This window comes from Pseudomonas sp. PH1b (assembly GCF_000633395.1).
Classification (GTDB): Bacteria; Pseudomonadota; Gammaproteobacteria; order Pseudomonadales; family Pseudomonadaceae; genus Aquipseudomonas.
Window position 1 is genome coordinate 1 of sequence record NZ_AYMU01000002.1, and the last position, 56,875, is coordinate 56,875.

Below are 56,875 nucleotides of genomic sequence, written 5' to 3' on the forward strand. Positions count from 1 at the left end.
GTCGTAGCCGTCGGCAGCGAAGGTAGCGGAACCGGTGCGGTCGTAGCCATCGGCGGCGAAGGTGGCGGAACCGGTGCGGTCGTAACCGTCAGCGGCGAAAGTGTTGGCAGCCAGTACCGACAGGGTGAGGGCGAGGATCAGTTTGCTTTTCATGGCGGTGACTCCGGGTTCGTTGAGGTGTGTGCGTTGGGCTTGGGATCAATCCTACTCCGGTAAAACTGATTGAAAAGCGCAAATAAATGCTCAATTAAATCTGTTTTATCGATGTATTACTGCTCGTCATTCGCCATCGGTTAGCGCACTCAAGCCTCACTCTGTATACGGGCCAGTTAGGTGGCCGGATTCAGTAGTAGGCTAAGTATCGAGCATTAACTGATCATTAATTGAGCAGCAAACCTGCAAAAAAACACGCCAACGGTTTTTTCATTCAAGCCCTACCTATTTTTCACGCTTCGACATTCAGCCTCCGCGCAGGCCTGCAAACCAAGACAGGCCGTCTTGAATGTGACCCTCGGAGCGGCTCTGCAAATGAACAAACTTCCTCAGATCACCCTGGCCTTTTGGGTCATGAAAATCTGCGCGACAACCCTGGGCGAAACAGCCGGCGACTTGCTGTCGATGACCCTGAATGTGGGGTACGCCATCAGCTCGATGATCTTGATCAGCGTGTTTCTGTTGACCCTGGTTACCCAGCTGTTTTCGAAAACCTACAACCCGGTGCTGTACTGGATCGTGATCCTGTCCACCAGCACCGCCGGCACCACCATGTCGGACTTTATGGACCGCACCCTGGGCCTGGGGTATGCCAGCGGCTCGCTGATCCTGATCGGGCTGCTGCTGGCGATCTTCGCTGCCTGGCGTTTGAGCGGCGATTCGCTGAACGTCAACAAGATCCAGACCCTGCGCGGCGAGATGTTCTACTGGATGGCGATTCTGTTTTCCAACACCCTGGGCACAGCCCTGGGCGATTACCTGGCGGACGACTCGGGGCTGGGCTTTGCCGGTGGGGCGCTGCTGATCGGTTCGACCATCGCCGTGGTGGTGTTGCTCAAGTACTTCACCCGGCTCTCGTCGGTACTGCTGTTCTGGGTGGCGTTCGTGCTGACCCGGCCGTTTGGCGCGACCCTGGGCGACTTCCTCACCAAGCCCCATGAAAAGGGTGGTCTGGACTTCGGCACTATTGGCTCGTCGGCGGTATTGGCGGGGATTCTGCTGGTGATGATCGCTGGGGCTGCGTACTACAGGAACCGTGGCGAGCGGCGGGTGGCAGCGCAGTTGGGGTGATTGCCCGAGTACTGCGCCACAACCATCACGTGCAAGCTCGCTGATGCATGAAGTCCCATCAGCCTGCAGGAGCGAGCGTGCTCGCGATTCGATCCAGCTGAAACACTGGCGCGAGGGCCTTGCACCCTCGCGCTCTGTTCTGCCTGTCAGTCGGTCTCGATCCGCGAGTGCTTGCGAGTGTCCTTCATGGTCGCGTAGACCAGCAGCGAACAGGCGATGCAGGCGGTGACGTACCAGTAGTAGCCGGTTTCCATGCCGATGCTCTTGAACCACAGGGCAATGTATTCCGCGGTGCCGCCGAAGATCGATACCGTCAGCGCGTAGGGCAGGCCCACGCCCAGGGCACGGATTTCAGTGGGAAACAGCTCGGCCTTGACCACGGCGTTGATCGAGGTGTAGCCGCTGACGATGATCAGCGCCGCCATGATCAGGAAGAACGCGCCCCACCAGCTCTGGATGGTGTGCAGGGTGGTGAGGATCGGCACGGTGAACAAGGTGCCGAGGATGCCGAAGGCGATCAGGATCGGCCGCCGTCCGACCTTGTCCGACAGGGCGCCGATCACCGGTTGCAGGCACATGAACAGGAACAGCGTCGCTGCGGAGATGGTGGTGGAGTCGGAGATGCTCATGCCGACGGTGTTCACCAGGTATTTCTGCATGTAGGTGGTGTAGGTGTAGAAGGCCAGGGTGCCGCCCATGGTCAGGCCAACCACGGTCATCAGCTCCTTGGGGTGACGCATCAGGGTGCGCATCAGGCTTTCTTTCGGCTTTTCCTTCTTCTTGGTGAAGGACTCGGTTTCTTCCATGCCACGACGCAGGTAGAGCGCGACCACGGCACACAGGGCACCGATGCCGAACGGAATCCGCCAGCCCCAGGATTGCAGCTCTTCAGTGGTCAGCAGGTTCTGCAGCACGATCAGCACCGCCAGGGCGATGAGCTGGCCGGAGATCAGGGTCACGTACTGGAAGCTGGAGAAGAAGCCGCGGCGCTCCTTGGTCGCCATCTCGCTGAGGTAGGTGGCCGAGGTGCCGTATTCGCCACCCACCGACAGGCCCTGCATCAGGCGCGCGAGCACCAGCAGGATCGGTGCACCGACACCGATGGTTTCATAACCCGGGGTCAGGGCGATGATCAGCGAGCCGAAGCACATCAGCAGCACCGAGGCCATCAGCGCTGCCTTGCGGCCCTTGCGGTCGGCGTACAGGCCCATCAGCCAGCCACCGATCGGGCGCATCAAAAAGCCCACGGCGAAGATCGCGGCGGTGTTCAGCAACTGGGCGGTGGTGTCGCCCTTGGGGAAGAAGACTTTGGCGAAGTACAGCGAGAACGCCGCGTAGACGTACCAGTCGTACCACTCGACCATGTTGCCCACGGACCCGCTGAAAATCGATTTCAGCCGGCTGGCGGTGGTCTTTTCTTTGGCAGGCGCCGCCGTCGAGCCGGCAGGCAGGGTGTTAGAGATATCCATGAAGGACCCTTCTATTCATTGTTTTTGTGGAGTGCGCGCAAGCGCAGCCTGCCAGGGCTATAGCAGGACCTGTGCCAGGAGCGAGAGCCCCGGCCTAGAAGGGTTTGTCTGTCTGGATAAGCGGAATTCCGCTCATGCGAGGGGCGCGGGTGAGCGGGAACTTGCCTAGGGGCAGCTGCACGCCTCAAGCCTCAAGCTGTAAGTCTTGCAGCTTGAGACTTTCAGTTGCCGCCGATAAACATCTCTCGTGTCAGGCCATGTCGCTGCATCTTTTCATTCAGTGTCCGGCGCGGCAGTTGCAACTCAAGGAGCACGGCCTTGATCTCGCCCTTGTGCCGGGTCAGGGCAGCGCGCAGGCATTGGGCTTCGAAGGCTTCCTGCTGGGCTGCAAGGGACTGGCCGGGCTCGATAAGCTCGGGGGCCGGGTCGTTCAGGCCCAGTAGCTGGCGCTCGGCGACGTTGGCCAGTTCGCGCACGTTGCCCGGCCAGTCATGGCTGAGCAGGCGGCTCAACTGCGTGCCGCCCAGGGGCGTGACGCTGCGGCCCAGGCGTTCGGCGGCGGCCTGGGCGAAGTGTTCATACAGCAGCGGAATGTCTTCGCGGCGCTCGCGCAATGGCGGCAGGCGCAGTTCGGCGACGGTCAGGCGATAGGCCAGGTCTTCGCGAAAGCGTCCGGCCCGAGCTTCGTCCAGCAGGTCGGGTTTGGTGGCGGCGATGATCCGCAGGTCGACCTTGATGCTCTGGTTGGAGCCCAGGCGCTCGAGCTTCTGTTCCTGCAGCACCCGCAGCAGCTTGACCTGCTGGGCCAGGGGCATGCTTTCGATCTCGTCGAGGAACAAGGTGCCGCCGTCGGCGTATTCCAGTTTGCCGATGCGCTTGCCCTGGGCCCCGGTGAAGGCGCCGCTCTCATGGCCGAACAGCTCGGCCTCGAACAGCGGCTCGGGGATGGCAGCGCAGTTCAGGGCAACGAAGGGCTTGCCCGCCCGAGGTCCGAAATCGTGCAGGCAACGGGCAATCAGTTCCTTGCCGCTGCCGGTTTCACCGCGGATCAGCACATTGACCGGCAAGGCCGCCAACTCCAATACCTGGCGCCGCAAGGTCTGCAGTGCCCGGGACACCCCGAGCAAGGTGGCGTCGAGCTTGGCCCGGCTGTCGGCTTGCTGGTGCAGGTGGCGGTTCTCCAGTACCAGGCGACGCTTGTCCAGGGCCCGGCGCAGGCTGCTGAGCAAGGTGTCGGGGCTGAAGGGTTTTTCCAGGAAGTCGTAGGCGCCATCGCGCATGGCTTCTACCGCCATGGGCACGTCGCCGTGGCCGGTCAGAAGGATGACCGGCAGGTCGGGATCGAGTTGCTGGACCTGAGCCAGCAGCTCCAGGCCGCTGATGCCGGGCATGCGCACATCGCTGAGGACGACCCCGGGGAAGTCCTTGGGCAATTGTGCCAGGCACTCTTCGGCGCGGCTGAACAGCTGGACCTCGAAACCCGAGAGGCTCAGCCATTGTTCGATGGCAGTGCGGATGCTGGCTTCGTCATCCACCACGATCACGGAGTTCAGCATTGGATATGTGCCTCCAGGTCAATGGGCAGGCTCAGGGTGAACACCGCGCCCTGGTCCTGATTGACCACGCTCAGGCGGCCCCCCAGCTCATGGACGATGGCATAGGACACCGCCAGCCCCAGGCCCAGGCCGTCGCCCACCGGCTTGGTGGTGAAGAACGGGTCGAACACGCTGAGCAGGTGCTCTTCGGCGATTCCGCCGCCGCTGTCGGCCACCCGCAATTGCCACAGCTGGTCCTCGGCTTCGAGGCTGATTTGCAGGCGCTTGCAGGGTTTGTCCTGCATGGCGTCGAGGGCGTTGCGCAGCAAGTTGATCAGCACCTGTTCCAGGCGGATGGCATCGCCCCGTACCCAGGCTGGGCGAGTCAGGTGCAGCACGGTGTCGATGCCTTCGGAACGCAGGCGGGTTTCCAGCAAGTGCAGCGACTGGTCCACCACCGCTGCCAGGTCGAGGCGTTCGCGCAGGCCGCCGGGGCTCTTGCGGGCGAAGGTCTTGAGATGGCTGGTCAGGGCGGCCATGCGCGACAGCATGTCGTCCAGGGGCCGCAGGGCCTTGTAGGCTTCATCCACCCGGCCGTGGTCCAGCAACAGCCTCAGGGTTGCCAGTTGCATGCGCTGGGCCGTCAGGGGCTGGTTGATTTCGTGGGCCAGGGCCGCGGACATCTGTCCCAGGGCGGCCAGCTTGGCCGACTGCACCAGGCCTTCCTGGGCGGTGCGCAGATCACGGGTACGCTCGTGCACCAGTTGTTCAAGCTCTTCGCGGTTGCGCTGGCGGATTTTCCCCAGGCGCCAGCGCTGGCTCAGGAACAGCAGCAGGAACACCAGGGTCAACCAGGCACCGGCCGCGGCGAGCCCGGCATTGCGGCTTTCCTCGAAGGCGCTCGGCGGCTTGCGCAGCAGGTGCAGGGTCCAGCCTTCGGCACTCAGTGGCAGGGATTCCCAGAGATAGTTGGCCGCGCCGTCGGGGCCGTCGACCCGGACCAGGCTGCTGTTGTCGTCGAACCGTTGCAGCGCCTGGTGCTGCAGGGGGGTCAGTGGCTGCTTGTCGTACTGGCGGGTGCGCTTGATCTCGTCCAGGTCGTTGACGGTCAGCGGCTGCAGCAGCCGGTAGCGCCAGCCGGGCTGGTTGGCGATGAAGATAATGCCCCGGGCATCGCTTACCAGCAGGGTGTCGCTGCCCTGGCTCCACTCATGCTCCAGTTCGGGAAACTCCAGCTTGACCACCATGGCCCCGAGGAACTCATCGTTGTCACCCTGGACCGCGCTGGAGAGGAAATAACCGGGAATGCCACTGGTCACCCCGACCGCATAGAAGCGCCCGCTGCCCTGGCTGCGGGTTTGCCGGAAGTAGGGACGGAAACCGTAGTTGTGGCCGACATAGCTGCTGGGCAGGCGCCAGTTGCTGGCCGCCACGGCCAGGCCTTCATGGTTGAGCAACTCCAGGGTCGAGGAGCGAGCAGCGCCGTTGATCTTCTCCAGCTTGCGGTTCAGGGCATCCTGGGTCTGCGGCGTGACGGGGCCGTGCAAGGCCGAGCGCAGTTCCGGGTCCAGGGCCAGGACCGCCGGCAGGGCACGGTAGCGTTCGATCAAGGTATGCAGGGAGTTGGCGTACAGCCCCAGCTGCTCATTGGCGCGGGCGGCTTCTTCCACCAGCGTCTGGCGCTCGGCGTGGCGCATGGCCAGGCCGGCGCTGAGCACGGTGCCAGCGAGAATCACCAGGATGTAGAGCGTCAGGCGTAGGGGGCGAGAGATCTGGGCCATGAGTCAGGGCAGGCTGCAATGGGGGCGGGAACGATAGCATGAGCGCCGCGTGGAACGTTGATCGCGGACAGTGTCGGCAAAGCGCAGGCGATAAAAAGGCGGCGGGCTGTTTGATCAACAGCGCCGCCGCCTGGGCCTTGCAGGGAAGGGCTTACTGCACTTCTACCGCCAGGCTGTCACTGATCTTCTTCTGCCAGATGGCGGGACCTGTGATGTGTACCGACTCGCCCTTGCTGTCGACCGCGACGGTCACCGGCATGTCCTTGACCTCGAACTCGTAGATCGCCTCCATGCCCAGTTCGGCAAAGGCCAGGACCTTGGACTTCTTGATCGCCTGGGCCACCAGGTAGGCAGCGCCGCCGACGGCCATCAGGTACACGGCCTTGTTGTCCTTGATCGCCTCGATGGCGGTCGGGCCGCGCTCGGACTTGCCGATCATGCCCAGCAGGCCGGTCTGCTCGAGGATCTGCCGGGTGAACTTGTCCATCCGTGTCGCGGTGGTCGGGCCGGCGGGGCCAACCACTTCGTCACCGATCGGATCGACCGGGCCGACGTAGTAGATGAAGCGACCCTTGAGGTCCACGGGCAGGCTTTCACCCTTGTTGAGCATTTCCACCATGCGCTTGTGAGCCGCATCGCGGCCGGTGAGCATCTTGCCGTTGAGCAGGACGGTTTCGCCCGGCTTCCAGCTCTGCACGTCTTCCGGGGTCAGGGTGTCGAGGTCGACGCGACGGGCCGACGGGCCGGCTTCCCAGACGATTTCCGGGTAGGCGTCCAGGGGCGGTGCTTCCAGGGAGGCAGGGCCCGAGCCGTCGAGCACGAAGTGCGCGTGACGGGTGGCGGCGCAGTTGGGGATCATGCACACCGGCAGCGAGGCGGCGTGGGTCGGGTAGTCCATGATCTTCACGTCGAGCACGGTGGTCAGGCCGCCCAGGCCCTGGGCGCCGATGCCCAGCTGGTTGACCTTCTCGAACAGCTCCAGGCGCATTTCTTCGATGCGGTTGGACGGGCCGCGAGCCTTGAGCTCGTGGATGTCGATGGATTCCATCAACACTTCCTTGGCCATCACCGCAGCTTTCTCCGCGGTGCCGCCGATGCCGATGCCGAGCATGCCTGGCGGGCACCAGCCGGCGCCCATGGTCGGTACGGTTTTCAGGACCCAGTCGACGATGGAGTCGGACGGGTTGAGCATGGCCATCTTCGACTTGTTCTCGGAACCGCCGCCCTTGGCGGCCACGTCCACTTCCACGGTGTTGCCCGGGACGATGGAGTAGTGGATCACCGCCGGGGTGTTGTCCTTGGTGTTCTTCCGGGCGCCTGCCGGGTCGGCCAGGATGGAAGCACGCAGGACGTTTTCCGGCAGGTTGTAGGCGCGACGCACGCCCTCGTTGATCATGTCGTCCAGGCCCATGGTGGCGCCGTCCCAGCGCACGTCCATGCCTACGCGGACGAATACGGTGACGATGCCGGTGTCCTGGCAGATCGGCCGGTGGCCGGTGGCGCACATGCGCGAGTTGATCAGGATCTGTGCCATGGAGTCACGGGCGGCCGGCGATTCTTCGCGCAGGTAGGCCTCGTGCATCGCCTGGATGAAGTCCACGGGGTGGTAGTAGGAAATGAACTGCAGGGCGTCGGCAACGCTCTGAATCAGGTCGTCTTGCTTGATCACGGTCATGAGTCGCGCTCCTCTAAAAGACGGGAACATTTAATAAGGTGGCTGCAGCTTGGGTGCATCGGTCGGTTGCAGTCACCTTCAAGGCACGCCGGACAACAACTGGCGCGACGCTAAAAAGGCGCCGCAGTATACCGCGCCTGGGTGCCGGGCACACCCGCCAGCCAGGCAAACGAAAGTCGCCCATCGAATGGGCACTGTTCTTGCGTGGATCTGCGGCCAAACCTCGGAGCGCGGCTTAAAATTGAGATAGTCATTTGTCGGTCGCAGCACTAAAGTGGCAAGTGGCCTGCAGGGTAGGAAACTCTTTACGCCTCCTTTCTCACGGTGAGTCAACGATTGACCCATAAAGCCATCCAGAGCTTGATACTCAAGCGTTTCACGCTTGCTGCGGGCACCTACGGACTGATTCTGCTGCTGTTCTGGCTGGCCGTTCTCACGGGACATTTCCGCGCCTCCAGCAGCAGTGCGCTGCTGGCCAGCGGCCTGGTGCTGGCCAGCCAGGGACTGCTGTACTGGGTCTTTGTCAGCGGGCGCAACCTGGGCTTTGCCGATCCCAGCCTGACCGAGGTCCAGGTGGTCCTGGGCATCGCCTGGCAGAGTTGGCTGATCGCTCATCTGGATCAGGTGCGGGGGGTATTCCTGATGTTCTATATCCTGCCCTTGCTGTTCGGCCTGTTTCATTTATCTCGTCGGGCTTACCTGCGCTGCGCGACCCTGATCTTTTTCTGTTTTGCCGGGATCAACCTGTGGGATGGCTATCGCTTTGTGCTCGGGGATCCGCAGCTGGCTGCGCTGCAGCTCTGTGCCTTGCTGGTGATGCTGGCCTGGATGAGCCTCTACGCCGCCTATGTCCAGGCGTCGCGCTCACGCATGCGCCAGCGGCGCTTCGCCCTGCAGGCCCATCAGGACACCCTGCGGGGAATGATGCGGCAACTGGAGGACCTGGTGGCGACCGATGAGTTGACCGGCCTGTTCAACCGCCGGCATTTCCTGCGCATCACCAGCCGCGAACTGCAGGCCATGGACCAGGACGCGGTGCATGGGCTGGCGTTGATTGACCTGGACCATTTCAAGCGCATCAACGATCTTCACGGTCATGCCGCGGGGGACCAGGTGCTGCAGGCCTTCGCCGCCGTCGCCACGGCCTGCCTGCGGGACGGTGATGTGCTCGCCCGCTATGGTGGCGAGGAGTTCGTGGTGCTGCTGCCCGCCTGTGATGCCGAGCGCCTGACAGCCTGCTGCGAGCGGTTGCGCCTGGCGTTCATGGAGGTGCAGTTGGTGGGCCTGAAGGTGCATGACCTGAGCCTGTCCGCGGGCATGACCCTGCTGCAGGCCGGGGACGATCTGGACAATGCCCTGCAGCGCGCCGACCAGGCGCTGTACCGAGCCAAGCGTGACGGTCGCAATCGCTGCTTCGCGGCCTGGGAGCAGCTCGATGCCTGAAGTGACGGTTGGTACGCAGCGCTGGTCGGTGGAGCCCGGAAGCAACCTGCTCGATGCCTTGAACCAGGCTGGGGTGGCGGTGCCCTACAGCTGCCGTGCCGGCAGTTGCCATGCCTGCCTGGTGCACTGTGTCCAGGGCACGCCCAGTGACAGCCGGCCGGATGCCCTCAGTGACGAGCAACGGCGTCGCGGCTGGCGGCTGGCTTGCCAGTGCCGGGTGGTGGAGGACCTGCAGGTCGAGACGTTCGATCCCCTGCGTGACGGCTTGCCTGCCACCGTGGTCGGGCTCGACTGGTTGTCGACCACGGTCCTGCGCCTGCGTTTGCAGCCCGAGCGGCCGCTGCGCTATCGCGCCGGCCAGCATCTGGTGCTGTGGGCGAATGGCCAGGTCGCTCGGCCTTATTCCCTGGCCAGCCTGCCCGAGGAAGACCGCTTCCTGGAGTTCCACCTGGACTGCAGGCTGCCGGGGCAGTTCTGCGACGCCGCCCGCCGGTTGCAGTTGGGGGACCCGCTGCGCCTGGGCGAATTGCGCGGCGGTGCCTTGCACTACGACCCAGACTGGCAGCAGCGACCGCTCTGGCTGCTGGCCTCGGGCACCGGGCTTGGGCCATTGTTCGGGGTTCTGCGTGAAGCCTTGCGTCAGGATCACCAAGGCCCTATCCGCGTCATTCACCTGGCCCATGACGATACTCAGCACTACCTGGCCAAACCCTTGGCTGCGCTGGCGGCCAACCGCCCGCAACTGAGCGTCGAGCTGTGGCAAGGGGCGCAGCTGGCGGCGGCTTTGGCGCAACTGCGGCTTGTTTCCCGGCAAACCCAAGCCTTACTCTGCGGAGACCCCGACAGTCTCGACGCCTTTGCCCGGCGCCTGTACCTGGCGGGGCTGCCGCGCAATCAACTGCTGGCCGACGTATTCCTGCCGCGTGGTTGAGCGCTGATTCTTCCAGAGCGAGATCTTCATGACCGATGCCATCGAGCTGCAACGCGAGGGCGGGCTGCTGACCCTGCGCCTGAACCGTCCCGACAAGAAAAACGCCCTGACCCGTGCCATGTACAGCCGTCTGGCAGAGGCCCTGGCCGATGCCGACGCGGACCCCGAGATCAACGCATTGCTGATCTGCGGCAGCAGTGAGTGCTTTACCGCCGGCAACGACATTGCCGACTTTGTGCAGCAACCGCCCCGGGATCTCGACAGCCCGGTGTTCCAGTTCATGCGCAACCTGCTGGAGTGCCGCAAGCCGGTGGTGGCGGCCGTGGCTGGCGCTGCCGTGGGCATCGGCACCACCCTGCTGCTGCATTGCGACCTGGTTTATGTCAGTCGTGATGCTCGTTTGCGCATGCCGTTCGTCAACCTTGGGTTGTGCCCGGAGTTTGGTTCAAGTCTGATCCTGCCGCGTCTTCTGGGGCAGGCCAAAGCCGCCGAACTGTTGTTGCTCGGCGAGGGATTCAGCGGCGAGCAGGCGGCGGCCTGGGGGATTGCCACGGCCGCCCTGGGCGATGGCGCGGCCACCTTGGCCAAGGCCCGGGAAGTGGCGCTGCGTTTCAGCCAGCTGGCACCCGAAGCGGTGCAGGTCAGCAAGCGCCTGATGAAGGCCGCGGATCGCCAGCAACTGCGCCAGGTGATAGAGGAAGAGGGCGCGATGTTCACCCAGCGCCTGCGCTCGCCAGAAGCGATTGCGGCCTTGTCGGGGTTTCTTGCCAAGGCCTGATGCCGGTGTTTTCCGTCCCGCTGTCACGACACCTGCCGAGCTTGAAACCGGCATGAAAAAAGCCCCGGCGTTTGCACGACGGGGCTTTTGCGTTCAGCGAGCCAGCACTTAGACCATCGGGTCGCCAACGTGCAGGATCTTCATGCCGTTGGTGCCGCCGGTGGTGTGGTAGCTGTCGCCCTTGGTGAGGATCACCCAGTCGCCTTTCTCGACCACGCCGCGCTTGAGCAGCTCGTCGATCGCCGCCTGGCTGACCTGCTCGGGTGGCAGGGAAGCCGGGTCGAACGGAATGGTGTAGACGCCGCGGAACATCGCCGCGCGCGCCTGGGTTTCACGGTGCGGGGAGTAGGCGTAGATCGGCACCGAGGAACGGATGCGCGACATGATCAGCGGGGTGTAGCCACTTTCGGTCAGGGCGATGATCGCCTTCACGCCGGGGAAGTGGTTGGCGGTGTACATGGCGGCCAAAGCGATGCTCTGGTCGCAGCTTTCGAACACCTTGCCCATGCGGTGGCTGGAGGTCTTGCTGGTGGGGTGCTTTTCCGCGCCGACGCAGATCCGCGCCATGGCCTGCACTGCTTCGAGCGGGTAGGCGCCAGCGGCGCTTTCCGCCGAGAGCATCACCGCGTCGGTGTAGTCGAGCACGGCGTTGGCCACGTCGGACACTTCGGCACGGGTCGGCATCGGGTTCTGGATCATCGACTCCATCATCTGGGTCGCCACGATCACCGCCTTGTTGTGGCGACGAGCGTGGAGGATGATTTTCTTCTGGATCGCCACCAGTTCAGCGTCGCCGATTTCCACGCCCAGGTCGCCACGGGCAACCATCACGGCGTCACTGGCGTTGATCAGGCCGTCGAGGGTTTCATCGTCGGCTACGGCTTCGGCGCGTTCGATCTTCGCCACCAGCCAGGCAGTGCTGCCGGCTTCGTCACGCAGCTTGCGGGCATATTCCATATCGGCCGCATCGCGAGGGAAGGACACCGCCAGGTAGTCGGCTTGCATCTCTGCTGCCAGCTTGATGTCGGCCTTGTCTTTTTCGGTCAGGGCCGGTGCCGTCAGGCCGCCGCCACGACGGTTGATGCCCTTGTGGTCCGACAGCGGGCCGCCGACGGTCACTACGCAATGCAGCTCGGTGCTGGTGGCGGTCTCCACACGCATGACCACGCGGCCGTCGTCCAGCAGCAGTTCGTCATTGACCCCGCAGTCCTTGACCAGGTCCGGGTAGTCGATGCCGACGATGTCCTGGGTGCCTGCGGTCAGCGGGTGGACGGTGGAGAAGGTGAACTTGTCACCGACCTTCAGTTCGATACGCTTGTTGGCGAACTTGGCGATGCGGATCTTCGGACCCTGCAGGTCGCCGAGGATGGCGACGAAGCGCCCGTGCTTGGCGGCCAGGTCGCGGACCAGTTGGGCGCGAGCCTTGTGCTCGTCCGGCGTGCCGTGGGAGAAGTTCAGGCGGGCAACGTCCAGGCCTGCGAGAATCAACTGTTCGAGAACTTCCGGCGAGTTACTGGCCGGGCCAAGGGTGGCAACGATTTTGGTACGACGAACGGACATGCACGGACTCCTGAGTTCAAGCGCAACGAGAGGCTACTATGCTCGCAAGTTGTAGTCATTGTTCGTTTGCACTACTTATTGCTTTGTTTGTTTGCCGCAACAACCTTGAAGATTTTTGCCGATGAGTCGATACACTGCACAAGACAGGAGATACCCCATGCGATTCGTACTCATTGCTGCCCTGGCCGTCAGTGTTGTCGGCTGTACCCGCTGGTCCATGAACCATCATTTGAATAACGCCTACCGCGCCTATGACCGCGGCAACTGCGAGAGCGTGATGCTCGAATTGAGCCAGGTCGATCGTGACAGTCGCGCCCGTCGCTACATCCAGCCGGAAGTGTCGATGCTGCGCGGGCAATGCCTGGAGCGTCAGAAACTGTTCGTCGATGCCGCGCAGACCTACCAGTTCATCATCACCGAATACCCCAGCAGCGAGTATGCCTACCGTGCCCGAGCCCGGTTGGAGACCCTGCAGCAGCTGGGACACTTCCCGGCAAACGGTGCCGCCCAGGTTCGCCGCACGGCATTGTGATCGACGTTTGTCAGGGCCACTGCAGTTGTGCCCCGAGCTTGAGCTAACATTTGTACAGGTTGTTCGAACACGGCCTCGGCTTGGCCTGGGGCAGTACTGTTGAAATCCTTCTGGCGATTTTCCTCGTCCATCGAATCCGGGAGAGCGGGCCGTTACTCGGGGCCCGTTGCGAAGCACTAGTGCGGTCATGCTTAATGACCTTTTATAGCGATACCCAGCATGTTCACGGAACGTCGGATCGAACGGCACCAATTGCCGTCTTATTTGAAAGTCTTCAACCGCTTCACTGACAGGCCGGTGGGTTTCCTCGGCAATGTGTCGGCCGACGGGCTGATGCTGATCAGCTCGTTGCCGATGCTGATTGGCGCCGAGTTCGAGCTGCGGGTCAAGACCCTCAGCGGTGACGGGCAGGTGCAACTCATCGACTTCAGCGCCCGCTGCCTGTGGTGCCATGAGGACCTCACTCCCCATCACTACGACAGTGGCTTCAGCCTGTTGCGGGCAGCGCCGGAATTTGCCGAATGGGAACAGGCCCTGCGCCACTATTTCAGCTTCCATCCGTTGCAGACATCGGCCTGAGGGCCAGGGCAGCCGCTACAGGCTGCCGGCTTTTTTCCAGTTCAGATAGCGGCTGACCAGTTCAGCACCCAGCTCCCCCGGACGGGCGTCGAGCAAGGAGACGCCGTGGGCGCTGAGGCGCTCATGAAGCTCGGCGCGGTGGTTCAGGTAATTTACCGCGGCGCTGTAGGCCAGTGCCTCGGGCAGGGTCTGCACCGGGCTCTGGCGCAACTGGTCGAGGACTTCTTCGCGCAGGCTGGCCACCAGCACCCGGTGCTGGCGACTGATGCGCTTGACCGCGGTCAGCAGCTCCTGGTCGTCTTCGTCTCGCAGGTTGGTGACCAACACCACCAGGGCCCGGCGTTTCTGCCGGGCCAGCAGCTCGTTGGCGGCAGCCTGGTAGTCGGCTGGGCGCTGGCTGGTGTCCAGGTCGTAGACGCCATTGAGCAGCACGCTGAGCTGGGCCGAGCCCTTGACCGGAGCAAGGTAGCGTGAGCGCTCGGCAGCAAAACTGCTCAAGCCCACTGCATCGCCCTGGCGCAGGGCGACGTAGCTCAACAGCAGGCAAGCGTTGAGGGCGTGGTCGAAATGCGACAGTTCACCGTCCTGGCTGCGCATGCGGCGCCCACAGTCGAGCATGAAAATGATCTGCTGGTCGCGTTCGTCCTGGTACTCCCGGGCGATGGGGGTGCGCTGGCGGGCGGTGGCCTTCCAGTCGATCTGTCGCAGGCTGTCACCCTCGCGAAACTCGCGCAGCTGGTTGAACTCCAGCCCCAGGCCCCGGCGTTGGCGCTGGCGCACTCCGAGCTGGCTGAGCCAGTTGTCCACCGCTAGCAACTGCGCTCCATAGAGTCGAGCGAAATCCGGGTAGACCCGAGTACTGCCGCCCACCGCCAGCCACCGTCTGGCACGCCACAGGCCCAGGGGGCTGGGCAGGCTGACTTCGCACCGCTCGAAATTGAAATGACCGCGTTGCAGTGGTCGCACGTTGTAGACGACTCGCGCCACCTGGCCAGGCTCCAGGCTGACCGATTGCGGCAGGTGCTCGAACACCAGGCCCTGGGGCGGATGGTCGAACAGCTGTACCTCAACTGGCTGTTGCCCGTGATGGCTGATCTCCAGTTGCACTTCGCTCCAGCGTCCCAAGGGGAGGCTGCCGGGTAGTTGCCGACGGACCTCTGGTGATTGCCGGCGCAATAGGCGCAGGGCATCCAGCAGCGCCAGCAGCAACAGCGCCAGCAACAGGCCCCAGGCGATCGAGTCCAGGCGCGGGAAGGCTTCGATCCCCAGAGCGCGCAGCGTACCCAGGAGGATGTCCAGGCCGGCCAGGGTGCCCAGCCAGATCAACAGCAGACGAGTCGGCTTCATCGGCGTGGACGGCTCACAGGCGGGGCGCCGGAATCTGTTCAAGCATCTGCTTGAGCACGTGCTCCACCGACAGGCCTTCGATGTCCAGTTCCGGAGCGACCCGTACCCGATGGCGCAGCACGGCCATGGCACAGCCCTTGATGTCATCCGGAATCACGAACTCGCCGCCGCGCAGCAAGGCCCGGGCCCGGGCTCCGCGCACCAGGGCGATCGAGGCACGAGGCCCGGCGCCGAGGGTCAGGCCGGGCCAGCTGCGGGTGGCCCGGGCCAGGCGCACCGCATAGTCGAGCACCTGTTCGTCCAGCGGCAGGTCGCTGGCAATGCGTTGCAGGGCCAATACATCCTTGGCCTGCAGCACGGTACGCAGGGGCTGCACGTCGAGCATGTCGGCGCGGGTCGAACGAGCGACCTGGCGGACCATGTTCAGCTCCTCCTCGGCCTCCGGGTAGTCCATGCGCAGCTTGAGCATGAAGCGGTCCAGCTCGGCTTCCGGCAACGGGTAGGTGCCTTCCTGCTCGATGGGGTTCTGGGTTGCCAGGACCATGAACGGCTGGCCGATGGGCAGCGCCCGCCCTTCAAGGGTCACCTGGCGCTCCTGCATGGCTTCGAGCAGGGCGGCCTGGGTCTTGGCCGGTGCCCGGTTGATTTCGTCCGCCAGCAGCAGGTTGGTGAACAAGGGGCCCTTGCGCAGCTTGAACTGCTCGGTCTGCAGGTCGTACACCGCATGCCCGGTGACGTCGCTGGGCATCAGGTCCGGGGTGAACTGGATCCGTGCGAACTCGCCACCAAAGCAGCGGGCCAGGGCGCGTACCAGCAAGGTCTTGCCGAGGCCGGGCACGCCCTCGAGGAGCACGTGGCCGCCGGCAATCAACGCGGTCAGCACATCATCGATCACCGCTTCCTGGCCGATCACGACCTTCTGCAATTCCTGGCGCACGGCCTGGGCCAGCTGGCTGGCCCGCTGCCGCTGTTGGGCGGCATGGGCCTGGGGAGCAGGCGTCTCGGAGGGCTCGAGGGGTTGTTCGACGGGTTGTTCGCTCAGTGGTTCCGGAGCTCTACTAACGGTTACATTGGTTTTATCATCCATAAATCAGATACTTACCTAATCTAACTATTTTGGTTTTCATGGGCAGGATGAGTGCGTGAAGGCAGACCTGCACAATTTCCATTCCATGATAGTCCCAGCTTTTTGGGCGCATGTCAGAGGAATTGTTGGCCATAATGGCCTGCTTCGGTTTGTCCGCCGATCGTTTAAGTATTTCTGGGTGGGCGTGACGGCACAATTCGAGAGTCGGGCGAACCGTCTAACATAGACGGCTTGCGAATGAGTCAGACTAGGGAGGTCTCAACTTTGCGCATCAACTATCTCAGCCCTCGGGGTGTTCTGGAGGTCGAGCATGCCACCTTGCGTGAGCTCGAAGCGAAGTTACCCCGCGAATGGGGTGCCTACGCAGCATTTCGGTTGGTAACGCGAGGCTCCAAGCAGCCGCTGGATATTGATCTGCTGCTACTGACAACCAATCGAATCCTAGTGGTCGAGTTGAAGAACTGGTCCGGCGATATCTCGTATTCGTCCGGCCAGTGGCTCCATTGAGGCGATCCAATGCCCTCGCCGGTCAACACCACAGACAACAAAGCCCGCGCCTTGAGGCAGTGTTGCCGCTGACCAAAAACTGACCAACCCTCAGGCTCAGATTAATTGCGAGCGAGCTTGCATTCAGCCGTGCCGGCTTGCATTCCATCCCCGTGTGCTCAAATTAATTGCGAATGAAATGGCCGGCTCAGATCGGCAAGCCCGCCGCGAGCATTTTGTCGCGCAGATCAACGGCACGAGCCGGATCGAGCGCATTGCTGAACAACGCCTTGATCTTGCTGGGCCTGGCGTCGAACTGCTCGACCAGATCCTTGAGGCGGAAGCCGTGGCGCGTCAGGGGCGGTTCCAGGTCATACAGCTGCCGTGACAGCACTGACTCCACCAACTCCGCCGAGACCGGTTTGGGGAGGAACCCTAACCAATGTAAGCCCTACAAACACCATTCTGCGCCTGCTTCCCAAACGACCATCTGAACAGAGACCGGTGCTTCTCAGCCTCCTGACTCACCTGGCCACCGAGCCATGACTATTTGCCCCAATGGGAATTGTCGTAGCACGCCCGAATTCATCCTCTCCTGCCTTCGCGGCCCCGTCAGAAACCAGTGCTAGTGCCATTGATATGCATATATGCATTTAAATGCTTGCGCGCATATTTTGGATGGATATACAGTATTCCTGCCCATCCACTGCAACGATTCGCGACCGTTTGCAGCTGGTGAGGTGCGCCATGCCGTGGAGGTGAATTGCTTTCACGCGATTCGGAAGGCCCGCCGTTGAGCGGACCAAACACTTGAGCAAGAGGAATCTGGAAATGCCCGTAGAACTCGGTACAACCAATATAACTGCCCCGCCCTCGCAAGGAGGGTTTAACTTTAATATCCCTCAAAACAATGACCCACAATGGATTACTATTCCATTGGATATGAAGATGGATATGCTGGCACAGGAAAATATTTACAATTTTATATATAAATATCAGGGCGAAATAGATGCCAAGCATGCTGCTAACATGCTCAGCATCGATACTGACATCGATAAGGCGGTAAAGGCTGAGGGCGGTTTAAATAAGCCGATGGATACAACAACTCCAGAAGAAACCGTCACCAAAGAACATGTGATCCATGTAAAGCTTTATTACAACTCAAAGACAGAAGGGGAGAGCAAGGCAAAGCAAGCGGCGTCATTGAAGGTAGGGCCTGAGATCAAAGCCAATTACGGTGTTTTTGATCTCTTTCCTAATGCTGAATATAGGAATACAGAAGCCCGAAAGCAGGGGCTGATTAACTGGGCTTCAGGTTATGAAGCCGTCCGACTTTCTCAATTCTATGCAGAAACAGCCAGACGCTTGAAGGCAAAAGCAGATGCGCTGGCTATCATTCAAGCCGAGCAAGCGCGCATTGCCGCCCAATTAGAGGCAGAACGGGTAGCAGCTGAAGCGGCGGCTAAGGCCGCTGCCGATAAAGCCGCCGCCGAGACTATTCGCGTCGCCAATACCTTCCCAGCTCAAGGTTCGGTGGCCATCAGCCATCCGCTGTTTACAGCGGCCCGAGGAACGATCGCCATTGAAGGTGGCGCTGCGGCGCTTGCAACGGCTATCCGCTCGGCAATCGTAGGGCTTGCTGGACTCGTCGCTGGGGCCGTATCAAGCGCAGCGGTGGGTGTAATTGCCTTCTTGGCGTTTCCCCGCGAATTGGCCAATGGCGAACTGCCTGAACGCTATACCTTCAGCACGCCTCTGGCTGACCTGGCACCTGATCTTGACCTGCAGACACTGCAGCAGGCCGCCGCGACGACGGGGACCGTCGATATCTCGATTAGGGTCAGCTCGAAAACAGCGGAAGACGGACGATCCGAGGTGTTCGCCGTCAAGACTGATGGGGTTACCGTACCATCCAGGGTACGAGTAGTCGCAGCCAGCTACAACGCTGGACAAAACGTCTATACCGCCACCACGGCAGACGTTCCGCCTCGCACGCTGACCTGGACACCCGCGGTATCCCCTGGCAACAGTTCAACCAATCTGCCGACAGAAACAGCACTACCGCCCGTTTACAATGGAGCGACGATCACCCCCGTTGAAGGACGAATCGATACCTTCCCCGAAGTGGCCGACGCCAGCTTTGACGATTACATTATTGTCTATCCGATCGATTCAGGACTGGCGCCTATCTATGTAATGTTCCGGGATCGGCGGGAAGATCCTGGTGTTGCAACCGGTGTTGGGCAGCCTGTTTCGGGCATTTGGCTAAGTGCAGCCTCGCAAGGTGAAGGGGCACCGATTCCGTCGCAAATTGCTGATCAGCTTCGGGGGCGGGAGTTCAAGAACTGGCGTGAGTTTCGAGAGGCGTTCTGGAAAGCTGTAGCTAATGATCCTGTACTGCGAAAGCAATTCAAGACGGGTAACCTCGGTAATATTATGGCCGGTAAAGCCCCAGCACCAAGAGAAGGTGAGCAGGTTGGAGGTCGGGTTAAATATGAGTTACATCACGTGAAAGAAATCAAAGACCTTGGTGCAGTATATGACATTGATAATATTCGCATAACTACACCAAAACGCCATATTGAAATCCATAGGGATGGTAAGTGAAATGAAAAAGACAATCTCTGATTATACGGAAGCCGAGTTCTTGGAATTTGTTAAAAAACTATTCAATGTTCAGGATACTAAAGAGGGAGATGATATAAAAAATATCCTTGAATTTAAGCGTCTATGTGAGCATCCGTCTGGATCTGATCTGGTTTATTATCCAGATGATAATAGGGAAGATAGCCCGGAGGGAGTTGTAAAGGCTGTCAAAGAATGGCGAGCAGCCAACGGTAAGCCGGGTTTCAAAACAGTGTAATCGCCATCAAAAAAACTCAGTTACCGAGGAGAGTCGGTGACTGAGTTTTCGGTTTTTGAGGTCCTTGAATGTGTTGATAGGGCTTTGTGGGCGAATGCAAAAATGCATAATACGCATATTTATTTTGACTCCGCCATCTCGACATCCATCAAACGTACGTTTGATGGACGCCTGTGTGGGGGGGATTTCAGTCGTAGCTAATGTGAGCAGACCAAAATTGAATTCGAGCCGGCACCGCTGAATGCAAGCCGGCTCGCAATTAATCTGAGCCGAAAATTGCGCTGATTGCGAGCACGGGTGTTTCCGATTGCAAGCCGTTACAGCTATGCGACGGTTACTGGTCCGCCAAAACCTAACCAGGTGCGCCTACGATGGGCCGAGAGCAGGGCTCTCTGAGCTTAAGTGCACTTTCTGTTCCGTTGCTCCCCAAACCCCAGATTCTGCCGAGGAGAACTGCGTCCACTTCGCCTTAGAAAAGCCTTCGGACTGCGGACCCTTTTATGCCAAGCCCCGTAGTCCAACGCTGAAGCTGGTTTTGGAGTCGATGACCGTTCACACTATCAAAGCAGTAGAAATCAAATCTGAGCAGCAAAAAGTGTGGGTGCGAACAGGTGCCCAGGCTAAAAAGAGCAAGTTGACTTTTCTCTCTGAGGAATTCTAACAAGGGGTTATTCACGCTGCATCTTCGAAGCAAGCTCGACTACCTTGGGGGCGTTCATTTTAGCCCTGAGTACACGGTTCTCGTTCAATAGCACCTCATTAATGGATGCGAGATTGGCGACCTTGGCCCGCAACTCCTCTATCTCCTGACGGTAGGCTGCGGACTTCTTGCGCTCGGCAATCAAGTCCTGATGCTTCACATCTCGCATGGCTCGACTGGAGCGCCCCTGAGCCACGCGGATAGCCTCGGCAATTTCTGGGTAGTGGTTATGGATCAGCGCCGTCGAGACGCCCGCCTCGCGGGCGACCGCAGCAATGGTAACCTTGGTTTCCCTAGTGTGGGCGCGCCCCTTTTGAATGCGGTAGAGGGCTAGCTTCAGATCCTTTTCACGATCTGTGGCCAGCTTGTAGTTGGATGACTTGTCCTTGGGCTTCATGCGATCAGGGTCTCAGAGGCCATGCCCAACTGGAGCAGTACGTCCCGGCAGCGATTCAGGTCGCGCTCAACGCGTAGACGGCCACCTTCACCAATATCCGGGCATTGCAGCAGCTCTTTCAGGTCATTGTAGAGGCGCTGATAGATGGGCAGGTGGTGGCGCCCTATAACGGCATTGTTGCAGTTTCCACAGCGGGTACGCTCAAGAGTATTACCGACGCAATTGTCATTGTCGGCAGTGCACCAGGCATGGCCATTGCTACGAATCGCGGTGCTTTCGGTAATGGACTTCAGCATCGAGGAGTGATCTTTGAAAATCAGGAGATTTTGCGGTTCCCGCTGCCACTGCTTGAGTGCGCGGCCGTAGCCTCCGGCCAGAGGAGCGTCACCCAACCAGTCGTCGGTTACACCAAGCTTGATATCTTCCAACTCCTCCTGGATATCTGCGTACAGATCAAGGTCCAGGTGGTGTCCCCAACTGTCATCCATGGCGTAGCCCAATGTCATGTCCAGTGACCAGTGCGCGTAGTGCTCCTTGAGGTAGCGCAGGTCTCCGAAGCGGCTGTGTGCGGCATAGTTGGCAAACTTGCGGCGGAACTGGTGGCTGGCGAGATTCCAGCTCAGCCCGCAGTCCTTGGCGAATGCCTTTAGGTAAAAGTCAAAAGACCAGTTAGAAAGCGTGCGCACTTGGGTGACCTCTCCCGAGACTACGCTGAGAAATAGTGCACGGCGGTGTTTGCAGGCCTCGGCGATCTGTGGATCATGCGGGTTGGTGCGGCGCCGCTGCTCGATCTCGGCGGTGATCATGGTCTGATAGGGCGCGACCCAACGCTCCATCAGGCGCAGGGTACGCACGGCAGCCTCAGGGATCATCCAATCATGGGTACCCGCATCGGTCTTATCCGACCGTGAGCGCATCCAGTGGTAGACTGTGCCTTCATTGTCCTGAGTGCGGTGGTGCGCGCCTGATTGTAAGTTGGCCAGCTCATGGTTGCGACAGCCGGAGGTGCTAGCCAGGACGATGTAGCAGGCCGTGCGCAGATCGATCACCGCTTTGTTGAATACCTTTAGACCACTCCCCCAACCAAGGGCGCTCAGGTGGCGGTTCTTGGCAGCAATGACAGCCTCGCGGCACTGCCCCTTTCGCTGCGCCGCTAGTGCGTTCAGCGCATCGCGCATGTCAAGCAACTGCTGGCCACGCTCAACCTGCTGATAGGCCCGCTCGAACAGAAAGCAGAACACATCATCAGGGATCAGCGGCGTCCTGCTGCTTTGCTTGTGGCAGGCTCCGCTACCGGTAAGCCCCGCCATCGCCTTCGCGGAAGTTTCGGGCCAGGGATGCTGCGGCATCTGGTCGTCGGTGTACTGGCTGAGTTCATGAAGCGCTTCGACGGCCTTGAAACGGCTATGCAGCCCATGCTGCGATAGCGGTTTGCCTTTGAACCGGCTGGTCTGCCGGTACGCCTTGCAGGCGGCCACATAGTTAACGCAGATCATGGAGGTCACCGCACCGAGGTGATCGAGCTTGAGCGCTTCTAGGTATCGCAGGAATGTCAATAAAGCAGAGAAAAAACCTCGCATCATGCGGCCCTTTGGCCGACCCGAGCCGCGACGCCCACGTCGTAGGTAACGGTACAGCATCGCTTTCATCACCGCCCGAAACACCGACGGCACTCTGCTGAAGTCCAGCCGTTTCTGGTTGGCTGCAGCGTTGCTGCTGAAGCCGTCGAGTTGCCAGATGTTGTCGCCGTAGCGGCTGAGGATGACCCACCGTCCATCGACCTGAATAGAGGTAATGATCAGGGCGTCGCGTTCGGATTTGTGGAGCCCACGCACATCGCCTGGCTGGGCGGCGAGGGAGGGGCAGGCTAGCGCCGCTAGGGTACTGTCGCTCATGCAAAAACCTCCAAGCTGTCGATCAGATCAACCGACCAGAATGGGTGTGGCTGGGAGCGGGCGCGTTCACGAGCGGCCTCCACAGCAGCGGTCTTGAAGGTGCCGCGCCGCAGCCCCTCGGCAATGATGTAGTGGTCGATCAAGCGCGGGATGTGGGCGTACTCCTTTGCCCAGCGCCGTTTGTCCATGCGCGATCGCTCGACCAGCACGCGGAAGTAGAAGCTGAACAGCTTGTATAGATCCTCGGCGGTTACCGCATAGTGCTTGCAGCGCAGGCAATTTATGAAGTTCATGCAAGTTGCACCCTCTCGCTTCGGGGCGTATTGGCCGTGCAGCAGGTCGGCACAACGGCCCATCGGGGTATCCTTGTAGGTCGCACCGATGGTACTAGTCAGTAACTCCTGCACCAGTACCTCGCCCATGAACTGCCAGTTACGACGGACATCCTCGCTGGGTGCCAGGTAGTTTTGGCCGGCCACCTGCAGGGTATTGCCGAGGGCCGCGGCGGTGGCTACCAGATCGCCGTCGGTCAGCTCGAAGATGCGGTTGGCGAAGGTCTTGCGCAGACGTGAAATATTGATACGTAGTGGTTTTCCGTTGTTATCGGTCAGACCATGCTCGGTTACGAGGCGGTTGGTCGCCAACCCCAACATTCCTGAGTTCAACGCTGTGACTTGACCGATACCCTTGCCGTTGCGAGCACGATACAGCCACACACGGCCCTTGAGGTCGTTTGGGGCTTCTATATCCAATGGCCCGGTCAGGGCCATCACTCGGCGGATCAGACGCTCTACGTTAGTTCTCAAACTTGGTGTGGACTCCAGAAGACGCTCGGTGTCCGACTCTGCGCGCAGTGCAACTTTGCTGGTGTTGTAGCCGCGCCGCTTCCACAACACCAGGAATACGGTGTTGTCCTTGGGGTGAGGGCGCAGACAATCGCGTCTCATTTCCAGCAGCGGTGTGGTATTGCGCCCGGTGTGCAGCGCCACGGCCAGCAGCGCGAAGACCAGCAGTTCGCCGGTCACGGGCGCGTCGTCGGCCCAGATTGGCTTGATTTCCTGCCGCAGCGCGGCTGTGAACGCTTGTCGCTCGTGCTTCGACAGAGCCGTCTCACCCTTAGCTTTGCGGTGGCTATTCGGGAAAGGATTACGCGGGAAGGTAGCTGCATCGCCGGAGGTGATCAGGGGGATCAGCCCACGCTGTCCCAAGGCTAGCAGCACAGGCTTGGTTTGCGTGTAGACGCTTTTCTGAGTGATAGTAGCCCAGCCGAGCCCGGCCAGATGGCCGAGATAACTGTCAATCAGATCCCGGTTCACATCAGCCAGGACCAAGTTACGGCCAAAAGCCATTGCACGAAGAACACAACAGTCAAGGAAATGGCGCATCCCATTCAAGCAGTAGCTAGCTATGGTGCTACTCGTAACAGCACCCTCCTGGCCGGAGAGGAAGCGCTCGATCTGGCGATGGCAGGCGTAGGTGATGGGGTCGATGCCGGCGCCGTACCAACGGACAAAGTCGAATCGACGGCTGTTGAAGCTGTTCCTCCCAAACTCGACCGTAGTGTTTTTCGGAGGGATGGCCTCGGGCAGAATGAGCACATTGCCTGCCGCGTCGTGGCTGTGCTCGACTTGTGAGACGCTGAGGTCTGTCTTGCCAAATACTTTGCGCTTGCCCATCAGGCCGCCCCTGCCAGTGTATTCAATTCATCGTCATAGGCCAGCACCGCCTCGTCGGCCATTTCGTTGACCAAGTGCAGGTACACCATCGTCGTCTGAATCGAACTGTGGCCGAGTTGTCGTTGAACGAAAACTAGAGGATCCAGGCCGTTCGCACGGTTACGCTGAAGGCTGACCAGGGTGTGGGTGGCATAGGAGTGTCGGAGCATGTGCGTATGGACCTTGATTCCAGCTCGCTTGCCAGCTTCGCTGATGATCCGGTTGATACTCTTGCCGTCTTCACCATAGGGTTCCCCTGCTTGGTTGAGGAACAGTGTAATTTGTGAGGTCTTGTTCTGCGAAGCACGCTCTCCGCGCACCTTCGTGACGTAACGATAGAGTTCGGCCATGAACTGGCGGCTGATGTAAATTTCTCGTGGTTTGCTGCCCTTGGTTACCATGCCACTGCCGTCGAACGGATCGAGGCGAATACGGACGTTGCGTTCGGTTCGTACTTTCTTGTCCGGGGCGAAGACATAGGTCAGCGGGAAGGTGGCGATTTCCTGACGACGCAGACCCGTATGCAGTGCAAGGCGAATCATCATCTGGTGATGAGGGTTCTCTACTGTGGCCAGGAGCGACTTGATCTCGCTGATGCTCAGGAACTTGGGCAGGGCCTTGTGGCTGCGTGGCATTACATCGTTTGCAATGGCTTTTCCGCCACTGGTATCTACATGCGCAAGGAAGCCTGTTCCGCGCCTTACGGTGCGTTCTTCATAGGCGAAGGGCAGACGCTTAACCCACCCTTCCTTCAGTGCGAACTCGTAGAACTTGCAGATGTAGTGCAGGCGCTGGCGAGTAGTATTCGGTGCCAGTTCGCATGCCACCAGGCAGTAGTCACGATAGGCTGCTACAAGGCTCTTGGCTTCGCCACGATCCACATCGCACCAGTCAATCTCATGAGCCTGGAGGAAGCTGAAGAAGTCGTACAGTGCTCGTCCGGTGCTAGGCCAGGAGCGGCGAGAGCCAATGGCCCCGCGAAGCAGGTAGTGACGAAAGAACTGATTGGCCGGGACGCAACTCTCCATTGTGTCCCGAAGCAGAATGGGAAACCCCGGATAAGGCTGCCCGGCGATCACCATATCCTCAGTAGCCCACACAATCTCCATTTGCCGCCCCCTGCACAGATCAAACATCCAATCCCTTTGTCTGTTCTGACAGAGCTAGGGCCATAGGACTGACCCTCAGGCTTTATCTCAGCACCATGCCTCTGAGTTTCTAAGGGACTGTTCCTAATATGGCAGAGATATAACGCTTTCCAAGTGCCAGATCATAGGGCATTCCTGAGAGTTTGCAGGTGGGCGACCTGGTGGCTGAAGTCAACGCTGGAAAGGCGTTGCCCGGACAAGGGTTGCAGGGCCTGTCTGATGGTGTCGACAGGTTGTTGGCTGAGCTGGGCGAGCACGTCCCACTGGGCCTGCGGTGCCAACTGCTCGAAACCGGGGTGGCGGCGCCGCGCTCGACGTCGGATATCCAGTTGCAGGGCATGCAGCAAGGCTTGGTGGCCGCCGTGGCGCAACAGAAAGTCGGCGCTGGCGCGCAAGTGTTCGAGCAACTGGCGCCGGGCCTTGGGGGCTGGTGCAAGCAGAGGGCCTTGACGCGTGCCAGCCTGCCAGAGCCACAGGCCGAGCAACAGGGTCAGGGCCACCAGGGCCTGGGGGAAATAGCGCCAGAGCAACTGCCAGAGGCTTGGATGGTCGGTATTGAACAGCAGGGTCACCGCGGTATCGGTGTTCAGGTACCACAGCAGCCAGGCGTTGTCGTACAGGCCGATGGCCGGTGCTTTCCAGATCTCGGCGTCGGTGAGCACGGTGACCGAACCTTCGCCGTAGTCGAGCTGGATCATGTGGGTGGCACTGCCACTGTTGGCCCAGGACTGCGCAAGGCTGTCCGGATCGTCCAGGTGGAAGTCGGTGTCAAAGCCGATGTAGGCCGGCGCCTGTTCGTCCTCCAGGTAGACCTTGGTCAATTGCGGAAAGGCGTCGTCGGCCTCCGGCTCCGGCGGTTCCTCGAGGTCCTTGCTCAGCAGCTGGTGGATTTGCACCCGGTCCAGCAGCAGGTCGCCGCTCTGCTCGGTGTCCGGGTCCCACAGGGCTTCGGCGACAAACACCAGGCGGCCGCCGGCGCGGGTCCAGTCCAGCACTTGGTCGACCTGGCGCGGGCTCATGTTCGTGCGCTCCCCCAGCAACAGCAGGCTGTTGCCGACGGGTTTCAGGGTGGCCAGCACTTCCAGGCCATTGGCGTGGTCTACCTTGAGGCCGCGCGCGCGCATGAACATTTCTGCCGCCAGGTAGGGGTTGGCACGGGCTTCGGGAGAAGGGCCGTGGTCGACCATTTCCTGGTAGGGCGTGGCCTGTCGGTACAGGTAGTAGCCGCTTGCACCCAGGATCAGGGCCAGCAGCAACGCCAGGGCGCCCCACAGATAGCGCTTCATGATTGCGCTCCCGGGCCGAACAGGCCGCGCCAGCCATTGCACAGTTGCTGTTGCAGTGCGCTGCCCGGTACCTGATGACCGTAGGCCATGTTCTGCCAGTGACGGGTCAGGCTGACGCTGAACGCTTCCAGTTGCGGCTGTTGCAGGTCCTTGATCCGCTGCAGTACCTGGCCTTCGGTATCGGCCACGCCGAGGGGCAGGTGATAGTCCTCCAGCAACCGGCTGAGCAGCGCTCGGTACAGCAGGCCCAGGGCCTCCCGGGGCTGGCTGGCCCAGAGCTCTTCGGCGCGGGCTGCGACATCGGCGGGCAGGCTTTCGCTGCTGACTTCCAGGCCGAACAGTTGCTGGGGCCTGGCCGCGGGGCGCTTCTGGCGCGGTCGTGGCCGGCGGCCGACAAAGGCCTGCAGCCAGTCGCGATAGCGCCAGATCAACCAGCCCAGAGCGCCGAGCAGCAGCCCCCAGAGAAGGATTTCCAGGCCCTTGGCGAAACCGCCGAAACTGTCCTGGCCGAGGCGTTCCAGCAGGTTCTTGAGCCATCCTGGCGGCTTCTCTTTGGCATCCTTGTTCGGTGGTTGTTCATCGCCAAAACGATAGCGAGTCACCGACTCCTGATTCTTGAACGGCGGGGCGTCCAGGATGCTCTGGATGCTTTCCTTTGAAGCCTTGCTGGTCAGCGGTTGCTGCAGCAAGCGTGGGGCTTCGGGGCCGGCCACCGAACTGCTGGGCGTTGCCGCCCAGAGCGACTGGCTTGGCGCCAGCAGCATCAGGCCTGCCACCAGCACCAATGCGGCGGCACCTGCCAATCGCTGGCGCAGGCGCCGGAAGACCAATTCGATGTCCCAGGCTTCCAGTTCGGTTCGGCGGTTGAGATACAGGCTGAAACCGCAGGCCACGTAGATCGGCTCCCAGATCACCAGCACCAGGGCATAGAAGACGTTGGTCAGGTGTTCCAGCCATAGCCAGTCCTGTTGGGCCGCGAGTATCAGGGTCTGCCAGTTCCAGTCGAGCTCGATCTGCTGGGGCAGTAACAGGTAGAACAGCACCAACAGGCCGATCCACAGTGCGCCCTCCAGGTGCATGCCGATCAGGGTCAGCCAGCGCGCGCCTCCGGCATTTCTCTGCAGCAGCACCGCCAGGCGCTGTTGCCGGGCGTCGCCGCCGAGGCCTTCGAGCTGGACCACCGGCATGATGAAGCTGCGACTCATGCTCAAGCGTCGCCAGGTCAGGCTGGCCAGCAACTGGGGCCTGAGCAGCCGTGGCCATTGCCTCAGGGCCTGGCCCAGGCTGGGTGTTTCGCCGAACAGCGCCTTGGACAGGATGTACAGCGGCAGTCGTTCGAATGCCGGCTTCAGCCACCAGAACAGCAGCACCGCAAGCGTCGGGGATTCCCACAGCAACAGGCTGAGCAGGGCGAACACCGGCAGGCTGACGATGGCCCAGCTGGTCATCAGCAGTCGGCGATGCTGCTGGCTCAGGAGTATGCCCAGGTCCATGGCCTCCCAGGAGCTGCGTGGGCGGATCACGACGCTGGCATCACTCAGGCGCATGGGTATCTCGTCCGGCCAGGGTCAGGTAGGCGATCACCAGGCTCCAGAGCGCAGTGCCGATGCTGTATTTGATCCACGGTGCTGGCCAGGTCAGGGAGGACCAGTAGGCTTCGACAAAGGCGGCGATCAGCAGAAACACAATGACCCCGTAGATCAGTTGCACGCTGACCCGCGCCGCCTGCAGCAAGGCTTCTGCGCGGGTCAGGCGGCCGGGGGCGATCAGCGCCCAGCCCAGTTTCAGCCCGGCGGCACCGGACAGGGCGATGGCGCTGAGTTCAAAGGCGCCATGGCCGATGACGAAGGGCCAGAAGGTCTGGCCGAAGCCGATCTGGGTCAGGTGGCCGGCGATGGCGCCAATCATCAGGCCGTTGAAGAACAGGAAAAACACGCTGCCCAGGCCAAACAGCAGCCCGCTGGCGAAGGTCTGAAAGGCGATGCCGATGTTGTGCATGATGTAGTAGCCGAACATCACCCAGTCTTCGCTCGAGGCGCGCTCGGCGGCCCGTCCCAGGCGCCCCGCGGCAGGGTCGTACATGCTTTGCATCTGTGTCAGTTGCTGGGAGTCCACCAGGCTGTAGATCAGGTCGGGGAACAGGTACACCAGCACACCGATGCCCAGCAGGCTGCCGAAGAACAGCAGGCTGGCAATCAGCACCAGGCGCCATTCCTGGCGCACCACACGGGGGAAACCGGCCAGCACGAAGCCCAGCAGGTTGGCACTGATGGCCGTGCGCTGGCGGTACAGCTGCTGATGGCCGCGCAAGGCCAGTTGCTGCAGCGGGTCAACCAGGTAGCTGCTGTAGCCTCGCTCCTGGGCCAGGGCCAGGTGCTGGCACAAGCGCCGGTAGTCCTGGACGAAGGTCTGGCAATCCTCGGGTTTGGCCCGGCGGCGTTCCAGTTGCTCGAGCAGCTGCTCGAAGTGCTGCCATTGCGCCTGGTGCCGGCTTTCGAAAAGGCTTTGCTTCATGTCGTTCCCAGTAGGCCGCGGGCAATGCCATTGAGTTCGGCAACGGCTTGGTCGCCGGGCACGTGCAAGGGTTGCGCGAGGATGTTCGCCAGCTCCTGGGCCCGCTCGCTCGACAGCTGGCCCTGGCGTTCGGCGAAACCGAGGATCGCTCGTTGTTCATTCAGGCTCAGGGCGAAGGGCGCGGAGCGGGGGACGGCGGGCGGCAGGTCCGGTCGCTTGACCGGTTGCTCGCGATAGATCACCAGGGTGCCCGCGGCCAGGTCGCCGAGGCGCTTGAAGGTCGGATGCTGCAGGCAACTGATGGCGCCGAGGAAATAGCCGAACGGCAGCATGTCGGCAAAACGTAACAGGTTGCGGGTCAGGGAGGCGCTCCAGCCGATGGGGGTGCCGTCGTCCTGCACGACTCGCAGTCCCATCAGTTGCTTGCCGGGAGAGCGGCCCTGATTCAGGACTTCGAACAGCACCATGTACCACCAGCTGACCAGGAACAGCAGGATAGAACCGATACCGACGCCGATCTCGCCGAAAAAGCCGAGGACGATAAACAGCAGGCCGAGCACCAGAGCGCGGACGCCCAGGTCGAGGCTGAAGGCCAGGCTGCGCACCAGCAATCCTGCCGGCCGCAGGGGCAGATCGATGCCCTCGGGGGTTTCCACCTGATACCGCGTATCCAGCGGTGGGTGCAGCGGTGCGTTCCTTGGCGTTGCTGTCATTTCAAGCATGGGGGAGGTGTCGGCTTGACCTGGTAGAAAAAAATCCAGCGCCGATGCTAGCAGTGTCCGGGGGGCAAACGACATCATTAACTACGATTTAAACCGCCCCTGCCGCCGGGTACGGGCACGCGCGGCTGGCCCTGGCAGCGCTTGAGCGCCTAGACTGCGGCGGTCTTTCAGTTCAGGAACAGGCCGTGACCTCCATCTTCTGGTACGACTACGAAACCACCGGCATCAATCCGCGCAGCGATCGACCGCTGCAAGTGGCCGGTATTCGCACCGACCTGGCACTCAATGAAATCGATGAGCCGGTCAACCTCTATTGCCAGCCCAGCGACGACATCCTGCCGCATCCGGCAGCCTGCATGATCACCGGCATCACCCCGAGCCGGTTGGCCGAGCAAGGCCTGGGTGAGGCCGAATTCATGACTCGGGTGCACGCCCAGCTGGCGCGCCCGGGAACCTGTGGTGCCGGTTACAACACCCTGCGCTTCGACGATGAAATGACCCGCTACAGCCTGTATCGCAACTTCTTCGATCCCTACGCTCGGGAGTGGCAGGGTGGCAACAGTCGCTGGGACCTGATCGACGTGGTGCGCACCGCCTATGCGCTTCGCCCCGACGGCATCAACTGGCCGCAGGAGCAGGGGCAGGTGACCTTGAAGCTGGAGCGGCTGACGGCGGCCAATGGCATCGACCACGGCCAGGCCCACGATGCCCTGTCTGATGTCCGGGCGACGATCGCCCTGGCGCGGCTGATCCGCGAGAAGCAACCCAAGCTCTATGACTGGCTGTTCCAGCTGCGCAGCAAGCAGCGGGTCATGGATCAGGTTCGCCTGCTGCAACCCATGGTGCATATTTCCGGGCGTTTCTCTGCGGCGCGGCACTACATCGGGGTGGTCTTGCCCCTGGCCTGGCATCCACGCAACCGCAATGCCCTGATCGTCTGCGACCTGCACCTGGATCCGCAAGGCTTGCTCGACCTGGATGCCGAGAGCTTGCGCCAGCGTTTATATACCCGCCGGGACGACCTGCTCGAGGGCGAGTTGCCGGTGCCGTTGAAACTCATCCATATCAACCGCTGCCCGGTGGTGGCGCCATTGAACGTCTTGCGTGACGAAGATCAACAGCGGCTGCACTTGGACATGGAGCTGTATCAGCGTCGAGCGGTGCTTCTGAGGGAGGCTCAGGAAGTTTGGCAGGATAAACTTCCAGTGATTTATGGGCCCGATGAATTTGCTGCCAGCGAAGACCCGGAGCAGCAGTTGTACGACGGCTTTATTGGTGACCGTGATCGGCGCTTGTGTGAGCAAGTACGCGAAGCTGATCCGCTGCAGTTGGCCCGTGAACAATGGCCATTCGATGATGAGCGCTTGCCTGAACTGCTCTTTCGCTACCGGGCTCGCAACTTTCCGGCAACATTGAGTAAGGCCGAGCAAGAGCACTGGCTGGGCTTTTGTCAGCAGCGTTTGCTTGATCCGCAATTGGGTGCGCCCAATACCCTTGAAAGTTTCCGGCAGGCGCTTGAGCAAGCGTTGTTAAATGCCGACCCGATGCAGCGCCAGATTCTGGATGAGTGGCAGCAACATGTTGCTGCCCTGGCCCAGCGCCTGGCTCTTTGAGCGCGCGCCCTGGCCCTTGAACAGATGGCCAGGGCATAAAAAAACGCCAGCGAACTGGCGTTTTTTCTGCCGGGCGGCAAGAGCCCGGGCGCTCAGCTGTGAGGCTTAGCCCAGAAGGGTTGCCCAGCCTTCAACCACATCGCCACCCCACTTGGCTTTCCACTCTTTCAGAGTCTTGTGGTTGCCGCCCTTGGTTTCGATGACTTCACCGTTGTGCGGGTTCTTGTACTGTTTAACTTTACGCGCGCGCTTGGTGCCGGTGGTTTTTACGGCTGCGCGAGGCGCTTTAACTTTCGAGTCCGGATCCAGCAGGGCGATGATGTCGCGCAGGGACTTGGAATACTCGCCCATCAGAGTGCGCAGTTTGCCTTCGAACTCCAGTTCGGCTTTCAGTTTGTCGTCTTGGGACAGGTTCTTCAAACGCGCTTGCAGTTCTTTGATTGCTTCTTCTGTAGCACGGTATTCGTTGATCAGGGACATGAGGACTACCTTATTGGGCGCTGAGTGGCGGGGTGACAGTGTCGCAATAATAGTCAGGGAGTTTGAGCAAGTAAACATAATACCGATGTTTTATTTGTCTCTCTTAGTGTGTTTAGGCGTAGAAATCATTTCGCTATTTAATAGGTGGGCGTACAGCATTGCGATATTCGCAAATTAGTTAAGCGCTATTTGCAAGTCGCGACCTGTGCGCGGTGAGTCGTGCTCGATAAGCCGGTTTCGGGTGCGCTGCCAGTCTAACCAAGGCATGGGGGCGCAATGAATACTGCAGTTTTTTCCCGTAATCGCTAGAATGGCGACCTTTGCGAAGTTCTGGAGTTTCCCCCTCATGCGCACCTTTCGGTTGGTGATTTCTTGCCCTGACCGCGTTGGCATCGTTGCCAAAGTCAGTAACTTTCTGGCCTCCCACAACGGTTGGATCACCGAAGCGAGCCACCACTCGGACAACCTCAGTGGTTGGTTCTTCATGCGCCACGAGATTCGTGCCGACTCGCTGCCTTTTGGCCTGGAGGCGTTTCGCGAGGCATTCGCGCCTATCGCCGAAGAGTTTTCGATGGACTGGCGGATCACCGACACTGCGGAGAAAAAGCGCGTGGTGCTGATGGCCAGCCGTGAGTCCCATTGCCTGGCGGACCTGTTGCACCGCTGGCACAGCGACGAACTGGACTGCGAGATCGCCTGTGTGATCTCCAACCACGACGATCTGCGCAGTATGGTCGAATGGCACGGCATTCCTTACTACCACGTACCGGTCAATCCGCAGGACAAGGAGCCGGCGTTCGCCGAGGTGTCGCGCCTGGTCAAGCAGCATGACGCCGAAGTGGTGGTGCTGGCGCGCTACATGCAGATCCTGCCGCCGGAACTGTGCAGCGAATATGCCCACAAGGTGATCAACATCCACCACAGCTTCCTGCCGTCCTTCGTCGGTGCCAAGCCTTACCACCAGGCATCCCTGCGTGGCGTGAAGCTGATTGGCGCCACCTGCCACTACGTCACCGAAGAGCTGGACGCCGGTCCGATCATCGAGCAGGACGTGGTGCGGGTCAGCCACAGCGACAGCATCGAGGACATGGTGCGTTTTGGTCGTGATGTGGAGAAGATGGTCCTGGCCCGTGGCCTGCGCTACCACCTGGAAGACCGCGTGCTGGTGCACGGCAACAAGACCGTGGTGTTCTGATAAAGCTGCCGGGAGCGAGGTTTCAATGCCCCGTTCCCGGCTCTTAACTTGATGAGGTCAGCCTGATGACCGATCCGCTGGACAAAGCCACTTCCCAAGCGCCCGCCACCCTCGGCGAAGGCTGTCTGAGCCGTTACGACCCCGATGCCCTCGATGCCGAGGACGGCACCGAGTTTCCTGGTGCTGCCGAACTGTGGCAGCAATTGCAGCAAGAGCCGGCACCGAAGCCGGAGCCGCAATGAATCGCGGGCTGACAACGGGCGCCTGAAGCAGGGGCCCATTGCCGGCTGAAGCTTGCGCAGCGCTCCCTCAGATCCGGAAACTGCCCACCAGGTGTTTCAGGCGCGTGGCCTGCTGCTCCAGATCTGAACAGGCCCGCAGGGTGGCCTGAAGGTTTTCCACGCCTTCCTGATTCAGGGTGTTGATCTCGGTGATGTCCATGTTGATGGACTCCACCACCGAGGTCTGTTCCTCGGTGGCGGTGGCCACCGACTGGTTCATGCCGTCGATTTCACCAATGCGCTGGGTCACGCTGTTCAGTCGTTCCCCGGCCTGGTTGGCGATTTCCACGCTGTCCTGGCTATGGCGCTGGCTGTTGCTCATGGTGCTGACCGATTCGCGGGCACCCACTTGCAGTTCCTCGATCATGGTTTGCACCTGCTGCGCCGACTCCTGGGTGCGGTGAGCAAGGTTGCGCACTTCATCGGCGACCACGGCAAACCCGCGACCGGCTTCACCGGCCCGGGCCGCTTCGATGGCCGCGTTGAGCGCCAGCAGGTTGGTCTGCTGGGAAATGCTGGTGATGACTTCGAGAATCTGCCCGATGTTCACGGTCTTGCTGTTGAGGGTCTCGATGTTGCTGCTGGAGGCGCTGATCATGTCCGACAGCTGGTTCATCGCCTGAATGCTGCGATCCACCACTTGCTGGCCGTCTTCGGCCAGGTTGCGGGCATCACTGGCCTGTTGCGAGGCCTGGGCGGCATTGCGGGCGATTTCCTGGGCCGCGGCCCCCAGTTGATTGATTGCCGCAGCCACGCTGTTGGTACGGCTGGCCTGCTCGTCGGAGTTGAGCATCGACGAGTTGGAAGCGCTGACCACCCGCAGGGCCACTTCGTTGACGTGCTCGGTGGCCGAGGATACTTCGCGGATCGAGCCGTGGATGCGCTCTACAAAGCGGTTGAAGGCGGTGCCGAGGATGCCGAATTCGTCCTGGTTATGGATGTTCAGCCGCCGGGTCAGATCACCTTCGCCGTCGGCGATGTCCTGCATGGCCCGGGTCATCACATGCAGCGGCTGCATCAGCAGGCGGATCAGCAAGCCCAGCAGAGCAATGGTCAGGGCCACGGCCGTCAGGGTGGCGATGAGGGCCGAGGTGCGGAATTCGCTGAGCATGGAGAAGGCCTTGTCCTTGTCCACTGACAGGCCGATGTACCAGTTCACCGAGGACAGGCCCTTGATCGGCGTGAAGGTGACAATGCGGGTCTTGCCGTCGACGCTGACCTCGCTCAGTTCACTGTTGATCTTCGGGGTGTCCTGGGGATAGACATCCTTGAGGGTCTTCATCACCAGGTTCTTGTCCGGGTGCACCAGGATCTTGCCGTCGGCACTGATCAGGAAGGCGTAGCCCATGCCGTCGAAGTCCAGGGCATTGATGCTGTCGGCAATCACTTGCAGGCTCAGGTCGCCACCGACCACGCCGATCTTCTGCCCGGCCTTGACCACGCTGTCGACGATGGAAATCACCAACTGGCCGGAGGCAAGGTCGATGTAGGGTTCGGTGAGGGCTGAGCCGCTGGTGCTTTCGGCGCTTTTGTACCAGGGGCGCGCGCGTGGATCGTAGCCGTCGGGCATCTTGCTGTTCGGGCGGATGATGAAGGTGCCATCCTGGTTGCCCAGGTAGGCGCCCATGAAGGTCGAGCTCACCGACTTCTGTTCCAGCAGGTTGCTGACATTGGCCGGATCGGTGTTGAGGGCCACCGACTGCGAGATGTTTTCGATCAGCAAGGCGCGGCCGGCGAGCCAGGTCTGAATATTTTTTGCCGTGACGTCGCCCATTTCCTGAAGATAGTTGTCCAGATCATCACGAATGGCGTTGCGTTGCAGGTAATCGTTGTAGAGCGTGAATAGTGCAAAGGCAGCTATGACGATCAGCGAGGCGGCAAGCAGGATCTTGTGGCTGAAGCGCAGATTTTTGTTCATGGCTTGGGTGTCCGCTAAGGTCTTTGAGTCCAGGGCATCGGGTTGGAAGGGCGCGCAAAATAGGCGGTGTTATAAGTAAGCTGATATCTCCATCTATCCCAAGGGAATTACCTGACCTTTATTTCAGATACTTCTGATCCATCAATTCTTAATATCGACCGTGTAAGGCCAAAGATTAACCAGGGGTGACAAAATGCCTGACTCATTGCAACTCGTTATCGGTGCCGATCTCAACGGTCAGCCGATCGCCCAGGCCATGCGCCTGGCCAACCGCCACGGTCTGGTGGCGGGCGCCACCGGCACGGGCAAGACCGTCACCCTGCAGCGCTTGGCGGAAGCCTTCAGTGATGCCGGGGTGGCGGTGTTCGCCGCGGACATCAAGGGTGACCTGTGTGGGCTGGGGGCCGCGGGCAATCCCCAGGGCAAGGTGGCCGAGCGGATCGCCGGCATGCCTTGGCTCAAGCACCAGCCTCAGGCTTATCCCGTAACGCTGTGGGATATCCATGGCGAATCCGGTCATCCCTTGCGCACTACCTTGAGTGAAATGGGCCCGCTGTTGCTGGGCAGCTTGCTGGAGCTTACCGACAGCCAGCAGTCGGCTTTGTATGCAGCGTTCAAGGTGGCGGACCGCGAGGGCCTGTTGCTGCTCGACTTGAAGGACCTCAAGGCGCTGCTCAATCACCTGCGGGACAACCCGCAGCTGCTGGGGGATGACGCAGCGCTGATGACCACTGGTTCCAGTCAGGCGCTGATGCGGCGCCTGGCAACCCTGGAGCAGCAAGGGGCTGAGGCGCTGTTCGGCGAACCGGCACTGCAACTGGAGGACATCCTGCAACCGGCCGCCGACGGCCGTGGACGGATTCATCTGCTGGATGCCAGCCGTCTGGTGCACGAAGCACCGAAAGTCTATGCGACCTTCCTTTTATGGCTGCTGGCCGAATTGTTCGAGCAACTGCCGGAACGAGGCGATGGGGACAAACCCCTGCTGGCGTTGTTTTTCGATGAGGCGCACTTGCTGTTCGCCGGTACGCCCAAGGCCCTGCAGGACAGGTTGGAGCAGGTGGTGCGGTTGATTCGCTCGAAAGGCGTGGGGGTGTATTTCGTCACCCAATCGCCAGGGGACCTGCCCGACAGCGTGTTGGCGCAGTTGGGGTTGCGGATCCAGCATGGCTTGCGGGCGTTCACCGCCAAGGAGCAGAAGTCCTTGCGCGCCGTGGCCGATGGGTTCCGTCCGAATCCGGCCTTTGACGCTCTGGCGGTGCTCACCGAGCTGGGGATTGGCGAAGCGCTGGTGGGAACCTTGCAGGACAAGGGCACCCCGGAGATGGTCCAGCGGGTACTGGTGGCGCCTCCACAGTCGCGCATCGGGCCCTTGACCGACGCCGAGCGCAAGGCGCTGATTGCCAGTTCGCCGTTGCAGGGGCGTTATGACAAGCCGATTGACCGGGAGTCCGCCTATGAAGTGCTGATGGGGCGCAAGGAGCTGGCGCCGGAGGCGGTGCCAGGCAAGCCGGTCGCCGAAGAGCCGAGCCTGGCCGACCGCGCCGGCGAGTTCCTCGGCACTGCGGCCGGACAGGCCTTGAAGTCGGCCATGCGCCAGGCTGCCAACCAGCTGGGCCGGCAGTTGATGCGGGGCCTGATGGGGTCGTTGCTGGGCGGCAGCAAGCGCCGCTGAGTCAGTCCCGGGGCTTGGCGTGACGAGCCAGGCGTTCCAGGGCTGCGCGCAGGTTGGGGTCGGCAATGCCGTCGGCGGTGGCCTGGATGGTCTCGGCGGCGTTGCTCGACAGGTCCATGGTGTGTCCCGCGGCGCCTTGCTGGACGGTGGGGGGCTGGACCTTGAACAGAATGCGCGTGAGGTGGCTGAACTCGTTGAACTCCTGCAACTGACGCTGCAGGCGCTTTTGTTGATAGCGCAGGCGGGTGGCCCAGTGGCCGTCGGTGACAATCAGCAACAGGCTGCCTTCGCGCCAGGAGGCGACGTGGCAATGTTCGCGAGCCGCCGGTTGCAACTGGCTCTCCAGCAGGCGCTGCAGATGTGCCAGGCGCTGAGCGTGGCCGAGTATGGCTTTCAGAGGCTTGGCTTCGCGAAGAAGAACGGCTGGAGCGCGTGCCGTAAGGGGGCGAAATGCCATGATCAGAAACCTGAAGTTACAGAGGCGCCATGGTAGCAGAAAGCGCCAGGGCCACCTGAGACATCGTTTTTCGTACTGGGCCTAAATCTGCCGCTTTGCTGATCGCAATCATTAACTTCTGTGGTGAATGGGCTTGAAGTTCAGCCAAAAGCCCTTATTTTAGGTGAGCCCCGTCACAGCGCTGTGCCAGCATCGTGGAATAACGCCACTTTCCTCACCATCGTTTCCGGGTAGAATGCTCGTTCGCATGCGGCCATGAGGGCTGCTCGGGCGACTCACGGGGCCGCCCTCCAACCCTATGTGTGGAAGATCCTGCCGATATGTTTGCGCCTTTGTTAAAGAAACTTTTTGGAAGCAAGAACGAGCGTGAAGTCAAACGCATGCTCAAGACGGTACAGATCGTCAATGCCTTCGAAGAGCAAATGGTGGCCCTTTCGGACGATCAATTGCGTGCCAAGACTGCAGAGTTCAAGGCTCGTATCGCCAAGGGTGAAACCCTCGACAAACTGCTTCCCGAAGCCTTTGCGGTCGCCCGCGAAGCCGGCAAGCGGATCATGGGAATGCGTCACTTCGATGTGCAACTGATCGGTGGCATGACCTTGCACGAAGGCAAGATCGCTGAAATGCGCACCGGTGAGGGCAAGACCCTGGTCGCCACCCTGGGCGTGTACCTCAACGCGTTGTCCGGCAAGGGCGTGCACGTGGTGACGGTGAACGACTACCTGGCGCGTCGCGACGCCAACTGGATGCGTCCGCTGTACGAGTTCCTCGGCCTGAGCGTCGGCGTGGTCACGCCGTTCCAGCCGCCTGAAGAGAAGCGTGCCGCCTACGCCGCCGACATCACCTACGGCACCAACAACGAATTCGGTTTCGACTACCTGCGCGACAACATGGCTTTCAGCATGGAAGAAAAATTCCAGCGCGAGCTCAATTTTGCCGTGATCGACGAAGTCGACTCCATCCTCATCGACGAAGCCCGTACGCCGTTGATCATTTCCGGCCAGGCCGAGGACAGCTCCCGCCTGTACACCGAAATCAACAAGCTGATCCCGCGCCTCGAGCAGCACATCGAGGAAGTCGAAGGCCAGGTCACCAAGGCCGGCCACTTCACGGTCGACGAGAAGACCCGCCAGGTCGAGCTCAACGAAGCTGGCCACCAGGTGATCGAAGAGATGCTGACCCAGGTCGGCCTGCTGGCCGAGGGTGAAAGCCTCTACTCGGCGCACAACCTGGGTCTGCTGACCCACGTCTATGCCGGCCTGCGTGCCCACAAGCTGTTCAATCGCAACGTCGAATACATCGTCCAGGAAGGCCAGGTGGTCCTGGTGGACGAGCACACCGGTCGTACCATGCCCGGCCGTCGCCTCTCCGAGGGCCTGCACCAGGCCATCGAGGCCAAGGAAAACCTCAACATCCAGGCCGAAAGCCAGACGCTGGCGTCGACCACCTTCCAGAACTACTTCCGCCTGTACACCAAGCTGTCCGGCATGACCGGTACTGCTGACACTGAGGCCTTCGAGTTCCATCAGATCTACGGCCTGCAGGTGATGGTGATTCCGCCGAACAAGCCACTGGCGCGCAAGGACTACAACGACCTGGTGTTCCTGACCGCGGACGAGAAGTACGCCGCGATCATCAATGACATCAAGGAATGCATGACCCAGGGCCGTCCGGTGCTGGTGGGTACCGCGACCATCGAAACCTCCGAGCACATGTCCAACCTGCTCAACAAGGAAGGCATCGAGCACAAGGTACTGAACGCCAAGTTCCACGAGAAGGAAGCGGAAATCATCGCCCAGGCCGGTCGTCCCGGCGCACTGACCATTGCCACCAACATGGCCGGTCGGGGTACCGACATCCTTCTGGGCGGCAACTGGGAAGTGGAAGTCGCGTCCCTGGAAGACCCGACTCCGGAACAGATCGCCCAGATCAAGGCCGACTGGCAGAAGCGCCACCAGCAAGTGCTGGAATCGGGCGGCCTGCAGGTGATCGCTTCCGAGCGCCACGAGTCCCGCCGTATCGACAACCAGCTGCGTGGCCGTGCCGGTCGCCAGGGTGACGCCGGCTCCAGCCGTTTCTACCTGTCCCTGGAAGACAGCCTGATGCGCATCTTCGCCTCTGATCGGGTGAAGAACTTCATGAAGGCTCTGGGCATGCAGTCCGGCGAGGCGATCGAGCACCGCATGGTGACCAACGCCATCGAGAAGGCCCAGCGCAAGGTAGAAGGCCGCAACTTCGATATCCGCAAGCAACTGCTGGAATTCGACGACGTCAACAACGAGCAGCGTAAAGTGATCTATCACATGCGCAACACGTTGCTGGCCGCCGACAACATTGGCGAGACCATCTCCGATTTCCGTCAGGATGTGCTCAACGCCACCGTCAGCGCCCACATTCCACCCCAGTCGCTGCCTGAGCAGTGGGACGTGGCGGGCCTGGAAGAGGCCATCCAGAGCGGTTTCGGTGTGAGCCTGCCGATCCAGCAATGGCTCGACGAAGACGATCACCTGTACGAAGAGACCCTGCGCGAGAAATTGCTCAACGAGCTGATCGCCGCGTACAACGAGAAAGAAGACCAGGCCGGTGCCGAAGCCCTGCGCAGCTTCGAGAAGCAGATCGTGCTGCGGGTCCTGGACGACCTGTGGAAAGACCACCTGGCGACCATGGATCACCTGCGCCACGGCATTCACCTGCGTGGCTACGCGCAGAAGAACCCGAAGCAGGAGTACAAGCGCGAGTCCTTCACGCTGTTCTCCGAACTGCTGGATTCCATCAAGCGCGACTCGATCCGGGTACTGTCCCACGTTCAGGTCCGCCGTGAAGATCCGGCCGAGGAAGAGGCGCGCCTGCGCCAGGAAGCCGAGGCACTGGCCCAGCGCATGCAGTTCGAACACGCTGAAGCCCCGGGCCTGGATCATCCGCAAGCCCTGGAAGAAGGCGTTGATGTCGACGTGGCCCTGGCCTCTGCGCCGGTGCGCAACGAGCAGAAACTGGGTCGCAACGAGCTGTGCTACTGCGGCTCGGGCAAGAAGTACAAGCACTGTCACGGCCAGATCAACTAAGATCCCCGCCAGACACTGAAATACCCGCGCCGTGACGGCATCAGCCGTCGCGGCGTTTTTCCATTTGCGACACCGTCTTTCATGACGACGGTGCGGATATCTGCTAAGAGGAGCGCTTTCATGGCTGTTGGTCTTGGTCCTTTGCCAACGTTGCACCCGGTTGCCGGTTTTGAGCTCGGCATCGCTTCAGCCGGCATCAAGCGCCCGGGGCGCAAGGATGTAGTGGTCATGCGCTGCGCCGAAGGCTCCACCGTGGCGGGGGTGTTCACCCTCAACGCGTTCTGCGCCGCGCCGGTGATCCTGGCCAAGCAGCGCGTGCAGGGTGCGGTGCGCTACCTGCTGACCAACACTGGCAATGCCAACGCCGGTACCGGCGAGCCGGGCCTGGCTGCCGCCGCCCGTACCTGCGCCAGGCTGGCGGAGTTGACCGGGGTCGATGCCAGCGCCGTGCTGCCGTACTCCACCGGGGTCATTGGCGAACCGCTGCCAGTCGAGAAAATCGAAGGCGCACTGCAAGCCGCCCTGGATGACCTGTCCGTGGACAACTGGGCCGCTGCGGCCACAGGCATCATGACCACCGACACCCTGCCCAAAGGGGCCAGCCGCCAGTTCCAGCACGATGGCGTCACCATTACCGTGACCGGCATCAGCAAGGGGGCGGGGATGATCCGGCCGAACATGGCGACCATGCTGGGCTACATCGCCACCGACGCCAAGGTTTCCCGCGATGTGTTGCAGAACCTGATGCTGGACGGTGCCAACAAGTCCTTCAACCGCATCACCATCGATGGCGATACCTCGACCAACGACTGCTGCATGCTGATCGCCACCGGCCAGGCCGACCTGCCGGCCATCACCGAAGCCTCGGGCCCACTGTTCAATGCCCTGAAACAGGCAGTGTTCGAGGTCTGCATGGAGGTGGCCCAGGCCATCGTCCGCGACGGTGAGGGCGCGACCAAGTTCGTCACCGTGGAGGTCAATGGCGGTGCAAACCATCAGGAATGCCTGGATGTTGGCTACACCGTGGCCCACTCGCCGCTGATCAAGACCGCACTGTTTGCCTCTGACCCGAACTGGGGGCGAATCCTGGCTGCAGTGGGACGTGCCGGCGTGCCCGACCTGGATGTCAGCAAGATCGACGTGTTCCTCGGAGACGTCTGCATCGCCAGCCGTGGTGCGAGGGCGGCCAGCTACACCGAAGCCCAGGGCGCAGCGGTGATGCAGCAGGAAGAAATCACCATCCGTATCGAGTTGGGCCGTGGTGCGTGCAGCGAAACCATCTGGACCACCGACCTGTCTCACGAGTACGTGAAGATCAACGCCGAATACCGTACGTAACGCGGCGTCCAACAACCGGTTCTGCCTGCCCGCAGGACCGGCTCGCCTTTACGGCGATCATCTTTCAAGGAACAGCCCCCAAGGGCTGGCCTAATGCCGGATCAGAGGAAGCAGTGCGGTGAAACGAGTACATGTGGCTGCGGCCGTCATCCGGGATGCCTGCGGCAAGATCCTGATTGCCCGGCGTGCCGATACTCAGCATCAAGGTGGCCTGTGGGAGTTTCCCGGGGGCAAGGTCGAGGCCGGGGAAACCGTAGAGGCCGCCCTGGCCCGCGAGCTGCAGGAAGAGTTGGGAATCACCGTGCAGAGCGCACGTCCGTTGATCAAGGTGCAGCACGATTACCCGGACAAGCAGGTACTGCTGGACGTCTTCGAGGTGTCGGCCTTCAGTGGCGAGCCTCATGGCGCCGAAGGGCAGCCCCTGGCCTGGGTCACGTCCCGTGGACTGGCGGGCTACGAGTTCCCTGCGGCGAACCAACCGATTGTCGATGCGGCGCGGCTGCCGGCGCATTATCTGATCACTCCCGAAGGCCTGGAAACCCCGGCCCTGCTGCGCGGCATGCAGAAAGCCATTGCCCAGGGCTGCCAACTGGTCCAGTTGCGCGCTCCGGGTGGCTACGATCCGAAATACCGTGACCTGGCGGTGGATGCCGTGGGCCTGTGTGCCGGCAAGGCGCAACTGATGCTCAAGGGGCCGTTCGAGTGGCTGGGGGATTTTCCTTCGGCAGGTTGGCACATCACTTCGGCGCAATTGCGCAAGTACGCCAGTGCCGGACGGCCCTTCGGCAAGGAGCGCTGGTTGGCGGCGTCCTGCCATAACGCCGAGGAGTTGGCCCTGGCGCAGCAGATGGATGTGGATTTTGTGACCTTGTCCCCGGTGCAGCCGACCCAGACCCATCCTGATGCGCAGCCTCTGGGCTGGTCACAGGCGCAGCAGTTGATCAGTGGTTTCAACCGGCCGGTGTACCTGCTGGGAGGCGTGGGGCCTGCCGACTGTCAGCAAGCCTGGGAAGCCGGTGCTCAAGGGGTGGCCGGTATCCGCGCTTTCTGGCCGCAGGACTGAAGGCCTCCTTAGTGGCAGCGCCGGCTTTGGCTGGGCGCTGGCCCTGTACAGGCCGGTTTGCCTGCGAAGGTGCGCGCAAGGCTTGCCGGCGCTTTCGCCGGCAAGCCGGCTCCTACGCAGAGGGAGTGGGTTTGGCGGCGGCCTGCCAGAGGATTTCGGCGATGCCCTGGCGTTTGGCGATCAGTCGCGCGGCGACAAACAGAAGGTCTGACAGGCGATTGATATAGGCCAGCCCAACTCCCTGCAAGGGTTCGATGGCATTCAACTGCTGGCAGCGACGCTCGGCGCTGCGCGCCAGGCTGCGGCAGACGTGGGCCTGGGCAATCAACACCGAGCCACCCGGCAGAATGAAGTTTTCCAGGGGGCCCAACTCCTCGTTCCACACATCGATGGCCGCCTCCAGGCGCTCCACTTCGCTGCTGTTGAGGGCCTGATACACCGGCATCGCCAATTCGCCCCCGAGATCGAACAGCCGATGCTGGCAAGGCGTCAGTACCTCGATCACTTCCTGGAGCCCGGGGCAGGTCGCGCCGTGCTCGGCCAGCCCGGCCAGGAGCAGGCCCAACTGGCTGTTCAGCGTATCGACCTCACCAATGGCCTCTACCCGGGGGTGATCCTTGGGTACCCGACGGCCGTCTCCCAGCCCGGTTTCGCCTTTGTCGCCAGTGCGGGTGTAGATCTTCGACAAACGAAAACCCATGCTTAGTTCTCCAGTGGTAGAGGTTCTTGAACCAGGGGCTGGCTGCTTGCCAGGGGGAGGCGCAGGGTGAAGCAGGTGCCCTGGCCACGGGTCGACTGCACTTCCATCTGGCCCTTGTGGTTGTTGGTGATGATGAAGTAGGACACCGACAGCCCGAGCCCGGTGCCCTGGCCGATTTCCTTGGTGGTGAAGAAGGGTTCGAAGGTGCGCTTGCGCACGTTCTCGCTCATGCCGACGCCATTGTCCTCCACCTGGATTTCCGCCCAGGGCGGATTCAGGCGGGTTCGCAGGATGATGCGTCCCGGCTCGCTGTCATCGTCGCGCTGATGTATGGCCTGGGCGGCATTTTTCAGCAGGTTGAGCAGCACCTGTTCCAGTTCGTTGGCGGTGCCGGGGACCGGTCCCAGGTCTGGGTCGAACTGGCGCACGATCGCCTGGCCCTTGAAGTCGAAGCCGATGGCCAGGTCGAAGTCGTTGCTGGCGATTTCCACTGCCTGGTCGATCAGTGCCGGCAGGTCGCAAGGAGCCATCTGCCGAGTGCTGCGTCGACTGAAACTGAGCATGTGGGTGACGATCTTCGCGGCCCGGGCGCCTGCCTGTTGAATGCCGTCCAGCAACAGTGGGACTTCCCGGCTTTCCAGGTAACGGTTGACGGTTTGCAGCTCGACGCCGACCTGTTGCGCGTGTTCGAGGTTTTTCGGCAGCTCGGGAGACAGTCGGCGACGGATGTTCTGCACGTTGTGCAGGATCGCCCCCAGGGGGTTGTTGATCTCGTGGGCCATGCCGGCTGCCAGGCCGCCGACCGAGAGCATCTTCTCCGACTGCACCATCATTTCTTCGAGGGACAGGCGCTGGGTGATGTCGTCGATACGGATCACCACCCCGCGTCCGGCGCCACCCATCAGCGGATAGAAGGTCAGGGCATAGTGGCGTGCTTCCTCATCCTTGAGCCAGGTGACCCGCTCGACCTTGGTCACCGTGTGCTGCTCGACGGTTTCCTTGAGCTGCGGCAGGAACGGCTTGAGCGGTTCGAAGGCGAGGAAGATCGGCTGGTTCAGGGCTTCGTCAAGGCGAGTGCCGGACAGGGCGCTGGCCTCCTGGTTCCACTGGGTGACATACAGCTGTTCATCCAGGGCGATCAGGGCCGAGGGCATGGAGTCGATGATGCTGTTGAGGTAGTTCTGGAAACCGGTGAGTTTTTTCTCGATTTTGCTGCGCACCTGGACTTCCAGCTCCAGCTTGCGGTTGGTGTGACGGGTTTCCTCGGCCAGGCCCTGGGCCTGGTCATAGGCGGCCTGGGCGTCGTCTCGGGCGCGCTTGAGCTGCTGCTCCCGGGCCTCGATACGCGACAGCATGGTGTTGAAGGCTTCGGCCAGGCTGCCGATTTCATCATGGTTGCCTCGTGCGGCGCGCAGGGAATAGTTTTCCTCGCGGGTCACCTGGCGGGACAGCTCCTCGAGCTGGTGAATCGGCTGGGTGATCAGGCGCTTGATCTGCCGGGCAATGACCAGCCACAGCAGCACGCTGAAAATCAGGATGCCGAGGCTTGCGGTGAGGGTGCCGGTATAAAAGGCCATGGGCAGCTCGCTGGTAGCTACCAGCAGCAGGTGCCCCGGTGCCTGTCCCGGGCGGGGCAGGGTAATCACCTGGTTGCTGCGGAACTCGGTCATTTGCCAGGCTTCGATGTGGCGATAGCGCTCGGGCAGCTTGAGGTGTTCCCCGTGTTGCAACTGGGCCACGCGCTGGCCTTTGCCATCATAGAGCGCGGCAGCCCGCAGCGGGCTGTAGCTGTCGAGTTCGTCGAGCAGCTTCTGCGCATCCTCGGGCGAATTCAGGGCCTGGATTGCCAGGGACGGGTTGGACACCAGGCGGCCGATGGTCTGCAGCGCCTGGGGCGCCATGCTTTCCTGGGATATCCAGTAGGCGGCGCTGATAAAGGTCAGGTTGGCGACCAGCAGTACGGTGGTCAGCAGGACGAGCAGGGCGGCCAGGAGCTTCTGGCCCACGGGCAGGTTTTCGAGGCGCTGGCGCAATGGCATCGGCTATATCGCTGAAAATGAGCAAGTGGGCAGCGTAGCCGCTGCTCAGTCGCTGGGCAATCCGCGCAGGCGTAGCTGGTTCACTAGGCGCTGTTGCACTTGTTGCAGATGGGGCAGCTGCAGGCGGTGACGGGCGGCCGCCTGGCAGGCATAGCCCAGCAGGTAGCTGATCTCCGTACGGCGCTGGCTGGCCACGTCCTGGTACATGGAGGAGTAGTTGGCGGCGGTGGCCTGAATCACCCGCTCGACCTCCTGTTGCAGGTTTTGTGCTGCGGCGGGTTGTCCGCAGCATTGCAGCAATTCGCTCAGTTCGGCACACAAGGTCGCCACTTCGCACTGGTGTTGCTGCAGGCCGCCATTGCGACAGTCGTGCAACACCGTCAGTGGGTTGATCGCGCAGTTGAGCGCCAGCTTGCGCCAGAGCCGGGTGAGGATCTGGGTGCTCCATTCGTGAGGAATGCCACTGGCCGTCAGCTCGTCTAGCCAGATGGGCGGAGTAGGGTGGCCGGAGTCGCCCAGCCAGGTATAGCCGTGGCCGGCAAAAACCACGCGCCAGTCACCATCGCGGAACGCACCCTCGGTGCTGGAGGCTGCAATGCAGCGTGCCAGGGGCACCCTGGCGGCTACGGCGTCCTGACTGCCGAGGCCATTTTGCAGCAGGATCAGTTCGGCCCCGGGCTTCAAGCGTGGGGCGATGCGGGCCACGGCGGCCTCGGCGTCATAGGCCTTGCATGCCAGCAGCAGGCGCTGGATCGGCTCTGTGCCCTCGCAGGTTTCGCCGGGGATCGCCAGCAGGTTGCTCCGGCCCTGCTCTACCAGGGTCAGGCCACCGGCGGCCTGATAAGCCCGCAAGCGAGCTTGGTCCCGCAGGATCAGGCGGACCGGCAGCCCGGCGCGGGCCAGGCGAGTGGCCCAGAGGGTGCCGAGGCTGCCGGCGCCGAGAACATGCCAGGTAGTGGACATCAGCTTTTTGCTCTGTTTGGCAGGCCCGGGAAGGGCGCGCAGTGAACGAGGGGAAAGACCCGTTATAATGAGCGCGGATTTTAACCGCAAGCCGGGCGTGTTCGATGTCTTGAACAGCGCCCCTTTTTATTTGGAGAGATTACATGCCGTCGTTTGACGTGGTATCCGAACTGGACAAGCACGAAGTCACCAACGCGGTGGAAAACGCCGTCAAGGAACTGGATCGCCGCTATGACCTGAAAGGCAAGGGCAGCTTCGAGTTCAAGGACAAGGACCTGGCTGTCAACCTGACTGCCGAGGCCGAGTTCCAGCTGGAAGCGATGATCGAGATCCTCAAGCTGGCCCTGGTCAAGCGCAAGATCGACGTGCAGTGCCTGGAGGTCAAGGACGCCTATGCCTCGGGCAAGCTGATGAAGCAGGAGGCGGTGCTCAAGGAAGGGATCGATAAAGAGCTGGCGAAGAAGATCGTCGCGCACATCAAGGATGCCAAGCTGAAGGTGCAGGCATCCATCCAGGGCGAGCAGGTACGGGTCACCGGCAAGAAGCGTGACGACCTGCAAGAGGCGATCGCCGCCTTGCGTGCCAAGGAGTTCGGCATGCCGCTGCAGTTCAACAACTTCCGCGATTGATCGATTTCTCCGGGAACCTCTAGAGCTAATTGGCGTCCGAGGCCGGAGGAGTGGCAGAAACGATTGAGCGCCAATGGAGCCGGTCGTTCTGCCTGTCAGTCATGCACGCCGCAATCCCCGGAATCTGGAGAAATAGATGGATTTGAACGCTGAAGTAGACAACCTGGTCCGGGCCTCCCAGGCCTGGATTCCAATGATCATGGAATACGGCAGTCGGGTACTGCTGGCCGTGATTACCCTGGCCATTGGCTGGTGGCTGATCAACAAGCTGACCCACAAAGTGGGCAAGTTGCTGGCGCTGCGCAATGCCGACCTGGCGCTGCAAGGGTTTATCAGCAACCTGGCCAACATCGTACTCAAGGTGCTGCTGATCGTCAGCGTGGCTTCGATGATCGGGGTCGAAACCACCTCCTTCGTCGCCGCGATCGGTGCCGCCGGCCTGGCCATCGGCCTGGCATTGCAGGGCAGCCTGGCGAACTTCGCCGGTGGTGTATTGATCCTCCTGTTTCGCCCGTTCCGCATCGGCGACTGGATCGAGGCCCAGGGCATCAGCGGTACCGTGGACAGCATCCAGATCTTCCACACTGTGCTGCGTACCGGTGACAACAAGACGGTGATAGTGCCCAACGGCAACCTGTCCAACGGCATCATCACCAACTACAACCGTCAGCCGACCCGCAAAGTGGTGTTCGATGTTGGCGTGGATTACGACGCCGATTTGCAGAAGGCCCGCGAGGTGCTGCTGGAACTGGCCAAGGACGCCCGCGTGCTGGCCGATCCTGCACCGGTGGCGGTGGTGTCCACCTTGGGAGACAGCGCGATAACCCTGTCACTGCGGGTGTGGGTCAAGACCGCGGACTATTGGGATGTTTTGTTCCAGTTCAATGAACTGTCTCGTGATCGCTTGAAGGCCGCGGGAATTGATATTCCCTTTCCGCAGCGGGTGATTCGCGTGGTTCAGGAAGCGGCGGTGCAATAAACCGGTTTCATGACCTGGCCGTTCGGTCAGCTATGTTGTTCAAGACAAGGGGCTATCAGCCCCTTGTTTGTTTTAATTCCCATTCAATGGCAACTAACACACCTGCCTGGGAGAGCTGAGAGCAACTACCGACATGAGCTATGTTAGTTAGCTTGCTATTTAATTGTCTTTTCAATGTTGCATTTCAGCAGGCATAAAAAAACCGTCAGCCTGATACCAGGTGACGGTTTTTATTAGAGCTGCGTGTTAGCGCATTAACTGGGCACTAAAATTACAAGATGCTCAGCGGGTACTCTACGATGATACGAACATCGTTGTTGTCTGCGGTGTAATCCGCGTTGTAAGCACCGTTTGCACGGTACACAGCGCTACGCAGGCGGAACGACAGGTCCTTGGCTGGACCTTCTTGCATCACGTATTTGGTTTCGAAGTTGAACTCGTTTTCCTTGCCCTCGGTATTGGACGAGGTGCTGATGTTGTCACCCTTCACGTAACGAGCCATGAAGCTCAGGCCAGGAACGCCCAAGGTTGCCATGTTCAGGTCGTAGCGAGCCTGCCAGGAGCGCTCGTCCTTGCCGATGAAGTCGGAGATCTGGATGGAGTTGGCAACGAAGACGGTGCCGTTACCGTCAACACCGTACAGGTAGTTGGTGTCGCCAGTAGAGCGCTGGTGGGCGATGGTGAACTTGCTCGCGCCGATGCTGTAGGCAGCCGCAAGGCTCCACAGTTTGTTGTCCAGCTTGCCGTACAGTTTCTTGCCGTCGTCTTCGGTACGGTAGCCGTTGAAGTCGAGGTTCAGCGACTGGTTGTCGGCGATCGGGAAGGTGTAGTTCAGGTTGATGTACTGCTTCTTGAAGTAGTCATCGACCTTGGACGCCGCCACGCCACCGACGAAGTTGTCGGTGAACTGGTAGGTGGCACCGGCGAAGTCGGCAGAGGTCAGGCCTGGGTTTTTCAGGCCGTCACTGTTGCGACCGTTGATGCTGTCGTTGTACTGACCGGTCTGCGAGCGCAGGGCGGTGAAGTGACCAGCGTTCAGTTCCAGGCCCTTGATCTCCTTGCTGGTGATCATGGTACCGGTGGCGACTTCTGGCAGCAGACGGCTGTCGTCGGTGGAGAACACTGGGCTGGCAACCATCTGGTCGCCGTACTTCAGTACGGTATCGGAGATGCGGAACTTGACCGCGCCGCCTACAGCCGACGAGTCTTTTTCTGGCTGGCCGAAGCGGTTGTTGGCTGCCAGGCCGTTGCCGGAGCGACCTGCGCCGCCGTCAAGCTTGATCACGCCCATGGCGAACGCGTCAACGCCGACGCCCACGGTGCCTTGGGTGAAGCCGGAGTTGTACTGCAGCAGTTCACTCAGCCCGGTATCTTGGCGATAGCCGCTTTTGTAGCCGCCGTCGTCACGTGCGTGGTTGCCAGCACCGTTCTTGAAGTCGCGGTTCATGTACTCAAGACGGGTTTTGGCGGTCAGGGTGCTATCTTCGATAAAGCCCTTGGAATCGTCCTGGGAGGACGCGATTGCGAACTGCGAGGTGCCTGCTGATACAGCCAGGGCGATCATGCTCCACTTCATCACGCGCATCGTGATTTGCTCCTTTGGTTTTTAGAAGAGTACTGCCGTCCCACCTATTTTTTTATCTGGGCGGCTCTTTCTTTTTGTGTCGGCGCAAACTTATATCACGCTGACAATGTTGGCGATACTTGCCAATCTATCCTTTCGGCTTCTTTACGAGCCTGTCGCAAACTGCTTGATCAGTGTCGCAATTGTGCAGCCTGATGGTGTCCAGACGGACAACTAAAACAGTGTTCTTCGAAGGGGCGCAATGCAGGAATTAATCCCCCCATGCAGACACTCTACAAAGCACTTTCGGGCAACCCTGCCACTATTATCATGAGTCTTTAACGTCCACTTTCGGTGGGGCGTTGCAGACGATGTCGGGTGTGGATGCAACAACCGTGCACAAACTGCAAGTGCTCGTTGATTTTTCTTCAGTGGCGTGTGCCGGTCTGTAAAAACCGCATAAAACCCTTGTTCCAAGCGTCTTTTTGTTTGGCTTGACTCGAAGGTTTCCATGGTGCAGGGCTGTGCAATAAGTTGCACAGCCTGGCGAAATGTTACCGGTCCACACTGTGAAGTGAGTAAACGGCGGATGCTTGAGGTATCCAGCGTAGATGGCTTGTACGATTCTGGTGCAGTTTTTTTGCAGCGCTGTGCACGGTTCCTGCAATCGTCTGCAGGACGGCCGAGGCGCGACGGGGCCTGCCAGGCCGCTTTCTGCGGATTTCCAGCCAATTGTGCGCAAGTGGTGCAAGGCTCGGGAAAGTGTCCTGCCGTGGGGCATGTCGGCTGCATGAGGGGGCGGCTCCTTGCCGGGTCTCGAGGGCTCTGGCTCATTGGTCATGAAGCACGGGGCATTCGCAGGTATGCTGGGCATCTGTCGCCTGGCAAGTGTCTGTGATACTGAACGCCGGGCTGGAATGAGCTGAGCGGGAGCAAACACGGTGTTTACTTTAGATTCACGGCTGCAACAAGACACATTGCCCATCGGGGATTTCCCCCTCTGCCGGTTGCTGCTGTCCAATGACGCCAATTATCCCTGGTTCATCCTGGTGCCGCGTCGCGAGGATATCAGTGAGTTGTTTCAACTGGATGTCACCGATCAGCTTCAGTTGTGGCAGGAAACCACGGCATTGGCCGAACTGCTCAAGGACTCCTTCGATGCCGACAAGTTGAATGTCGCGACCCTGGGCAACGTGGTGAGCCAGCTGCACATGCACGTGATCGTGCGCAAGCGTGATGACGCGGCATGGCCTGCGCCGGTCTGGGGCAAGCATCCAGCTACGCCTTACCGGCCCGAGCAGGTCGCGGCGATCCGTGAGCGGCTGCGGGTCGTGTTGACCGATGATTTCCAGTTTCTGGAGGGTTGATCCATGAGTCTGGAAGAGCGTGTAAACGATCTGGAGAGCCGTCTGGCATTCCAGGACGACACCATTCAAGCCTTGAATGACGTGCTGGTGGCGCAACAGAAGGTACTGGAGCGCCTGCAGCTGCAGATGGCGGCACTGCTCAAGCGCCAGGAGGAAATGGTCGGGCAGTTCGACTCTTTCGAGGAAGAGGCGCCGCCCCCTCATTATTGAGGCATGACGACTCGAGCTGCAGAGCAAAAAAAACCGCGCCAAGGCGCGGTTTTCTTTTGGGCGTGTATCAGCGGCGTGGCAGTGCGGCAATCACGTCTTCGGCTTGCAGGCCCTTGTCACGGTTCATCACCGAGAACTCCACGCGCTGGCCTTCCACCAGTACGCGATGGCCTTCTCCACGAATGGCGCGAAAGTGCACGAAGATATCATCGCCGGAATCCCGGGAGATAAAGCCGAAGCCCTTGGAAGTGTTGAACCACTTCACCGTGCCGGTATCGCGATTGCTCATGTCGTAGGTCGTGGCGGCGGAGGCGGCTGGCGATGAGCGGTAGAGGCTGATGGCCAGGTGCAGAACCACGGCGGCCAGTGCGGTCAGCAGGCTGACCAGTACCGCCGGTTGGCCACCGATCACTGGCATGGGCGCCAGCAGGGTGAGGGTCTGCAAGACCACGACCAGCACCAGCAGGGCGCTGACCAGGTTTTGCAGGTGTTGGCGCGGGCCTTTGTTCCAGTACGGAATAACGGGGGCCAGGATCAGGTTGAGCAGGCCGAAAAGGGCCAGGTAAATAGCATCGGATTGTTGCAGGTAGGGAACCGCGTCAGATCTAAGACTCGGAATCAAGGACAGCAGCAAGGCTGCAATGCCTGTCAGCAGGTGGACGATTTTCAACATTTTGATTAACTCACGTTAAGAAGGGTGCACAAGGAAGAGCTGGTCACGCACGGTTCGCTTCTGAACAAATAGGTGAGGCGGTGGTTACGTACGCGGGATCAGCCTATGCGCGCTGGCCGAAGAAATAGGCAACAGCGACACGGGCTCTATTTAACAGCAAAGCCCAGGCCTACTCAAATCAGCAGCGGTGTTCGGCGGGGCAGGGCAAATGGCCGGCACCATGGGACGGATCCGGAGCATCGGGCAAAGGCCCGTTCTAGACAGATGGCCGTATTATTTCCAAGGAACGTTGGGTTTTCCCGGCGGTCAGATCCGGCTCGAACTCAGCGTTTTGCATCCCTGGCCGGGCCACGGGACAATCCACCGCAGGCTGATCGATGATCCGGGGCGGCGGTGGCGCGGTACTCTTGCTAGAGTGGTCCGGCAGCTGATTGGGTGAATCCATCCCGTTAACGGAGAGAAACATGGCAATTGATATCGGTATCAGCGAAGAAGATCGTAAATCCATCGTCGACGGTCTTTCCCGTCTGCTTTCGGACACCTACGTGTTGTACCTGAAAACCCATAATTTCCATTGGAACGTCACCGGCCCGCAATTTCGTACCCTGCACCTGATGTTCGAGGAGCAGTACAACGAACTGGCCCTGGCGGTCGACCTGATTGCCGAACGCATTCGTGCCCTGGGCTTCCCAGCGCCTGGCGCCTATTCCATCTATGCCCGGTTGTCCTCGATCAAGGAGGAGGAAGGCGTGCCGGCAGCTGAAGAAATGATCAAGCAGCTGGTCAGTGGCCAAGAGGCGGTGACCCGCACGGCTCGTGGGATCTTCCCGCTGCTGGACAAGGTCAGCGACGAGCCGACGGCGGACCTGTTGACCCAACGCATGCAAGTGCACGAGAAAACCGCGTGGATGCTGCGTTCCCTGCTGGAACATCGTTAACCCCACCAGGGCGAATGGCGCTCTGGTGCGCCATTCGCGCCGTTTGGCCAGGCCTGCCCCTTGATGATTTTCGCGCCGGGGCAAGCTGCCGGCCATGATCCGTTCCCCGCGGACGACGGATTGGTCGTGATGTGCCTGACCGCCGGCAACCTCCGCTATATGGTCATACGGCTGCACAGGGCCGATTTAATGGATATAATCCCGCTCTTTGCTAAGTAGCCCGAGCTTTGGCGTGGGCTCTGGCTGTAGTTCAAGCAGTAATCTGGATTGCCGAGACGCCCCCATGCCCATGTACGACTATCAATGCGCTTCCTGTGGTCATCAGTTGGAAGCCATTCAAAAGATCAGCGCCGCGCCGCTGGTCGACTGCCCTGCCTGCCAGGCGCCTGAACTGAAAAAGATGCTGTCCATGCCCGGCTTCCGCCTCAGCGGCAGCGGCTGGTACGAAACCGACTTCAAGACCGGCGCCAAGAAGAACCTGGCCGGTGGCGACAAAGCTGACTAAGTTGAACGACACGCGCGAGTTCTTGCACTATCCGGCACCCTGAGGTGCGCAAGGCCTCCATCGAATTTCGAATTACGAGAAGTGAAACCACTACCATGATGCGCAGCCATTATTGCGGCCAACTGAACGAAAGCCTGGAAGGTCAGGAAGTAACCCTTTGCGGATGGGTCCACCGTCGCCGTGACCACGGCGGGGTGATTTTCCTCGATATCCGTGATCGTGAAGGTCTGGCCCAGGTGGTGTTCGACCCGGACCGCGCTGAAACCTTCGCCGCCGCCGACCGTGTGCGCAGCGAATACGTAGTCAAGATCACCGGCAAGGTGCGCCTGCGCCCAGCCGGTGCCGGCAACGCCAACATGGCTTCGGGCATGATCGAAGTCCTGGGTTACGAGCTGGAAGTGCTGAACGAAGCGGAAACCCCGCCGTTCCCGCTCAACGAATATTCCGACGTGGGTGAAGAGACTCGCCTGCGCTATCGCTTCATCGACCTGCGTCGTCCGGAAATGGCCGAGAAGCTGCGTCTGCGCTCGCGCATGACCACCAGCATCCGCCGCTTCCTCGACGAGAACGGTTTCCTTGACGTCGAGACGCCGATCCTGACCCGCGCCACCCCCGAGGGTGCCCGCGACTACCTGGTGCCGAGCCGTACCCACGCCGGCAGCTTCTTCGCCCTGCCGCAATCTCCACAGCTGTTCAAGCAACTGCTGATGGTGGCCGGCTTCGACCGCTACTACCAGATCGCCAAATGCTTCCGCGATGAAGACCTGCGCGCCGACCGTCAGCCTGAGTTCACTCAGATCGACATCGAGACCAGCTTCCTCGACGAAAAAGACATCATGGGCCTGACCGAAGGCATGATCCGCAACCTGTTCAAGGAAGTGCTGGGTTTGGAGTTCGGTGAATTCCCCCACATGACCTTTGAAGAGGCCATGCGTCGCTACGGTTCCGACAAGCCGGACCTGCGTAACCCACTGGAACTGGTGGACGTTGCCGACCAGCTCAAGGAAGTGGAATTCAAGGTATTCAGCGGCCCGGCCAACGATCCGAAATGCCGTATCGCCGCCTTGCGCGTTCCTGGCGGGGCGAGCATGCCGCGCAAGCAGATCGACGACTACACCAAGTTCGTCGGCATCTACGGCGCCAAGGGCCTGGCCTACATCAAGGTCAACGAGCGCGCCAAGGGCGTTGACGGTCTGCAATCGCCAATCGTCAAGAACATCCCGGAAGCCAATCTGAACGTGATCCTCGATCGCGTTGGCGCAGTCGATGGCGACATCGTGTTCTTCGGCGCCGACAAGGCCAAGATCGTCAGCGAGGCCCTGGGCGCGCTGCGTATCAAGCTGGGTCACGACCTGAACCTGCTGACGTGCGAGTGGGCGCCGATGTGGGTTGTCGACTTCCCGATGTTCGAAGAGAACGAAGACGGCAGCTTCACCGCGTTGCACCACCCGTTCACCGCGCCCAAGTGCTCGCCTGAAGAACTGGAAGCCAACCCGGCTACCGCTCTGTCGCGCGCCTATGACATGGTTCTGAACGGCACCGAGCTGGGTGGCGGTTCGATCCGTATCCACCGCAAGGAAATGCAGCAAGCGGTGTTCCGTCTGCTGGGTATCAGCGAAGAAGAACAGGAAGAGAAGTTCGGCTTCCTGCTGGACGCCCTCAAGTACGGCGCGCCACCCCACGGTGGCCTGGCCTTCGGCCTGGACCGCCTGGTGATGCTGATGACTGGCGCCCAGTCGATCCGTGAAGTGATCGCTTTCCCGAAAACCCAGAGCGCGGCCTGCGTCATGACTCAGGCACCGGGTCTGGTGGATGCCAAGGCTCTGCGTGAGCTGCACATCCGCCTGCGCGAACAGCCTAAGGCTGAATAAGCCGGCCCGATAAGGCGCACCTTCGGGTGCGCTTTTTCTATGGGTCGAGTTTTGTTGCCTGCACCCGTCATGCGGCGTGGGCAATGTTTCAAAGAGAATTTGGAGCAAGTTATGGCAGGTCATTCCAAGTGGGCGAACATCAAGCACCGCAAAGAGCGTCAGGATGCCAAGAGAGGCAAGATCTTCACCAAGTGGATTCGTGAGCTGACCGTCGCCGCCCGTCAGGGCGGCGGCGATCCCAACTCCAACCCGCGTCTGCGTCTGGCCCTGGACAAGGCCCTGGGCGCCAACATGAGCCGCGACATCATCGATCGGGCCATCGCCCGTGGCACCGGCGCTGCCGGCAGCGACGATGTGGTCGAGCTGACGTATGAAGGTTACGGTCCCAATGGCGTGGCGGTGATGGTCGAATGCATGACCGACAACCGCAACCGCACTGCGGCGGCTGTGCGCCATGCATTCAGCAAATGTGGTGGCAACCTGGGCACCGATGGCTCGGTGGCCTATCTGTTCGAGCGCAAGGGGCAGATCACTTTTGCCGAAGGCGTCGATGAAGACGGGCTGATGGAAGCGGCCATGGAGGCAGACGCCGACGATGTGGTCAGCAACGAAGATGGCTCGATCGACGTATTCACCTCGTTCGCCGGTTTCTACGGCGTGCGTAACGCTCTGGAAGCGGCTGGCTTCACCGCCACGGACGCGGAAATCGTCATGCTGCCCACCACCAGCGCCGAACTGGATCTGGACGGTGCCGAGAAGGTCCTCAAGCTGATCGACATGCTGGAAGACCTGGATGACGTGCAGAACGTCTATTCCAACGCGGATATTCCCGAGTCGGTGGCCGAGCAGCTCGGCTGATCCAGCTGCTTTACTCTTGAAGCCGGACGTACAACGCCGCGATGATTGCGCGGCAGGGTGCTTCCGGCTTCTGCCTTTTCGCTGTTCCGGTCCAGGCCGGCAGGCATCTCCCTACAAGCAGCAGGCGTTATGACACTTATTCTTGGCATCGACCCCGGTTCACGCATTACCGGTTATGGTGTGGTCCGCGACACCGGCCGCGGTTGCGTCTACGTGGCCTCCGGCTGCATTCGCACCGGCGGCGGCGAGCTGCATGAGCGGCTGCAGATTGTCTACCGAGGGGTTCGCGAGGTCATTCAGACCTATGGCCCGGTGACCATGGGCATCGAGAAGGTATTCATGGCGCGCAACGCCGATTCGGCCCTCAAGCTCGGGCAGGCGCGAGGCGCGGCCATCGTTGCCGGTGCCGAGGAGAGCCTGGAGATTGCCGAGTACACCGCGACCCAGGTCAAGCAGGCCGTGGCCGGAACCGGCGGCGCCAATAAAGAGCAGGTACAAATGATGGTCATGCACCTGCTCAAGCTGACCACCAAGCCGCAGATCGACGCCTCGGACGCCCTGGCCATCGCTATCTGTCACGCCCATACCCGTTCCAGTCTGTTGCCCCATGGCCTGGGTACGGCACGCAGTCGTGGCGGTCGCCTGCGTCTCTGATAGCATCAGCGCATTCAATTTAGCAGTGGACGTTGCGCGCCTGTGTATCCGGCCCGGACGCCTGTTCAGTGAGTTGCCAGCCCGGGGCTGGCCATCGTCTAAGGATTTGAAACGTG

General features: G+C 61.0%; 49 protein-coding genes and 3 pseudogenes (1 of these 52 cut by a window edge). 26 read left to right on the top strand and 26 right to left on the bottom strand.

Going from position 1 to position 56,875, the window contains the following annotated elements:
* Window positions 1-153 (bottom strand): annotated as a pseudogene (locus U873_RS37130) (heme utilization protein); the annotation flags it as partial.
* A gap of 375 nt (window positions 154-528) precedes the next feature.
* Here U873_RS37130 and U873_RS0102610 point away from each other — a divergent pair.
* Window positions 529-1,284 (top strand): membrane protein, encoded by a 756-nt coding sequence (locus tag U873_RS0102610; RefSeq protein ID WP_025126754.1) that lies wholly within the window; start codon window positions 529-531, stop codon window positions 1,282-1,284.
* 146 nt (window positions 1,285-1,430) lie between these two features.
* Here U873_RS0102610 and U873_RS0102615 read toward each other — a convergent pair whose 3' ends face one another.
* From U873_RS0102615 to U873_RS0102630, 4 genes are all read right to left on the bottom strand, one after another.
* The gene (locus tag U873_RS0102615; RefSeq protein WP_025126755.1) at window positions 1,431-2,753 is read right to left on the bottom strand and encodes an MFS transporter; all 1,323 of its coding nucleotides are present in this window, start codon (window positions 2,751-2,753) and stop codon (window positions 1,431-1,433) included.
* A gap of 221 nt (window positions 2,754-2,974) precedes the next feature.
* The gene (locus U873_RS0102620; protein ID WP_025126756.1) at window positions 2,975-4,309 is read right to left on the bottom strand and encodes a sigma-54 dependent transcriptional regulator; all 1,335 of its coding nucleotides are present in this window, start codon (window positions 4,307-4,309) and stop codon (window positions 2,975-2,977) included.
* Window positions 4,303-6,069, bottom strand: a complete 1,767-nt coding sequence (locus U873_RS0102625; protein ID WP_025126757.1) for an ATP-binding protein — start codon at window positions 6,067-6,069, stop codon at window positions 4,303-4,305. The genes U873_RS0102620 and U873_RS0102625 overlap by 7 nt, the downstream gene beginning before the upstream one ends.
* 151 nt (window positions 6,070-6,220) lie before the next feature.
* Window positions 6,221-7,744 carry a fumarate hydratase gene (locus U873_RS0102630; protein ID WP_025126758.1) on the bottom strand — a complete coding sequence of 508 codons (1,524 nt, stop codon included), beginning with the start codon at window positions 7,742-7,744 and terminating at the stop codon, window positions 6,221-6,223.
* Between the two features lie 336 nt (window positions 7,745-8,080).
* On the opposite strand from U873_RS0102630, the gene U873_RS0102635 reads away from it, so the two are divergent.
* Genes U873_RS0102635 through U873_RS0102645 form a run of 3 tightly spaced genes read left to right on the top strand, consistent with a single transcriptional unit; the run spans window position 8,081 to window position 10,896 of the window.
* The gene (locus U873_RS0102635; RefSeq protein WP_025126759.1) at window positions 8,081-9,187 is read left to right on the top strand and encodes a diguanylate cyclase; all 1,107 of its coding nucleotides are present in this window, start codon (window positions 8,081-8,083) and stop codon (window positions 9,185-9,187) included.
* A complete protein-coding gene (locus U873_RS0102640; protein WP_025126760.1) occupies window positions 9,180-10,118 on the top strand; it encodes an iron-sulfur-binding ferredoxin reductase in 939 nt (312 codons plus the stop codon). The genes U873_RS0102635 and U873_RS0102640 overlap by 8 nt, the downstream gene beginning before the upstream one ends.
* 28 nt (window positions 10,119-10,146) lie before the next feature.
* Window positions 10,147-10,896: an enoyl-CoA hydratase-related protein gene (locus U873_RS0102645; protein WP_025126761.1), complete on the top strand. Its 750-nt coding sequence runs from the start codon at window positions 10,147-10,149 to the stop codon at window positions 10,894-10,896.
* Between the two features lie 108 nt (window positions 10,897-11,004).
* Here the strand turns inward: U873_RS0102645 and pyk are convergent, their stop codons facing one another.
* On the bottom strand, window positions 11,005-12,456 hold the full coding sequence (gene pyk, locus U873_RS0102650; protein ID WP_025126762.1) for a pyruvate kinase: 1,452 nt from the start codon (window positions 12,454-12,456) through the stop codon (window positions 11,005-11,007).
* A gap of 157 nt (window positions 12,457-12,613) precedes the next feature.
* Between pyk and U873_RS0102655 the strand changes: the two genes are divergently transcribed.
* Window positions 12,614-12,988 carry a hypothetical protein gene (locus tag U873_RS0102655; RefSeq protein WP_025126763.1) on the top strand — a complete coding sequence of 125 codons (375 nt, stop codon included), beginning with the start codon at window positions 12,614-12,616 and terminating at the stop codon, window positions 12,986-12,988.
* A gap of 219 nt (window positions 12,989-13,207) precedes the next feature.
* Complete coding sequence (locus tag U873_RS0102660) at window positions 13,208-13,567, top strand: PilZ domain-containing protein (RefSeq protein ID WP_025126764.1); 360 nt, start codon at window positions 13,208-13,210, stop codon at window positions 13,565-13,567.
* 15 nt (window positions 13,568-13,582) lie between these two features.
* Here the strand turns inward: U873_RS0102660 and U873_RS0102665 are convergent, their stop codons facing one another.
* Window positions 13,583-14,914, bottom strand: coding sequence for a DUF58 domain-containing protein (locus U873_RS0102665; protein WP_025126765.1), 1,332 nt, complete (start codon window positions 14,912-14,914; stop codon window positions 13,583-13,585).
* 13 nt (window positions 14,915-14,927) lie between these two features.
* Entirely contained in the window at window positions 14,928-15,956 is a 1,029-nt protein-coding gene (locus U873_RS0102670) for a MoxR family ATPase (protein WP_025126766.1), read from the bottom strand.
* Window positions 15,957-16,265: 309 nt separating this feature from the next.
* Here U873_RS0102670 and U873_RS0102675 point away from each other — a divergent pair, with 309 nt between their 5' ends.
* Window positions 16,266-16,508, top strand: coding sequence for an NERD domain-containing protein (locus U873_RS0102675; protein ID WP_256244259.1), 243 nt, complete (start codon window positions 16,266-16,268; stop codon window positions 16,506-16,508).
* A gap of 187 nt (window positions 16,509-16,695) precedes the next feature.
* Here U873_RS0102675 and U873_RS0102680 read toward each other — a convergent pair.
* Window positions 16,696-16,911, bottom strand: a pseudogene (locus U873_RS0102680) (hypothetical protein); the annotation flags it as partial.
* Between the two features lie 407 nt (window positions 16,912-17,318).
* Here U873_RS0102680 and U873_RS0102685 point away from each other — a divergent pair.
* Entirely contained in the window at window positions 17,319-19,094 is a 1,776-nt protein-coding gene (locus U873_RS0102685) for an S-type pyocin domain-containing protein (protein ID WP_115658585.1), read from the top strand.
* A 1-nt stretch (window position 19,095) separates the two neighbouring features.
* On the top strand, window positions 19,096-19,350 hold the full coding sequence (locus tag U873_RS34960; protein WP_081818600.1) for a bacteriocin immunity protein: 255 nt from the start codon (window positions 19,096-19,098) through the stop codon (window positions 19,348-19,350).
* A 668-nt stretch (window positions 19,351-20,018) separates the two neighbouring features.
* Here U873_RS34960 and U873_RS0102695 read toward each other — a convergent pair.
* The 8 genes from U873_RS0102695 to U873_RS0102730 all read right to left on the bottom strand — a co-directional run bounded on the left by U873_RS0102695 (window position 20,019) and on the right by U873_RS0102730 (window position 29,727).
* A complete protein-coding gene (locus U873_RS0102695; RefSeq protein WP_025126770.1) occupies window positions 20,019-20,447 on the bottom strand; it encodes a hypothetical protein in 429 nt (142 codons plus the stop codon).
* Window positions 20,444-22,342, bottom strand: coding sequence for an integrase (locus tag U873_RS0102700; protein ID WP_025126771.1), 1,899 nt, complete (start codon window positions 22,340-22,342; stop codon window positions 20,444-20,446). Before U873_RS0102700 ends, U873_RS0102695 begins: the two co-directional genes overlap by 4 nt.
* Window positions 22,339-24,018 carry a hypothetical protein gene (locus U873_RS0102705; RefSeq protein WP_025126772.1) on the bottom strand — a complete coding sequence of 560 codons (1,680 nt, stop codon included), beginning with the start codon at window positions 24,016-24,018 and terminating at the stop codon, window positions 22,339-22,341. The genes U873_RS0102700 and U873_RS0102705 overlap by 4 nt, the downstream gene beginning before the upstream one ends.
* Complete coding sequence (locus tag U873_RS0102710) at window positions 24,018-25,166, bottom strand: tyrosine-type recombinase/integrase (RefSeq protein WP_025126773.1); 1,149 nt, start codon at window positions 25,164-25,166, stop codon at window positions 24,018-24,020. The genes U873_RS0102705 and U873_RS0102710 overlap by 1 nt, the downstream gene beginning before the upstream one ends.
* A 161-nt stretch (window positions 25,167-25,327) precedes the next feature.
* Complete coding sequence (locus U873_RS0102715; protein WP_025126774.1) at window positions 25,328-26,491, bottom strand: DUF4350 domain-containing protein; 1,164 nt, start codon at window positions 26,489-26,491, stop codon at window positions 25,328-25,330.
* The gene (locus U873_RS0102720) at window positions 26,488-28,038 is read right to left on the bottom strand and encodes a DUF4129 domain-containing protein (protein ID WP_025126775.1); all 1,551 of its coding nucleotides are present in this window, start codon (window positions 28,036-28,038) and stop codon (window positions 26,488-26,490) included. Before U873_RS0102720 ends, U873_RS0102715 begins: the two co-directional genes overlap by 4 nt.
* Window positions 28,025-29,005, bottom strand: a complete 981-nt coding sequence (locus U873_RS0102725; RefSeq protein WP_025126776.1) for a stage II sporulation protein M — start codon at window positions 29,003-29,005, stop codon at window positions 28,025-28,027. The genes U873_RS0102720 and U873_RS0102725 overlap by 14 nt, the downstream gene beginning before the upstream one ends.
* Window positions 29,002-29,727: an RDD family protein gene (locus tag U873_RS0102730; RefSeq protein ID WP_025126777.1), complete on the bottom strand. Its 726-nt coding sequence runs from the start codon at window positions 29,725-29,727 to the stop codon at window positions 29,002-29,004. Before U873_RS0102730 ends, U873_RS0102725 begins: the two co-directional genes overlap by 4 nt.
* A 185-nt stretch (window positions 29,728-29,912) precedes the next feature.
* Between U873_RS0102730 and sbcB the strand changes: the two genes are divergently transcribed.
* Window positions 29,913-31,340 carry an exodeoxyribonuclease I gene (sbcB, locus tag U873_RS0102735; RefSeq protein WP_025126778.1) on the top strand — a complete coding sequence of 476 codons (1,428 nt, stop codon included), beginning with the start codon at window positions 29,913-29,915 and terminating at the stop codon, window positions 31,338-31,340.
* 105 nt (window positions 31,341-31,445) lie between these two features.
* Here sbcB and mvaT read toward each other — a convergent pair whose 3' ends face one another.
* On the bottom strand, window positions 31,446-31,820 hold the full coding sequence (gene mvaT, locus U873_RS0102740; protein WP_025126779.1) for a histone-like nucleoid-structuring protein MvaT: 375 nt from the start codon (window positions 31,818-31,820) through the stop codon (window positions 31,446-31,448).
* A 346-nt stretch (window positions 31,821-32,166) separates the two neighbouring features.
* On the opposite strand from mvaT, the gene purU reads away from it, so the two are divergent.
* Together purU and U873_RS36885 are read left to right on the top strand one after the other, a co-directional pair.
* A complete protein-coding gene (gene purU / locus U873_RS0102745; protein WP_025126780.1) occupies window positions 32,167-33,015 on the top strand; it encodes a formyltetrahydrofolate deformylase in 849 nt (282 codons plus the stop codon).
* Between the two features lie 65 nt (window positions 33,016-33,080).
* A complete protein-coding gene (locus U873_RS36885; protein ID WP_177330224.1) occupies window positions 33,081-33,257 on the top strand; it encodes a hypothetical protein in 177 nt (58 codons plus the stop codon).
* A gap of 67 nt (window positions 33,258-33,324) precedes the next feature.
* Here U873_RS36885 and U873_RS37455 read toward each other — a convergent pair whose 3' ends face one another.
* Complete coding sequence (locus tag U873_RS37455) at window positions 33,325-34,089, bottom strand: methyl-accepting chemotaxis protein (RefSeq protein ID WP_371261281.1); 765 nt, start codon at window positions 34,087-34,089, stop codon at window positions 33,325-33,327.
* A gap of 93 nt (window positions 34,090-34,182) precedes the next feature.
* Window positions 34,183-35,214 (bottom strand): annotated as a pseudogene (locus U873_RS37460) (cache domain-containing protein); the annotation flags it as partial.
* 193 nt (window positions 35,215-35,407) lie between these two features.
* On the opposite strand from U873_RS37460, the gene U873_RS0102760 reads away from it, so the two are divergent.
* Window positions 35,408-36,889: a helicase HerA-like domain-containing protein gene (locus U873_RS0102760; RefSeq protein ID WP_025126782.1), complete on the top strand. Its 1,482-nt coding sequence runs from the start codon at window positions 35,408-35,410 to the stop codon at window positions 36,887-36,889.
* A 1-nt stretch (window position 36,890) separates the two neighbouring features.
* Here U873_RS0102760 and U873_RS0102765 read toward each other — a convergent pair whose 3' ends face one another.
* The gene (locus tag U873_RS0102765) at window positions 36,891-37,346 is read right to left on the bottom strand and encodes a DUF721 domain-containing protein (protein WP_025126783.1); all 456 of its coding nucleotides are present in this window, start codon (window positions 37,344-37,346) and stop codon (window positions 36,891-36,893) included.
* Window positions 37,347-37,666: 320 nt separating this feature from the next.
* Between U873_RS0102765 and secA the strand changes: the two genes are divergently transcribed.
* From secA to U873_RS0102780, 3 genes are all read left to right on the top strand, one after another.
* Complete coding sequence (gene secA / locus U873_RS0102770; protein ID WP_025126784.1) at window positions 37,667-40,408, top strand: preprotein translocase subunit SecA; 2,742 nt, start codon at window positions 37,667-37,669, stop codon at window positions 40,406-40,408.
* Window positions 40,409-40,528: 120 nt separating this feature from the next.
* Complete coding sequence (gene argJ, locus U873_RS0102775; protein ID WP_025126785.1) at window positions 40,529-41,746, top strand: bifunctional glutamate N-acetyltransferase/amino-acid acetyltransferase ArgJ; 1,218 nt, start codon at window positions 40,529-40,531, stop codon at window positions 41,744-41,746.
* Window positions 41,747-41,864: 118 nt separating this feature from the next.
* Window positions 41,865-42,809, top strand: coding sequence for a Nudix family hydrolase (locus U873_RS0102780; RefSeq protein WP_025126786.1), 945 nt, complete (start codon window positions 41,865-41,867; stop codon window positions 42,807-42,809).
* Window positions 42,810-42,921: 112 nt separating this feature from the next.
* Here U873_RS0102780 and U873_RS0102785 read toward each other — a convergent pair whose 3' ends face one another.
* From U873_RS0102785 to U873_RS0102795, 3 genes are read right to left on the bottom strand one after another with little or no spacing between them, the layout of a single operon-like run.
* Window positions 42,922-43,509, bottom strand: coding sequence for a cob(I)yrinic acid a,c-diamide adenosyltransferase (locus tag U873_RS0102785; RefSeq protein ID WP_025126787.1), 588 nt, complete (start codon window positions 43,507-43,509; stop codon window positions 42,922-42,924).
* A gap of 2 nt (window positions 43,510-43,511) precedes the next feature.
* Window positions 43,512-45,548: an ATP-binding protein gene (locus U873_RS0102790; protein WP_025126788.1), complete on the bottom strand. Its 2,037-nt coding sequence runs from the start codon at window positions 45,546-45,548 to the stop codon at window positions 43,512-43,514.
* 45 nt (window positions 45,549-45,593) lie between these two features.
* Window positions 45,594-46,511, bottom strand: a complete 918-nt coding sequence (locus U873_RS0102795; RefSeq protein ID WP_025126789.1) for a putative 2-dehydropantoate 2-reductase — start codon at window positions 46,509-46,511, stop codon at window positions 45,594-45,596.
* A gap of 143 nt (window positions 46,512-46,654) precedes the next feature.
* Here U873_RS0102795 and U873_RS0102800 point away from each other — a divergent pair, with 143 nt between their 5' ends.
* Window positions 46,655-47,140, top strand: a complete 486-nt coding sequence (locus tag U873_RS0102800) for a YajQ family cyclic di-GMP-binding protein (protein WP_025126790.1) — start codon at window positions 46,655-46,657, stop codon at window positions 47,138-47,140.
* Window positions 47,141-47,276: 136 nt separating this feature from the next.
* The gene (locus U873_RS0102805) at window positions 47,277-48,119 is read left to right on the top strand and encodes a mechanosensitive ion channel family protein (RefSeq protein WP_025126791.1); all 843 of its coding nucleotides are present in this window, start codon (window positions 47,277-47,279) and stop codon (window positions 48,117-48,119) included.
* A gap of 271 nt (window positions 48,120-48,390) precedes the next feature.
* On the opposite strand, the gene U873_RS0102810 is transcribed toward U873_RS0102805, so the two are convergent.
* Entirely contained in the window at window positions 48,391-49,704 is a 1,314-nt protein-coding gene (locus U873_RS0102810; RefSeq protein WP_025126792.1) for an OprD family porin, read from the bottom strand.
* A 920-nt stretch (window positions 49,705-50,624) separates the two neighbouring features.
* On the opposite strand from U873_RS0102810, the gene U873_RS0102815 reads away from it, so the two are divergent.
* On the top strand, window positions 50,625-51,050 hold the full coding sequence (locus U873_RS0102815; RefSeq protein WP_025126793.1) for an HIT domain-containing protein: 426 nt from the start codon (window positions 50,625-50,627) through the stop codon (window positions 51,048-51,050).
* Window positions 51,051-51,053: 3 nt separating this feature from the next.
* On the top strand, window positions 51,054-51,260 hold the full coding sequence (locus U873_RS0102820; RefSeq protein WP_025126794.1) for a SlyX family protein: 207 nt from the start codon (window positions 51,054-51,056) through the stop codon (window positions 51,258-51,260).
* A gap of 67 nt (window positions 51,261-51,327) precedes the next feature.
* On the opposite strand, the gene U873_RS37385 is transcribed toward U873_RS0102820, so the two are convergent.
* A complete protein-coding gene (locus U873_RS37385) occupies window positions 51,328-51,933 on the bottom strand; it encodes a cold-shock protein (RefSeq protein ID WP_025126795.1) in 606 nt (201 codons plus the stop codon).
* Window positions 51,934-52,397: 464 nt separating this feature from the next.
* On the opposite strand from U873_RS37385, the gene U873_RS0102830 reads away from it, so the two are divergent.
* The 6 genes from U873_RS0102830 to ruvA form a co-directional block, all read left to right on the top strand.
* Entirely contained in the window at window positions 52,398-52,871 is a 474-nt protein-coding gene (locus tag U873_RS0102830) for a Dps family protein (RefSeq protein WP_025126796.1), read from the top strand.
* 283 nt (window positions 52,872-53,154) lie between these two features.
* Complete coding sequence (locus tag U873_RS0102840; protein ID WP_003193872.1) at window positions 53,155-53,376, top strand: FmdB family zinc ribbon protein; 222 nt, start codon at window positions 53,155-53,157, stop codon at window positions 53,374-53,376.
* Window positions 53,377-53,471: 95 nt separating this feature from the next.
* Window positions 53,472-55,247: an aspartate--tRNA ligase gene (aspS, locus tag U873_RS0102845; protein WP_025126797.1), complete on the top strand. Its 1,776-nt coding sequence runs from the start codon at window positions 53,472-53,474 to the stop codon at window positions 55,245-55,247.
* Between the two features lie 111 nt (window positions 55,248-55,358).
* Window positions 55,359-56,105 carry a YebC/PmpR family DNA-binding transcriptional regulator gene (locus tag U873_RS0102850; protein WP_025126798.1) on the top strand — a complete coding sequence of 249 codons (747 nt, stop codon included), beginning with the start codon at window positions 55,359-55,361 and terminating at the stop codon, window positions 56,103-56,105.
* A gap of 129 nt (window positions 56,106-56,234) precedes the next feature.
* On the top strand, window positions 56,235-56,759 hold the full coding sequence (ruvC, locus tag U873_RS0102855; RefSeq protein ID WP_025126799.1) for a crossover junction endodeoxyribonuclease RuvC: 525 nt from the start codon (window positions 56,235-56,237) through the stop codon (window positions 56,757-56,759).
* Window positions 56,760-56,872: 113 nt separating this feature from the next.
* A protein-coding gene (gene ruvA, locus U873_RS0102860) for a Holliday junction branch migration protein RuvA (protein WP_025126800.1) crosses the window boundary here: on the top strand, window positions 56,873-56,875 show its 5' portion. The gene runs 606 nt beyond the window's last position; only the first 3 of its 609 coding nucleotides appear in the window; the start codon lies at window positions 56,873-56,875; its stop codon lies beyond the right edge, outside the window.

What these genes read in the sequence shown, in the direction of transcription:
- U873_RS0102765 (WP_025126783.1), bottom strand. Translation starts at nt 37,346, where the DNA reads ATGGCATTTCGCCCCCTTACGGCACGCGCTCCAGCCGTTCTTCTTCGC.
- U873_RS0102850 (WP_025126798.1), top strand. Translation starts at nt 55,359, where the DNA reads ATGGCAGGTCATTCCAAGTGGGCGAACATCAAGCACCGCAAAGAGCGT.
- U873_RS0102615 (WP_025126755.1), bottom strand. Translation starts at nt 2,753, where the DNA reads ATGGATATCTCTAACACCCTGCCTGCCGGCTCGACGGCGGCGCCTGCC.
- U873_RS0102805 (WP_025126791.1), top strand. Translation starts at nt 47,277, where the DNA reads ATGGATTTGAACGCTGAAGTAGACAACCTGGTCCGGGCCTCCCAGGCC.
- U873_RS0102840 (WP_003193872.1), top strand. Translation starts at nt 53,155, where the DNA reads ATGCCCATGTACGACTATCAATGCGCTTCCTGTGGTCATCAGTTGGAA.
- U873_RS0102620 (WP_025126756.1), bottom strand. Translation starts at nt 4,309, where the DNA reads ATGCTGAACTCCGTGATCGTGGTGGATGACGAAGCCAGCATCCGCACT.
- U873_RS0102640 (WP_025126760.1), top strand. Translation starts at nt 9,180, where the DNA reads ATGCCTGAAGTGACGGTTGGTACGCAGCGCTGGTCGGTGGAGCCCGGA.
- U873_RS0102725 (WP_025126776.1), bottom strand. Translation starts at nt 29,005, where the DNA reads ATGAAGCAAAGCCTTTTCGAAAGCCGGCACCAGGCGCAATGGCAGCAC.
- U873_RS0102655 (WP_025126763.1), top strand. Translation starts at nt 12,614, where the DNA reads ATGCGATTCGTACTCATTGCTGCCCTGGCCGTCAGTGTTGTCGGCTGT.
- U873_RS0102820 (WP_025126794.1), top strand. Translation starts at nt 51,054, where the DNA reads ATGAGTCTGGAAGAGCGTGTAAACGATCTGGAGAGCCGTCTGGCATTC.
- U873_RS0102760 (WP_025126782.1), top strand. Translation starts at nt 35,408, where the DNA reads ATGCCTGACTCATTGCAACTCGTTATCGGTGCCGATCTCAACGGTCAG.
- U873_RS0102645 (WP_025126761.1), top strand. Translation starts at nt 10,147, where the DNA reads ATGACCGATGCCATCGAGCTGCAACGCGAGGGCGGGCTGCTGACCCTG.
- U873_RS0102710 (WP_025126773.1), bottom strand. Translation starts at nt 25,166, where the DNA reads ATGGAGATTGTGTGGGCTACTGAGGATATGGTGATCGCCGGGCAGCCT.
- U873_RS0102705 (WP_025126772.1), bottom strand. Translation starts at nt 24,018, where the DNA reads ATGGGCAAGCGCAAAGTATTTGGCAAGACAGACCTCAGCGTCTCACAA.
- ruvC (WP_025126799.1), top strand. Translation starts at nt 56,235, where the DNA reads ATGACACTTATTCTTGGCATCGACCCCGGTTCACGCATTACCGGTTAT.
- U873_RS0102730 (WP_025126777.1), bottom strand. Translation starts at nt 29,727, where the DNA reads ATGCTTGAAATGACAGCAACGCCAAGGAACGCACCGCTGCACCCACCG.
- secA (WP_025126784.1), top strand. Translation starts at nt 37,667, where the DNA reads ATGTTTGCGCCTTTGTTAAAGAAACTTTTTGGAAGCAAGAACGAGCGT.
- pyk (WP_025126762.1), bottom strand. Translation starts at nt 12,456, where the DNA reads ATGTCCGTTCGTCGTACCAAAATCGTTGCCACCCTTGGCCCGGCCAGT.
- U873_RS0102610 (WP_025126754.1), top strand. Translation starts at nt 529, where the DNA reads ATGAACAAACTTCCTCAGATCACCCTGGCCTTTTGGGTCATGAAAATC.
- U873_RS37385 (WP_025126795.1), bottom strand. Translation starts at nt 51,933, where the DNA reads ATGTTGAAAATCGTCCACCTGCTGACAGGCATTGCAGCCTTGCTGCTG.
- U873_RS37455 (WP_371261281.1), bottom strand. Translation starts at nt 34,089, where the DNA reads ATGCTCAACTCCGACGAGCAGGCCAGCCGTACCAACAGCGTGGCTGCG.
- U873_RS0102830 (WP_025126796.1), top strand. Translation starts at nt 52,398, where the DNA reads ATGGCAATTGATATCGGTATCAGCGAAGAAGATCGTAAATCCATCGTC.
- aspS (WP_025126797.1), top strand. Translation starts at nt 53,472, where the DNA reads ATGATGCGCAGCCATTATTGCGGCCAACTGAACGAAAGCCTGGAAGGT.
- U873_RS34960 (WP_081818600.1), top strand. Translation starts at nt 19,096, where the DNA reads ATGAAAAAGACAATCTCTGATTATACGGAAGCCGAGTTCTTGGAATTT.
- mvaT (WP_025126779.1), bottom strand. Translation starts at nt 31,820, where the DNA reads ATGTCCCTGATCAACGAATACCGTGCTACAGAAGAAGCAATCAAAGAA.
- purU (WP_025126780.1), top strand. Translation starts at nt 32,167, where the DNA reads ATGCGCACCTTTCGGTTGGTGATTTCTTGCCCTGACCGCGTTGGCATC.
- U873_RS0102665 (WP_025126765.1), bottom strand. Translation starts at nt 14,914, where the DNA reads ATGAAGCCGACTCGTCTGCTGTTGATCTGGCTGGGCACCCTGGCCGGC.
- U873_RS0102715 (WP_025126774.1), bottom strand. Translation starts at nt 26,491, where the DNA reads ATGAAGCGCTATCTGTGGGGCGCCCTGGCGTTGCTGCTGGCCCTGATC.
- U873_RS0102625 (WP_025126757.1), bottom strand. Translation starts at nt 6,069, where the DNA reads ATGGCCCAGATCTCTCGCCCCCTACGCCTGACGCTCTACATCCTGGTG.
- U873_RS36885 (WP_177330224.1), top strand. Translation starts at nt 33,081, where the DNA reads ATGACCGATCCGCTGGACAAAGCCACTTCCCAAGCGCCCGCCACCCTC.
- U873_RS0102695 (WP_025126770.1), bottom strand. Translation starts at nt 20,447, where the DNA reads ATGAAGCCCAAGGACAAGTCATCCAACTACAAGCTGGCCACAGATCGT.
- U873_RS0102720 (WP_025126775.1), bottom strand. Translation starts at nt 28,038, where the DNA reads ATGCGCCTGAGTGATGCCAGCGTCGTGATCCGCCCACGCAGCTCCTGG.
- U873_RS0102685 (WP_115658585.1), top strand. Translation starts at nt 17,319, where the DNA reads ATGCCCGTAGAACTCGGTACAACCAATATAACTGCCCCGCCCTCGCAA.
- argJ (WP_025126785.1), top strand. Translation starts at nt 40,529, where the DNA reads ATGGCTGTTGGTCTTGGTCCTTTGCCAACGTTGCACCCGGTTGCCGGT.
- U873_RS0102785 (WP_025126787.1), bottom strand. Translation starts at nt 43,509, where the DNA reads ATGGGTTTTCGTTTGTCGAAGATCTACACCCGCACTGGCGACAAAGGC.
- U873_RS0102630 (WP_025126758.1), bottom strand. Translation starts at nt 7,744, where the DNA reads ATGACCGTGATCAAGCAAGACGACCTGATTCAGAGCGTTGCCGACGCC.
- U873_RS0102795 (WP_025126789.1), bottom strand. Translation starts at nt 46,511, where the DNA reads ATGTCCACTACCTGGCATGTTCTCGGCGCCGGCAGCCTCGGCACCCTC.
- U873_RS0102660 (WP_025126764.1), top strand. Translation starts at nt 13,208, where the DNA reads ATGTTCACGGAACGTCGGATCGAACGGCACCAATTGCCGTCTTATTTG.
- U873_RS0102810 (WP_025126792.1), bottom strand. Translation starts at nt 49,704, where the DNA reads ATGCGCGTGATGAAGTGGAGCATGATCGCCCTGGCTGTATCAGCAGGC.
- U873_RS0102790 (WP_025126788.1), bottom strand. Translation starts at nt 45,548, where the DNA reads ATGCCATTGCGCCAGCGCCTCGAAAACCTGCCCGTGGGCCAGAAGCTC.
- U873_RS0102800 (WP_025126790.1), top strand. Translation starts at nt 46,655, where the DNA reads ATGCCGTCGTTTGACGTGGTATCCGAACTGGACAAGCACGAAGTCACC.
- U873_RS0102700 (WP_025126771.1), bottom strand. Translation starts at nt 22,342, where the DNA reads ATGAGCGACAGTACCCTAGCGGCGCTAGCCTGCCCCTCCCTCGCCGCC.